Source organism: Allobosea sp. RCC_152_1, from assembly GCF_041360765.1.
In the GTDB taxonomy this organism is placed as follows: domain Bacteria; phylum Pseudomonadota; class Alphaproteobacteria; order Rhizobiales; family Beijerinckiaceae; genus Allobosea; species Allobosea spartocytisi.
In genome coordinates this window covers 505057-562727 of record NZ_JBFUPU010000001.1, presented here as the reverse complement: position 1 = coordinate 562727, position 57671 = coordinate 505057, and the positions used below count along the sequence as shown (strand labels likewise).

General features: G+C 66.6%; 46 protein-coding genes and 1 pseudogene (2 of these 47 only partly in view). 23 read left to right on the top strand and 24 right to left on the bottom strand.

Annotated elements, in window-relative coordinates; genetic code table 11:
• The 10 genes from AB6806_RS02625 to AB6806_RS02580 form a co-directional block, all read right to left on the bottom strand.
• Positions 1 to 474, bottom strand: the 5' portion of a protein-coding gene (locus AB6806_RS02625) for a CMD domain protein (protein ID WP_142020496.1). It extends 138 nt beyond the left edge of the window; the window shows 474 of its 612 coding nt (coding positions 1-474); its start codon is at positions 472 to 474; its stop codon lies beyond the left edge, outside the window.
• Between the two features lie 10 nt (positions 475 to 484).
• Positions 485 to 1531, bottom strand: a complete 1047-nt coding sequence (locus AB6806_RS02620) for a putative FMN-dependent luciferase-like monooxygenase (RefSeq protein ID WP_038362052.1) — start codon at positions 1529 to 1531, stop codon at positions 485 to 487.
• A gap of 11 nt (positions 1532 to 1542) precedes the next feature.
• Positions 1543 to 2319 carry a VOC family protein gene (locus AB6806_RS02615; RefSeq protein WP_142020495.1) on the bottom strand — a complete coding sequence of 259 codons (777 nt, stop codon included), beginning with the start codon at positions 2317 to 2319 and terminating at the stop codon, positions 1543 to 1545.
• Positions 2316 to 3050: an ABC transporter ATP-binding protein gene (locus AB6806_RS02610; RefSeq protein ID WP_142020494.1), complete on the bottom strand. Its 735-nt coding sequence runs from the start codon at positions 3048 to 3050 to the stop codon at positions 2316 to 2318. Before AB6806_RS02610 ends, AB6806_RS02615 begins: the two co-directional genes overlap by 4 nt.
• 9 nt (positions 3051 to 3059) lie before the next feature.
• Positions 3060 to 3965 (bottom strand): ABC transporter ATP-binding protein, encoded by a 906-nt coding sequence (locus AB6806_RS02605; protein ID WP_370954048.1) that lies wholly within the window; start codon positions 3963 to 3965, stop codon positions 3060 to 3062.
• A gap of 10 nt (positions 3966 to 3975) precedes the next feature.
• Positions 3976 to 5799: an ABC transporter permease gene (locus tag AB6806_RS02600; RefSeq protein ID WP_038362045.1), complete on the bottom strand. Its 1824-nt coding sequence runs from the start codon at positions 5797 to 5799 to the stop codon at positions 3976 to 3978.
• 92 nt (positions 5800 to 5891) lie between these two features.
• The gene (locus AB6806_RS02595; protein WP_113253294.1) at positions 5892 to 7049 is read right to left on the bottom strand and encodes an ABC transporter substrate-binding protein; all 1158 of its coding nucleotides are present in this window, start codon (positions 7047 to 7049) and stop codon (positions 5892 to 5894) included.
• A gap of 382 nt (positions 7050 to 7431) precedes the next feature.
• Positions 7432 to 10611 (bottom strand): efflux RND transporter permease subunit, encoded by a 3180-nt coding sequence (locus AB6806_RS02590; protein WP_142020492.1) that lies wholly within the window; start codon positions 10609 to 10611, stop codon positions 7432 to 7434.
• A gap of 77 nt (positions 10612 to 10688) precedes the next feature.
• Positions 10689 to 11888 (bottom strand): efflux RND transporter periplasmic adaptor subunit, encoded by a 1200-nt coding sequence (locus AB6806_RS02585; protein WP_370954047.1) that lies wholly within the window; start codon positions 11886 to 11888, stop codon positions 10689 to 10691.
• Between the two features lie 50 nt (positions 11889 to 11938).
• Positions 11939 to 12775 (bottom strand): alpha/beta hydrolase fold domain-containing protein, encoded by an 837-nt coding sequence (locus AB6806_RS02580; protein ID WP_112764159.1) that lies wholly within the window; start codon positions 12773 to 12775, stop codon positions 11939 to 11941.
• Positions 12776 to 12883: 108 nt separating this feature from the next.
• Here AB6806_RS02580 and AB6806_RS02575 point away from each other — a divergent pair, with 108 nt between their 5' ends.
• From AB6806_RS02575 to AB6806_RS02565, 3 genes are all read left to right on the top strand, one after another.
• Positions 12884 to 13897: a LysR family transcriptional regulator gene (locus tag AB6806_RS02575; RefSeq protein WP_081925315.1), complete on the top strand. Its 1014-nt coding sequence runs from the start codon at positions 12884 to 12886 to the stop codon at positions 13895 to 13897.
• Positions 13898 to 14192: 295 nt separating this feature from the next.
• Positions 14193 to 14846, top strand: coding sequence for a hydrolase (locus tag AB6806_RS02570; RefSeq protein ID WP_038362037.1), 654 nt, complete (start codon positions 14193 to 14195; stop codon positions 14844 to 14846).
• A gap of 148 nt (positions 14847 to 14994) precedes the next feature.
• Positions 14995 to 16392 carry an alginate export family protein gene (locus AB6806_RS02565; RefSeq protein WP_210245558.1) on the top strand — a complete coding sequence of 466 codons (1398 nt, stop codon included), beginning with the start codon at positions 14995 to 14997 and terminating at the stop codon, positions 16390 to 16392.
• Between the two features lie 206 nt (positions 16393 to 16598).
• On the opposite strand, the gene AB6806_RS02560 is transcribed toward AB6806_RS02565, so the two are convergent.
• On the bottom strand, positions 16599 to 17492 hold the full coding sequence (locus AB6806_RS02560) for a LysR family transcriptional regulator (protein ID WP_142020490.1): 894 nt from the start codon (positions 17490 to 17492) through the stop codon (positions 16599 to 16601).
• A gap of 326 nt (positions 17493 to 17818) precedes the next feature.
• On the opposite strand from AB6806_RS02560, the gene AB6806_RS02555 reads away from it, so the two are divergent.
• From AB6806_RS02555 to AB6806_RS02545, 3 genes are all read left to right on the top strand, one after another.
• A complete protein-coding gene (locus tag AB6806_RS02555) occupies positions 17819 to 18655 on the top strand; it encodes an alpha/beta fold hydrolase (RefSeq protein ID WP_185747810.1) in 837 nt (278 codons plus the stop codon).
• 38 nt (positions 18656 to 18693) lie between these two features.
• Complete coding sequence (locus tag AB6806_RS02550; RefSeq protein ID WP_142020488.1) at positions 18694 to 19428, top strand: SDR family NAD(P)-dependent oxidoreductase; 735 nt, start codon at positions 18694 to 18696, stop codon at positions 19426 to 19428.
• Positions 19429 to 19522: 94 nt separating this feature from the next.
• A complete protein-coding gene (locus tag AB6806_RS02545) occupies positions 19523 to 20491 on the top strand; it encodes a quinone oxidoreductase family protein (protein WP_370954046.1) in 969 nt (322 codons plus the stop codon).
• Between the two features lie 80 nt (positions 20492 to 20571).
• Here the strand turns inward: AB6806_RS02545 and AB6806_RS02540 are convergent.
• Positions 20572 to 20966, bottom strand: a pseudogene (locus AB6806_RS02540) (integrase core domain-containing protein); the annotation flags it as partial.
• Positions 20967 to 21295: 329 nt separating this feature from the next.
• Between AB6806_RS02540 and AB6806_RS02535 the strand changes: the two are divergent.
• The 6 genes from AB6806_RS02535 to AB6806_RS02510 all read left to right on the top strand — a co-directional run bounded on the left by AB6806_RS02535 (position 21296) and on the right by AB6806_RS02510 (position 28952).
• Positions 21296 to 22630, top strand: coding sequence for an NAD(P)/FAD-dependent oxidoreductase (locus AB6806_RS02535; RefSeq protein WP_370954303.1), 1335 nt, complete (start codon positions 21296 to 21298; stop codon positions 22628 to 22630).
• A gap of 174 nt (positions 22631 to 22804) precedes the next feature.
• Entirely contained in the window at positions 22805 to 23680 is an 876-nt protein-coding gene (locus tag AB6806_RS02530) for a GNAT family N-acetyltransferase (protein WP_370954302.1), read from the top strand.
• 458 nt (positions 23681 to 24138) lie between these two features.
• The gene (locus AB6806_RS02525; protein ID WP_370954045.1) at positions 24139 to 25008 is read left to right on the top strand and encodes a GNAT family N-acetyltransferase; all 870 of its coding nucleotides are present in this window, start codon (positions 24139 to 24141) and stop codon (positions 25006 to 25008) included.
• 10 nt (positions 25009 to 25018) lie between these two features.
• Positions 25019 to 26170 (top strand): alanine racemase, encoded by a 1152-nt coding sequence (locus AB6806_RS02520; RefSeq protein ID WP_370954044.1) that lies wholly within the window; start codon positions 25019 to 25021, stop codon positions 26168 to 26170.
• A gap of 50 nt (positions 26171 to 26220) precedes the next feature.
• Positions 26221 to 27498 carry an NAD(P)/FAD-dependent oxidoreductase gene (locus tag AB6806_RS02515; protein WP_370954043.1) on the top strand — a complete coding sequence of 426 codons (1278 nt, stop codon included), beginning with the start codon at positions 26221 to 26223 and terminating at the stop codon, positions 27496 to 27498.
• Complete coding sequence (locus AB6806_RS02510; protein WP_370954042.1) at positions 27495 to 28952, top strand: aldehyde dehydrogenase family protein; 1458 nt, start codon at positions 27495 to 27497, stop codon at positions 28950 to 28952. Before AB6806_RS02515 ends, AB6806_RS02510 begins: the two co-directional genes overlap by 4 nt.
• Positions 28953 to 29089: 137 nt before the next feature.
• On the opposite strand, the gene AB6806_RS02505 is transcribed toward AB6806_RS02510, so the two are convergent.
• From AB6806_RS02505 to AB6806_RS02455, 11 genes are all read right to left on the bottom strand, one after another.
• Positions 29090 to 29968, bottom strand: coding sequence for an ABC transporter permease (locus AB6806_RS02505; protein ID WP_038362012.1), 879 nt, complete (start codon positions 29966 to 29968; stop codon positions 29090 to 29092).
• A 29-nt stretch (positions 29969 to 29997) separates the two neighbouring features.
• Positions 29998 to 30948 (bottom strand): ABC transporter permease, encoded by a 951-nt coding sequence (locus AB6806_RS02500; RefSeq protein WP_112764150.1) that lies wholly within the window; start codon positions 30946 to 30948, stop codon positions 29998 to 30000.
• A 72-nt stretch (positions 30949 to 31020) separates the two neighbouring features.
• Positions 31021 to 32688, bottom strand: coding sequence for a peptide ABC transporter substrate-binding protein (locus AB6806_RS02495; RefSeq protein WP_370954041.1), 1668 nt, complete (start codon positions 32686 to 32688; stop codon positions 31021 to 31023).
• A gap of 31 nt (positions 32689 to 32719) precedes the next feature.
• On the bottom strand, positions 32720 to 34384 hold the full coding sequence (locus AB6806_RS02490) for an ABC transporter ATP-binding protein (RefSeq protein WP_038362005.1): 1665 nt from the start codon (positions 34382 to 34384) through the stop codon (positions 32720 to 32722).
• Positions 34385 to 34738: 354 nt separating this feature from the next.
• A complete protein-coding gene (locus AB6806_RS02485) occupies positions 34739 to 35224 on the bottom strand; it encodes an Lrp/AsnC family transcriptional regulator (protein WP_370954040.1) in 486 nt (161 codons plus the stop codon).
• An 81-nt stretch (positions 35225 to 35305) separates the two neighbouring features.
• A complete protein-coding gene (locus AB6806_RS02480; protein WP_370954039.1) occupies positions 35306 to 36634 on the bottom strand; it encodes an aspartate aminotransferase family protein in 1329 nt (442 codons plus the stop codon).
• An 89-nt stretch (positions 36635 to 36723) separates the two neighbouring features.
• Positions 36724 to 37833, bottom strand: a complete 1110-nt coding sequence (locus AB6806_RS02475; RefSeq protein WP_142020568.1) for a phosphotransferase enzyme family protein — start codon at positions 37831 to 37833, stop codon at positions 36724 to 36726.
• Between the two features lie 245 nt (positions 37834 to 38078).
• Complete coding sequence (locus AB6806_RS02470) at positions 38079 to 39353, bottom strand: alpha/beta hydrolase (protein ID WP_142020478.1); 1275 nt, start codon at positions 39351 to 39353, stop codon at positions 38079 to 38081.
• Positions 39354 to 39391: 38 nt separating this feature from the next.
• A complete protein-coding gene (locus tag AB6806_RS02465; RefSeq protein ID WP_142020477.1) occupies positions 39392 to 42490 on the bottom strand; it encodes an efflux RND transporter permease subunit in 3099 nt (1032 codons plus the stop codon).
• A complete protein-coding gene (locus AB6806_RS02460; RefSeq protein ID WP_142020476.1) occupies positions 42487 to 43578 on the bottom strand; it encodes an efflux RND transporter periplasmic adaptor subunit in 1092 nt (363 codons plus the stop codon). The genes AB6806_RS02465 and AB6806_RS02460 overlap by 4 nt, the downstream gene beginning before the upstream one ends.
• Complete coding sequence (locus tag AB6806_RS02455) at positions 43575 to 44636, bottom strand: efflux RND transporter periplasmic adaptor subunit (RefSeq protein ID WP_370954038.1); 1062 nt, start codon at positions 44634 to 44636, stop codon at positions 43575 to 43577. Before AB6806_RS02455 ends, AB6806_RS02460 begins: the two co-directional genes overlap by 4 nt.
• 172 nt (positions 44637 to 44808) lie before the next feature.
• Between AB6806_RS02455 and AB6806_RS02450 the strand changes: the two genes are divergently transcribed.
• Entirely contained in the window at positions 44809 to 45480 is a 672-nt protein-coding gene (locus AB6806_RS02450; RefSeq protein WP_142020474.1) for a TetR/AcrR family transcriptional regulator, read from the top strand.
• A 23-nt stretch (positions 45481 to 45503) separates the two neighbouring features.
• Here the strand turns inward: AB6806_RS02450 and AB6806_RS02445 are convergent, their stop codons facing one another.
• The gene (locus tag AB6806_RS02445) at positions 45504 to 46433 is read right to left on the bottom strand and encodes a LysR family transcriptional regulator (RefSeq protein WP_370954037.1); all 930 of its coding nucleotides are present in this window, start codon (positions 46431 to 46433) and stop codon (positions 45504 to 45506) included.
• A 158-nt stretch (positions 46434 to 46591) separates the two neighbouring features.
• Between AB6806_RS02445 and AB6806_RS02440 the strand changes: the two genes are divergently transcribed.
• The 10 genes from AB6806_RS02440 to AB6806_RS02395 all read left to right on the top strand — a co-directional run.
• Complete coding sequence (locus AB6806_RS02440) at positions 46592 to 48139, top strand: MFS transporter (RefSeq protein WP_142020473.1); 1548 nt, start codon at positions 46592 to 46594, stop codon at positions 48137 to 48139.
• Between the two features lie 311 nt (positions 48140 to 48450).
• Complete coding sequence (locus AB6806_RS02435) at positions 48451 to 49455, top strand: PLP-dependent cysteine synthase family protein (RefSeq protein WP_142020472.1); 1005 nt, start codon at positions 48451 to 48453, stop codon at positions 49453 to 49455.
• Positions 49456 to 49922: 467 nt separating this feature from the next.
• A complete protein-coding gene (locus AB6806_RS02430; protein ID WP_038361988.1) occupies positions 49923 to 50459 on the top strand; it encodes an OsmC family protein in 537 nt (178 codons plus the stop codon).
• 50 nt (positions 50460 to 50509) lie between these two features.
• Positions 50510 to 51532 carry an ABC transporter substrate-binding protein gene (locus AB6806_RS02425; RefSeq protein ID WP_142020471.1) on the top strand — a complete coding sequence of 341 codons (1023 nt, stop codon included), beginning with the start codon at positions 50510 to 50512 and terminating at the stop codon, positions 51530 to 51532.
• A complete protein-coding gene (locus AB6806_RS02420) occupies positions 51519 to 52538 on the top strand; it encodes an ABC transporter permease (protein WP_038361986.1) in 1020 nt (339 codons plus the stop codon). The genes AB6806_RS02425 and AB6806_RS02420 overlap by 14 nt, the downstream gene beginning before the upstream one ends.
• On the top strand, positions 52532 to 53338 hold the full coding sequence (locus tag AB6806_RS02415; RefSeq protein ID WP_113253268.1) for an ABC transporter ATP-binding protein: 807 nt from the start codon (positions 52532 to 52534) through the stop codon (positions 53336 to 53338). Before AB6806_RS02420 ends, AB6806_RS02415 begins: the two co-directional genes overlap by 7 nt.
• 37 nt (positions 53339 to 53375) lie before the next feature.
• Positions 53376 to 53729: a copper homeostasis periplasmic binding protein CopC gene (gene copC / locus AB6806_RS02410; protein WP_142020470.1), complete on the top strand. Its 354-nt coding sequence runs from the start codon at positions 53376 to 53378 to the stop codon at positions 53727 to 53729.
• A 1-nt stretch (position 53730) separates the two neighbouring features.
• Positions 53731 to 55506 (top strand): CopD family protein, encoded by a 1776-nt coding sequence (locus tag AB6806_RS02405; RefSeq protein WP_142020469.1) that lies wholly within the window; start codon positions 53731 to 53733, stop codon positions 55504 to 55506.
• A 196-nt stretch (positions 55507 to 55702) separates the two neighbouring features.
• Positions 55703 to 56344, top strand: coding sequence for a TetR/AcrR family transcriptional regulator (locus AB6806_RS02400; protein WP_370954301.1), 642 nt, complete (start codon positions 55703 to 55705; stop codon positions 56342 to 56344).
• A gap of 210 nt (positions 56345 to 56554) precedes the next feature.
• Positions 56555 to 57671: the 5' portion of a metal-dependent hydrolase family protein gene (locus AB6806_RS02395; RefSeq protein WP_142020468.1), read on the top strand. Its footprint extends 119 nt past the window's final position; only the first 1117 of its 1236 coding nucleotides appear in the window; its start codon is at positions 56555 to 56557; the stop codon falls past the right edge of the window.

The window sequence follows — 57671 nt, the reverse complement described above, 5'->3', positions numbered from 1 at the left end:
GGCATCGCGCGAATGGAAAACGAGCCGGTGCGCATGGACGAATGCGGCCGCGAGACGGCCGCCCAGCGCGTCCCGCTCGGCGGGTTCGAGCGCAAGCTCCGGTCCTGCAAGATCTTCGTTCGAAAGAGGTCCGGGCGGATAGGCGCCATAGGGGCCGGTGGTGCGCGCCCGCTCGGCGATCGCCTGCGTCGCATTCGCCAGAGCCTCTCCGGCCGGCTGCGCCCGCAGCAGCCCGAGGTAATGGACGGATGACGGCCCATCCTCGTGCAGAAGCGCGACGAAGGCGGCCACCGCCAGTCGCTCGTCGAGGGTGACGCTCGCCGTGTCGCCGGCCTCGAACAAGGCCGCGTAGCTCGCCTGCACATTGTCGCGCGTCTGCGATCGCTCGCGGCGAAGCGCGTCGAGATGCGTGCCGCCGGAGACCTTGGCGAGCGTATCGAGGATGTCCGCAGCAGCGGTAGCGTGATCGGTCATGGTCAAAGCCTCATGCGGTCGCAGTGAGCGGGCGCAGCCGGACGGGCTGCTGCGAGGGGGCTTCTTTCCAGCCCAGCGCGGGAGCGACCGCTTCGGCCGTGAGCTCGATGGAGCGCAGCACGAGCGGATGCGGCGGATCGACGGAATGGACCTGGAAGACCACGTCGGTGGCGCGGGGCAGCACCGTATCGGCCTGCAGCGACGCGATCACGTCATCCGGCGCTCCGACATGGGTGTCGAGCGAGCGAATGAGGCCGGCGAGGCTGCGATCGGCGAGTCGGTGGCCGCTGGCAACGAAGCGCTCGAATACGGCGTTCAGGCCGCGTTCCGCCTGTTTCAGCGCCTCGGTGCGGCTGTCGGCGACGAAAAGCGAGCGCGAGGCCATGATCCGAGGTGCGATGCCTGCCGGGAGATTGGCGAGATAGGCGTCGACGATCGGATTCTGGATCTCGGGCAGCGTTGCGTCGGGCCGCTCCGGGCTGCGCGGCTGCGTGCGCGAGAGCATCAGCCCCGCGCCGGCCTTGCCGATCCGCTCGGCGCCGGCAACCGAGAAGGTGGCGTGCCAGGTGCGCTCCTGCAGGTTGTCGGCGGCCGGATAGAGCCGGTTCTGCGGATGGCCGAGTTCCGCCCCGCTCCAGGCACGATGCAGCATGTCGAGCTTGCGCGCGAAGACGTCGGCGCGCTCGCCCTTTTCGATGCCGAAGGCGAGGAAGGTCTCGGGTGTCGTGCCGGTGCCGAGACCCACCTCGAGGCGCCCGCCCGACAGAAGGTCGACCGTGACGGTGTCCTCCGCGATGCGCACGGGGTCCTCCATCGGCAGGATGATGATGCCGGTGCCGAGGCGGATGCGGCTGGTGCGGGCCGCGACGAAGGCCAGGAAGGGCAGCGGCGACGGCAGGCCGCCCTCGTCCCGATGGAAGTGATGCTGAGCGACCCAGGCGCTGTCGAAGCCATGGCGCTCGGCATGGACGATCTGCTCGGCCGCAAGGCGATAGCGTTCGCCGGCAGGCGCGTCGTCGAGCAGACGAGTGAAGAAGCCGATGCGTTTGCCGGCCATGGCGAGACCTTTCAAGAGATACCGGCCGAAGCCTTGCTGTAGGAAATGGCTGGATCGGTGCCGGCGAAGGAGAGGCCGAACAGACCTTCGCCCCGCCGCGCGAGATGGCTCGCCACGATGCCGCTGCCGGCACGCTCCGGCGCCAGCAGGATCAGCCGGGTCCCGCCGAGCTCGAGGCTCGTGGCCACCGCCTCCAAGCCCGGTTGCGGACCGATGGGCTGGGCCGGCTGGCCGATCAGGGCCGACCAGCGCCGCGAAGACCGATCGAGATCGTTCACGGCCAGGCTGATCGTGGCAAGGCCGGTCGCGCCATTGGCGTGACGCGGCGCTGCCGGCACTCTCAGCGCGCGCGGCGTGACGTCCGAGCAGAAGAACGGCAGGTCGGTCCCGGCCGGCCGCGCCGTGCGCCAGACCAGCGTTTCGCCGTCGGGGCGCTTGCGGCCGCCATCCTGCGGCGCCCCGTAGCCGAGCTCAACCTCGGCGGCCCGATCCAGCACGGCTTCGAGATCCTCCGGCAGCAGGGCCAGGTCGATCGGCCCCTCCCCGTCCTTCTGCAGCACGCGCCACCAGAAGAAGTCCTCCTGCGGGAGCGGGAAGGCGATGATCTCGATATAGGCGCCGTCGGCGAAGGAGATCAGCGCGTTGACGCTGCCGCGCGGATGGGTGCCGCCCGGCTCGACGGTGAAGCCGCGCTCCCGCCACGCGGCGATGGACCGGTCGAGATCGTCGGTGACGATCACCGCATGGTCGACCCTCAGGGTCTGCCGGGTCGTGTCGTTCAAGCTCATGCCGCCTCCGCGCCGCCGAGATAGGCATCCCTGATCCGGGTATCGGTCAGAAGATCGGCGGCCTTGCCTTCGAGAACGATGCGGCCGGTCTGCAGCACATAGCCGCGATGGGCGATCTGCAGCGCCAAGCTGGCATTCTGCTCGACCATGAAGACGGCAACGCCTTGCCTGTTGATGTCGCGGATCAGCTCCAGCACGCGTTCGACCCAGAGCGGCGAGAGCCCCATGGTCGGCTCGTCCATGATGATCACGCGCGGCCTGCTCATCAGCGCACGCGCCATCGCCACCATCTGCTGCTCGCCACCCGACAGGGTTCCGGCCTGCTGGTCGAGCCGCTGGGCGACGCGCGGGAACAGCCCAAGCACGCGGTCGAGATCGGCGGCGATGCCGGCCTTGTCGTCGCGCACGAAGGCGCCCATGAGCAGGTTCTCGCGCACGCTCATCGCCCCGAAGAGGCGGCGCGCCTCCGGCACGGTGCCGACGCCGAGGCGCACGATCTCCGGAGTCTTGAGCTTCAGCGTCGAGACGCCGTCGACGAGCACGTCGCCGGCGGTAGGCTTCACCAGCCCGAGGATGATCTTCATCGTCGTCGACTTGCCGCTGGCATTGCCGCCGAGCAGGCAGACCGCCTCGCCCTTCGCGACATGCAGCGAGAGGCCGAAATGGGCTTGCACCGGACCGTAATAGGTGTCGATGGCCTTGAGTTCGAGGATCGGCGTGTCATTGCTCATCGCAGCACCTCAGGCCGGGGCGGTGGCGCGTTCGGCCGCCGCCGCCGGCGAACCGGCCGGTGAGGCCGCCCCGACGCCGCCATGGCCGAGATAGGCCTCGATCACCGCCGGATCGTTCCGCACCGCCTGCGGCAGGCCTTCGGCGATGGTCTTGCCGTCGTCCAGCACCAGGACGCGGTCGGACAGCCGCATCACCATGTCGAGCTTGTGCTCGATCAGCAGGATCGTCTGGCCGCGCGCCTTCAGCCCGGCCAGGATCTCCAGCATCTCGGCCGTCTCGGTCTGATTCATCCCCGCCGTCGGCTCGTCGAGCAGCAGGAGCTTCGGGCGCGCAGCCAAGGCCCGCGCGATCTCGACGCGGCGACGGTTGGCGTAGGACAAGCTGTAGGCCGGCTGGTCGATGCGCGGCAAAAGCCTGTCACCGAAGATCGCCAGGATCTCGCGGACCTCCTCGCGCAGCGCCTCTTCCTCGCGCCTGACCGAGGCGGGCCGGACCAGCGCCAGCGCCAGTTCGGCCACCGGGCCGACGACCGGCCAGTCCGGACGCACGGCCTTCAGCCGCCGGTGGGCTCCGACGAGAACGTTGTCGGCGACGCTGAGATTGGCGAAGACCCGGCCGTGCTGGAAGGTGCGCAGCAGCCCGGCCCGTGCGATGGCTTCGGGCGGCCGGCCGGCAACGTCCGCACCGTCGAACCGGACCGTTCCCTCGTCCGGCTTGTCGAGGCCGCTGATCAGGTTGAACGCGGTCGTCTTGCCCGCGCCGTTCGGCCCGATGACGCTGACGAACTCGCCTTCCGCCACTTTAAGGTCGAGCCCGGCGACGGCGGTGAGGCCGCCGAAGCGGCGCGTCAGCCCGCTTACCTCCAGAAGAGGTTTTGCGGCGGGCAGGCTCGAAACAGGAAAATGAGCGGTCACCGGCATTTCCTCAGACGGTTCCGAGCAGGCCCTGCGGCCGGAAGCGCACCAGCAGCAGCAGCGCGATGCCGTAGAACAGGATGCGGTACTCGGCCGCGACACGGAAGATCTCGGGCAGCCCGATCAGGGCGAGCGAGCCGAGGATCGCGCCACCGACATTGCCCATGCCGCCGAGGATCGCGATGGTCAGTGCCAGAACGGAGATCTGCGTGTTGAAGGTCTCGTGGTTGATGTAGGAATACATATGCGCGGTGAAGGCGCCGCTGATCCCGGCGAAGAAGCCGCCGAAGGCGAAAGCGAGGCCCTTGTAGCGTTCGAGCCCGATGCCGAAGGAGCGCGCCGCGACATCGTCGTCGCGCACGGCCCTGAGCGTTCGGCCGAGATGCGAGCGGAGCAGGCGCAGCTGCAGCAGCGCAAGCCCCGCCATCAGGGCGAAGGCGAACCAGTAGATCGCGTTGGTGTCATAGAGGTCGCGGCCGAAGAGCGAGAGCGGCGGGATGCCGGCAACGCCGATGGGTCCGCGCGTGACGCTCTCCCAGTTCAGGATGACCAGCGCCACGATCTCGCCGATGCCGAGCGTGGCAATCGAGACGTAGTGCCCGCGCAGGCGGAAGGCCGGCGAGACGAGGAGCGTGCCGATGCCGGCGGCAGCGAAACCGCCGATCAGCAGCGTCAGCCAGACCGGCCAGCCGAGATTGGAGGCGAGCAGCGCCGAGGTGTAGCCGCCGATCGCAAGCAAGGCGGCATGGCCGAGCGAGACCTGCCCGCTTGTGCCGGCCACCAGCGTGATGCTCAGGCCCAGCAGCGCATAGAGCCAGGCATTGGTCAGCGTCTGGATGAGATAGCCGTTGTCGACGATCAGCGGCAGCGCGATCGCCAGCGCGGCCAGCGCCGCGATCAGCAGCGGCGGCAGCCTGACCGGCTTGCTCGGCGCGACGAAGGTGCCGGTCATCGGCTCGGGCGGGAGCTGGCGCCGGCTGGCGAAGAGGCCGTTCGGCCGGATGACGAGGATCGCGATCAACAGGACGAAGGCGAAGAGATTGCGATAGCTGGTGCCGAGCAGCGCCACGCCATAGCTCTCCACCAGCCCGAGCAGCAGCGAGCCGACGATCGCGCCCGGCACGTTGCCGACACCGCCCACGACCTCGGCGACGATGCCCTTCAGCGTCGCCTCGAAGCCCATCGTCGGGGTGATGACGTTATAATACATGCCGACCAGCACGCCGCCGACGCCGCCCAGAGCCGAGGCGATGGCAAAGACGATGCTGTTGACCCGGTCGACATCGACGCCCATCGCCCGAGCGGCATCCCGGTCCAGCGCCGTCGCCCGCACGGCCCAGCCCCATTTCGACAGCTTCAGGAAGCCGAACAGGGCCGCTGCGGCGCTGATGCCGATGCCGGCGATCAACAGGTCGAGCACGCCGATCGAGCCGCCGCCGATCGCGATGCGCCAGTTCGGCACCTGCATCGGGACCGCACGCGGATCGGGGCTGAACAGGATCTGGACCGTCTGGTCGAGCACGAAGCTGAGCCCGATCGTCGCCAGCAGCGGCGCGATCCGCGGCGCACCCGCCAGCGGGCGGATGCCGAAGCGCTCGATCACCACGCCGAGCGCGGCGGTGACGATCACCACGATCGCCAGCGTCAACGGAAAGGGCGTCTGCAGCACCGAGACCGCGACCCAGCCGACATAGGCGCCGACGACATAGACCGAGCCATGCGCGAAGTTGATCAGCCGGCTGACGCCGAAGATCAGAGCAAGACCCACGGCCAGCAGCCCGTAGATATTGCCGATGATCAGGCCGTTGATCGTGTGGTCGAACCAGGAGGTCATGGCGATGCTTCAGCGCGGCGGCGAACAGTGAACGGCATCGGCCACGCAGCGCCGCCGCGGCGACGCTGTGCCCCCCGAAGCCGTGCGGTCTCTCAGTTGGTGACTTTCTGGCCGTCCCACAGCGTGAAGCGGCCATTCTTCACCACGAGCTCGGCGCTCTTGGCTCCGGCGACGCGCCGTGTCGCCGGGTCGAAGCTGGCCTTGCCGTAGATCACGCTCGGCACGTCCTTCACCTTGGCCAGCGTGTCGCGGATGGTCTTGCGCTCCAGATCCGGCGCCTCGCGCAGCACCTGTCCGAACAGGATGACGGTGTCATAGGCGTAGGAATTGAACGCGTCCGGCTCCTTGTCGTATTTCGCCTTGAAGGCCTGGACGAAGGTCTGCACCTCGGGCCGCGGATCCTCCGGGAAGAAGCGCGACGAGGTGAACACGCCCTCCGCCGCATCGCCGCCGAGCTCGACGAATTTCGGCGAGTAGATCGAACTCGCCGCCGCCACCGGAACCGTGAGCCCGGTCTGCCTCGCCTGCCGCACGAGCAGCGCGGCATCCGCATAATAGGACACCAGGAACAGGCTGTCGGGCTTTGCGTCTCGGACGCGCACCAGGGTCGAGCGGAAATCCTTCTCCTCCGGCAGATAGCCTTCCGTGGCGACGACCTCGGCGCCCAGCGCCTTGGCGGCGGTGACGAGATGGTCCTTGCTGGTGCGGCCCCAGTCCGTGTTGAGGTGCAGCACCGCGATGCGCTTGAAGCCGAGCCGCTTCACCGCGAAGGCGGCGTTGAGCGGCTGCTCCTCGGCCTGGCTGACTGAATTGCTCCAGATGAAATCGCCCGTCTTGGTGAAGTCGGGATGGGAATTGGTGAAACCGAACTGCAGGAGGCCCGCCCGCTGATAGATCGGCGAGGCCGCCATCGAAGCCGGGCTGGAGAAATCGCCAAGCTCGGCGACGATGCGCTTGTCGGCAATGAACTTCTGCGCGACCGCGACCGTCTGCTTGGGGTCGCTCTGCGTGTCCTCGAAGAGGTAGCGCAGGGGCCGCCCCTTGATGCCACCAGAGCCGTTGATCTGGTCGAGCGCGAGGTCGAAACCCTGCTTCCACTGCGCGCCGTACTGAGCATTGGGACCGGTCAGCGGACCGCTCACGCCAAGATAGATCGGCTCGCCCGCGGCCTCCGCCGCCCCGGCGCTTCCAGCACCAACGGCCACTGCCAAAGCCGAGCCGCCAGCCAGAAAAAGACGACGATTGATCACAACGCGCTCCACAGCATTCAGAAAATCGAACTGCCCGAAAAGCTGCGCCCGATCGGAGCGGCGGTCAAGAAAACGTTCTTTTAAAGGAACAACCTCACGGAGAATAATGATCCAACGCCGGACGAAGCGACGCTATTTGTTAGCTAATTTCTCTCGAATGGCTTCCAAGATCAAATGCCGGCCAACAGAAAAGTTCGTTAAAACGAACCATCATCACCGTGATCGCCGCGACGAACCATTCCGACCGTATCGACCCCGCTGTGAAGCGCGCGGGGCGGCTCGACCGTGATCGCCCATCTCACCGTGCAGCGGTGTTCTCGCTGAGACGGCGCAAACGAAACCGCCTCCGGCAGGAGTGGCCGGAGGCGGGCTTCTCGTCGGCTTACTCGGCAGCCTGCAAGACAGGCGCCTCGATATCGTGCCGGGCGAGCGGGCGGTTGCCCGCCAGCTTCCTCATCAGCACGTAGAAGACCGGCGTCAGGAAGATGCCGAAGGCGGTGACACCGATCATGCCGGCGAAGACCGCGACGCCCATGGCCTGCCGCATCTCGGCACCGGCCCCGGTCGAGATCACCAGCGGCACCACGCCCATGACGAAGGCGAGCGAGGTCATCAGGATCGGACGCAGGCGCAGGCGGCTGGCCTCGATCGCGGCCTCGATTGGTGTCTTACCTTCGAATTCGAGCTCTCGCGCGAATTCGACGATCAGGATGGCGTTCTTGGCGGATAGTCCGACGAGAACCACGAGGCCGATCTGGGTGAAGACGTTGTTGTCTCCGCCCGAGAGCCAGACGCCGGTCAGAGCCGCGAGCAGGCCCATCGGGATGATCAGCAGGATCGCGATCGGCAGAGTCATGCTCTCGTACTGGGCCGCCAGCACCAGGAAGACGAGCAGGATCGCCACCGGGAAGACGATCACCGCCGAATTGCCGGCCAGGATCTCCTGATAGGTCAGCTCGGTCCATTCGAAGGCGAAACCCTTGGGCAGGGTTTCGTCGGCGATGCGCTGGACCGCGGCCTGCGCCTGTCCTGAGGAGAAGCCCGGCGCCGCGCCGGCATTGATGTCGGCCGAGAGGAAGCCGTTATAGCGCATCGCGCGCTCCGGCCCGGAATCGGCGCGCACATTCAGCACGGCGCTGAGCGGGATCATATCGCCGTTGTTCGAGCGCACCTTGAGCTGGCCAACATGCTCCGGCAGGGCGCGGAAGGGCGCATCGGCCTGGACGCGCACGGTGTAGGTGCGGCCGAAGCGGTTGAAGTCGTTGACATAGGTCGAGCCGAGATAGGTCTGCAGCGTGTCGAACACCTCCGTCACGGGCACGCCGAGCTGACGGGCCTTGGTGCGGTCGATATCGGCATAGAGCTGCGGAACGTTGACCTGGAAGCTCGAGAACATGCCGGCGATCTCCGGTGCCTGCGCGGCTTTGCCCATGAAGGCCTTGGTCGCCTCGTCCAGCGCGGCATAGCCCAGGCCGGCGCGATCCTCGATCTGCAGCTTGAAGCCGCCGATCGTGCCGAGGCCCTGCACGGGCGGCGGCGGGAACATCGCGATGAAGGCTTCCTTGATGCCTGAAAATTCCTTGTTGAGCTGCATCGCGATGGCGTTGCCGCTCAGGGACGGGTCCTTGCGGTCATGGAAGGGCTTCAGGCCGACGAAGACGATGCCGGAGTTGGACGAGTTGGTGAAGCCGTTGATCGAGAGGCCCGGGAAGGAGATCGCGTTCTCGACGCCCGGATGCTTCAGCGCGATCTCGTCCATGCGGCGGATGACATCCTCCGTCCGGTCGAGGGTCGCGGCATCCGGCAACTGGGCGAAGCCGACGAGATACTGCTTGTCCTGGCCCGGCACGAAGCCGGACGGCACCGCCTTGAACAGCACGCCCGTCGCGCCGAGCATGACGACATAGACCGCGAGCATCACCGCGCGATGCGAGATCACCCGGCGCACGCCGCCGCCATAGGCCTCCGACGAGCGGTTGAAGAAGCGGTTGAAGGCGCGGAAGAACCAGCCGAACAGCTTGTCCATGACCCGCGTCAGCGCGTCCTTCGGGGCATGGTGGCCCTTGAGCAGGAGCGCGGCCAGCGCCGGCGACAGGGTGAGCGAGTTGATCGCCGAGATCACCGTCGAGATCGCGATGGTCAGCGCGAACTGGCGGTAGAATTGCCCGGTCAAGCCCGAGATGAAGGCGAGCGGCACGAAGACCGCGACCAGCACCAGCGCGATCGCGATGATCGGGCCGGAGACTTCGCGCATCGCCTTGTAGGTGGCTTCGCGCGGCGAAAGGCCGTTCTCGATATTGCGCTCGACATTCTCGACCACGACGATCGCGTCGTCGACGACGATGCCGATGGCGAGCACCAGCCCGAACAGGCTGAGCGCATTGATCGAGAAGCCGAGCAGATACATCACCGCGAAGGTGCCGACGACCGAGATCGGCACCGCGACGAGCGGGATGATCGAGGCGCGCCAGGTCTGCAGGAAGACGATGACGACGAGCACGACGAGCGCGACCGCCTCCAGCAGTGTCGAGATCACCGCCTTGATCGAGGCGCGGACGAACTGGGTGGTGTCGTAGACGATCGAGTAGTCCACGCCCTCGGGCATGTTCTGCTTGATCTCGCGCATCGTCTCCTGGACGCGGTCGGCGATCGCGATGGCGTTCGAGCCCGGCGCCTGGAAGACCGGCACGGCGACGGCCGACTTGCCGTTGAGCAGCGAGCGCAGGGCATAGTCGGCAGCGCCGAGCTCGATGCGGGAGATGTCCTTCAGCCGGACGACCGCGCCGTCGGCGGCGGTCTTGACGATGATCTCGCCGAACTGCTCCTCGGTCTGGAGGCGGCCTTGGGCGTTCACCGAAAGCTGGAGGTCGAGGCCCGGCGCATTGGGCGAGGCGCCGATGACGCCGGCCGCGGCCTGGACGTTCTGGGCACGGATCTCGCGCACGATGTCGCCGGGCGAAAGCCCGTGCTCGGCGACCTTCTGCGGATCGAGCCAGACGCGCATCGAATAGTCGCCCGAGCCGAAGAGCTGGACCTGTCCGACGCCGTCGATGCGGGCGAGCCGGTCCTTGACGTTCAGCACCGCGTAATTGCGCAGATAGGTCATGTCGTAGCGGCCGTTCGGCGAGGTGATGTGCACCACCATCGTCAGGTCGGGCGAGCTCTTGACCGTGGTGACGCCGAGCCGACGCACCTCCTCGGGCAGGCGCGGCTCGGCCTGGCTGACGCGGTTCTGGACGAGCTGCTGGGCCTTGTCCGGGTCGGTGCCCAAGCGGAAGGTGACGTTCAGCGTCATCACGCCGTCCGTCGTCGCCTGGCTCGACATGTAGAGCATGCCTTCGACGCCGTTGATCTGCTCCTCGATCGGCGTCGCCACCGTTTCGGCGATCACGCGCGGGCTGGCACCCGGATATTGCGCCCGCACGACGACCGTCGGCGGGACTACCTCGGGATATTCCGAGATCGGCAGGGCCCTGATCGAGAGCAACCCTGCCAGGAAGATCAGAACGGAGAGGACCGCCGCGAAGATCGGCCGGTCGATGAAGAATTTCGAGAGGTTCATGGATAGCGCCCCCTTTCGAGCGGCTTATGCTTGCGGCTGCGGGCCCGTCTCGCGGCACCCGCAGCCGATCGTTGATGTCAGCGTTGTGCGAGTTCGGTCGCGGGCTTCCTGAGCTCGGTCTTCTCGGCCATCGAGACGAGCTCGGGGGCGACCGTCGCGCCGGGGCGGACGCGCTGGAGCCCGTTGACGACGATGCGCTCGCCCGGCTTCAGGCCGGCCGTGACGACACGCAGGCCGTCATGGGCGGCGCCGAGCGAGACCTCGCGCCAGCTGGCCTTGGCGTCGTCACCGACCACGAAGACGAACTTCTTGTTCTGGTCGGTGCCGACGGCGCGCTCGTTGATGACGAGCTGCTGCTCGGCCTTGGCCTGGCCAAGCTGGACCCGGACGAACTGGCCGGGCATCAGCTTGCCGTCGGGGTTGTCGAGCCTGGCGCGCACCCTGACCGTGCCGCTGGCGCCGTCGATGCCGTTATCGACGAAGTGCAGCTTGCCGCTGAACTGCGCGGGCTGCGCCGTCGCGGTGGAGAGCCTGACCGGGATCTGCTCCAGCGCGCGCGAACCATCCGGCAGCGAGGCCAATGCATCGAGCACGCTGCGCTCGTCGGCATTGAAGGCGGCATAGATCGGATCGACAGAGAGCAGCGAGGTCAGGACCTGGCCGCCGGCCGCAATCAGGTTGCCGACGGTGACGTCGAGCCGGCCGATACGGCCGCTGATCGGAGCACGGATCTGGGTGTAATCGAGATTGAGCTGCGCCGTGCGGCGGGCGGCCTCGGCGACCTGGAGGTTCGCCTGAGCCTCCCGCAGATTGTTGATGCGGGTATCGATGTCGCGCTGGGAGAGGTTGCGGGTCGCCAGCAATTGCTGGCCGCGCTCGTTCTCGCTTTCGGCGAGCGCCACCCTGGCCTTCGCGCCCTGCACCTGCGCCTCGGCCCGCTGCAGATCGGCCAGATAGGGCGCCTGGTCGATGCTGACGAGCAGGTCGCCCTGCTTGACGAGATTGCCCTCGCGGAAATGCACGGCCTCGACAACGCCGGCGACGCGCGAGCGCAGTTCGACGCGCTCGATCGCCTCGAGCCGGCCGGAGAATTCGGCCCAGGGCACGATCTCGCGGGCTTCGACGGTCGCGACGGAGACGGGGATCGCGGGCGGCGCTGCGGGCGCGGTATCGCCTTGCGCGCGGGTGCCGGAGAGGGTGAAGACCGCAACGGCGGTCAGGGCGACGGAGGCGGTGAGGCCGGCCAAAAGGCCACGACGGTTCGTTCCCGGAATCATGGGTTCGGTCCTTCCTTGAAAATGCTGTGGGGGTTCGAAAGAGGAGAGCGCTAGGAGGGCGCGGTCCGTTCATAGAAGGCGGCGATCTCGCCGCAGCTCTTGCAGAGGCAGGAACCTTCCTCGGCCGCATCCGCATAGGCCTGCGGCCAGCGGGTCGGCGCGTTGAACTCGACATGGCGGACGGCGATGCCGGCCTGGCCGAGACGATCGGCGTATTGCGCGGCTTCGTCACGCATCGGGTCGTCCTGGCCGCTGATCAACAGAGCCGGCGGCAGGCCGGCGAGGCGCGTCGCTTGGAGCGGGGCGGCATAGGGATGGGCGGCGCGCTCGGGCGTGCCGAGATAATCGGCCCAGCCATCGGCCCAGCGGCAGCCGACCGGGCCCGCCTGCGCGCCGCGCAGCGAAGCGGTTCCCAGGCAGGCGTCGAGCATCGGCGAGAACAGGATCTGGCCGGCGAGCGCCGGGCCGCCGCGATCGCGCGCCATCATGGCCAGCGCCGCGGCAAGATTGCCGCCGGCTTCCTCGCCGGCGATGTAGAGCGGTGCGCCGCGCGTCGCCCAGCGATTGCGCCCCCTGGCGAGAGCCTCGAGCGCTGCATAGATGCGCTCCAGCGTTTCGGGGAAGCGCTGGACCGGCGCGAGCGGATAGGAGAGCGAGAACACGACCGCGCCGGCTTCCGTCAGCGCCGTGGCGACGGCTTGCCCCTCGGCCGGCGAGCCGCTGTTGAAGTGGCCGCCATGCAGATGGAGCACGAGCCCGGCATTCTCCGGCACCTCGGCAGGCACGTAGAGCCGGCCGGTGAAGCTCTCTCCACGGGCGCTCAGGGTTTCCTCCCGCCAGAAGACGGAAAGGACCGGTTGCAGTTTCTGCGCGGCGATCGCGGGCATGGCGCACCCTCGCTGTTGCGTTGCAGCACGAAATAGTGAATCGGCATTTCCGAATAAATACGCTATTTGCTTATTCATTGTTCACGTACGGAAATAATCCGAGGGCGTATGGACCAGCTTGCCGCGATGCGGGCCTTCGTGCGGGTCGTCGAGACCGGGACCTTCACGCGTGCCGCCGATCTTCTGGACATGCCGAAGCCGACCGTCACCAAGCTGATCCAGCAGTTGGAGGGGCATCTGCGCGCCAAGCTGCTCAACCGGACGACGCGGCGCGTGACCGTGACCATGGATGGCGCGGCCTATTACGAACGGGCGCTGCGGCTGCTCGACGAACTCTCGGAGCTCGACGCGAGTCTGACGCTGGCGCAGGCGCGACCGAGCGGGCGATTGCGAGTCGATTGCAGCTCGTCGCTGGCAGTCTCGGTCATCATCCCCGCGCTGCATGAGTTTCATGCGCGCTATCCCGACATCCAGCTCGATCTCGGCCTGAGCGACCGGCCGGCCGACCTGATCGGCGAGAACCTGGACTGCGCCGTGCGGGCCGGCGAGATCGTCGACCAGAGCCTGATCGCGCGGCGGATCGGCGAGATGCAACTGATCACCTGCGCCACGCCGGACTATCTGGCGCGGTTCGGCACGCCGGTCCATCCGCGCGATATCGAGGATGGCCACCAGATCGTCGCCTATCGGCCGGCGCTCGGCGGCCGGGTGCTGCCGCTGATCTACCAGAACCAGAACGAGACGATCGAGCTCAGCGGGCGCTACACGATCGCGCTCAATGACGGCATGGGCTATCTCGCCGCCGGGCTCGCCAGCCACGGCATCATGCAGTTGCCGACCTTCATGGCCCGCGTGCCGATCGCCGATGGGCGGCTCGTGCCGCTGCTGCTGGACTGGTGCGCAGCGCCGAAGCCGCTGCACATCGTCTATCCGCCGAACCGCCATCTCAGCAACAAGGTGCGCGTCTTCGTCGATTGGCTGGCGGAGCTGTTCGCGCGCGAGGAACTGGTCCTGTCGCGCAACGCCGACTCCCTGCCCGGCTGCCTGCCGGAGATTCTTCCAGCAATACCTACGCCGATGCCGCCGAAGGCCCGTCAGCTCTCTTCGAACAGCAGCGCGTAGCTTTCCTCGCCGCCAGCGACCTTGCGGATACAGTCGCGGAGCGGACCGGCGCCAATCTGACGGCCGATCTCACGGCCAGTCTGCGCGGCCGTCGACACGCCTACGCCATCGCGATCCCAACAATCCTTTGCAGATCCTCGGTCTCCCCGCTGGCGTTCCTCCTTGCAGGACACAGTTTCGCGCCCGGTGAGACTACCGAGACGCCGGATGGAACGGCAGAAATGCGCCGTGAGCCCGGCGCTACAGGGCTTCGCACGCACTCACACCACCGATGATCTCAGTAGAAGGATTGGAAATGACCTTCCGCAACGGCCTGAACTCGCTCCTTCGTCCCGAAGACTCGGTTCTCGTTCTGATCGACCATCAACCCTATCAGCTTGCCAACCTGAACAGCCACGACCCTCATATGGTCGTGAACAATACAACGGCTCTTGCGAAGCTCGCGAAAGCCTTCGATGTTCCGACCATTCTCACCAGCGTGATCGCGGCGCGCGGTGGCCTTCTCTTCAAACAGATCACCGACGTATTTCCGGGTCAGGACGTCATCGATCGCACCTGGGTGAACACCTGGGAGGACGAGAATGTCGTGAGCGTCGTCAAGGCGACCGGCCGCAAGCAGCTGATCATCGCCGGCCTGTGGACCGAAGTCTGCGTCGCAATGCCTGTCATCCAGGCCGCCGGCGAAGGCTGGGACGTGACCGTGATCACCGACGCGTCGGGCGGCATTTCGAAGGAATCTCACGAAGTGGCCATTCAGCGAATGATCGCGGCCGGCGCGAACCCGATGACGGTGATGGCGCTCGCCGGCGAATGGCAGCGCGACTGGGCACGCACGGAGCATGTCGAAGAGCTGACACAGATTCTGATCGATCACTTCGGCGGCAGCGGCATCGCCTATCTGTGGGAGCAGCAGCTGCTCAACACGCCGGCGCCGAAGGCCGCCGGCTGATCGAAGCGGGATGACGAGATCCCGCGCGATGCATTCCGCTTCAGTTGAATGCTTGTCGGGATCCGTCATCCCATCTCAACGCTCGGCCGGACGTGGGCACGCCGAGCATCGATCGCGTCGCTCCAGCGGGAGCGGCTGGCGACTGCCGGTGACGTCGATCCGGGGCTTCGTCGTCGCGATGATCGTCGGTGCGACACAGGTCGAGGCACAGGTCGGGACCGATATCGGCCGCGCCCCGACCTTGACGATCGAGCGTTACCCCGAAAGCTGGTCTTATCTGGCAGACCCCGCCCGGCGGACGGGGCGGTGGACGGAGCCGTTCAAATACATCCCCCTGAGCACGGATGGATCGGCCTATCTCACGACAGGCCTCGAAATCCGATCGCGCTACGAAGGCTATGCCAATCCCCGTTGGGGTGAAGCGCCGCACGACGGCTATGTCTGGCATCGCTTCATGCCCTATGCCGATTTCCATGTCGGGAAGCTGCGCCTGTTCGCCCAGCCCATCATCTCCGGGATTTCGGGCGTGCGCCGCGCCAAGCGACCCGTCGATACGACCGGTGCGGATATGCTGCAGGCCTTCGTCGAGGTGGAGGCGGATGTCGCGGAGGCGACCTCGCTGCGGATGTCGGCAGGTCGCAAGCTGATCTCGCTGGGCGCGGGGCGCTTCGTCGACACGCGCTACGGTCCCAATATCCCTCAGGCCTTCGACGGCTTCGACATGTCTCTGACGGCCCCGACCCGGCAGGTCACGGCCCTCGCCGTTCGTCCGGTCGACAACCGGCTCGACAGTTTCGACGATCGGACGTCGACCCAGAAATCCCTCTGGGGCGTCTATGCGACGCAATGGCTGGGAGATGGTCGAGCGAAAGGCTTCGACGTCTACTACCTGGGGCTGCGAGACCGGAACGCGGTCTACGATCAGGGAACCGGGAAAGAGCTGGTCCACACCTTCGGCACCCGCATATTCGGAGACACCGGCTCCTCATACTGGAACCTCGAGGCCGCCGTTCAGAACGGAACGTTCGCAGGCCACCGCAGGGCGGCATGGGGCATCGGCGGCGAGATCGGCTATCGCTTTGCCCAGGCTCCGCTGCAGCCCGACCTCAGGCTCGCCGCCGACGTGATTTCGGGCGACGACGATCCGGACGATCCGAAACTGGGAACGCTCAATCCCCTCTTTCCAAGGGGCAAGTACTTCGTGTCCCAGTCGCCGATCGGGCCGCGCAACCTGATCCAGCTTCGGCCTTCCATCACGATCCATCCGCGCAAGGACGTCGAGCTGTCGCTGTCGGGGTCGGCCTATTGGCGACAGAGCACCGGGGACGGCATCTACGCGATCTCGGGGGCGCTCGTACGAAGCGGCAGGGGCAGCGATGCGCGCTTCATCGGAACGCAGGCCGAGATCGCCGTCGCCTGGCAGGCCACGCCGGAGCTCAATCTGGCAGCCTCGGTCGGCGTCTTCGATCCGGGAACGTTCATTCGGGAGACCGGCCCGGCTCAGCTCATCAAGCTCGTCGGCGTCATGGCGAACTATCGATTCTGACCATGCCGTCCTTCGCTTCTCTCGAACCCATCTCCCCAAGCCGCGCCGGTGGATGAGCCCGAGGATCGACGCCCGGCTGGTCCAAAGGGTCGCGGGTCCGATGCCCGCCGAGCCTTAGCGCCCCGGCTCAGCGAGGCGAGAGTTCCGCCCGGAGATTTCGATCGGCGGTTCGGTTGACATTGCCGCCTCTTCTGCCGGGCGATGTTTCACCGATCGCGACCCCAGATTTCCGGATTCTGCGCGAAGTACTCGAGCAGCATCTCGGTCAGCACCCTGACTTTTCGCGATGGGTGCTGACCCGGCGGGCGGACCACATAGGCGGCCCCCGGAGGGACCGGATAGCGTGTCATGATCGGCACCAGCGCACCGGAGGCCACATGTCCATATGTGATGCAATCGGGGAGCCAGGCGATGCCGAGACCCGCCACCGCGGCTGCCGCGAGCGCTGTGGCGCTGTCGGCCTTGAACCGGCCCTGCGGCTGAATCGTGACGATCTTGTCGCCATCCATGAACTGCCAGGTTTCCGTTCCTTGCATCAGGGCCGGATGGGTCACGAGTTCGTCCAGAGATTCGGGCGACCCGTGCACCGCGATATAATTCGGGCTCGCGACGAGCTTCCCATGGATCGGTCCGACGCGCTTCGCGATCAGATTGGAGTCCTGAAGGTAGCCGCCCCGGATCGCGCAATCGAAACCTTCGGCGATCAGATCGACGAAGCGATCGCTGTAGGATGTATGGAGGTGGAGCTGCGGGTGCTGGCGTGCCATTTCCGCGAGCACGGGAGCGAAATGGGTCGGGCCGAAAGTCAGCGGCATGGCAACCCGGAGGCGGCCCCGCAGTTCACCGGTGGGGTGGATCGCTTCCCTGGCCGTATTGATCTCGGCGCTGGCTCTGGCCGCATGATCCCTGAACGTCGCTCCCGCTTCCGTAAGCGCGGCGCCCCGCGTCGTCCTCGCAAGAAGCTGAACGCCGATTTCTGCCTCGATGCGGAGGAGCCGACGGCTAACGATCGATTTTGCGATGCCGAGCCGTCGCGCGGCCGCCGATACCCCGCCGGCATCGGCCACTGCGACGAATGTCTGCAGATCTTCGATATCCAATTCAACGTTCCCCATTTCGCGACACAGTGTGCCTGATTATGGCACTACCTCGTCACTGAAAGGAACGGCAGATTACCTCGGACAGCGGCGGGCTCGATCTGCCTGCGATGACAGACCGTTCATGTGCGGCGACGGCGTAAGCGCCGCCTTTTTGATGAACTCGCGGAGAACCTTCGATGCCTCCCAACTCCGCTCCGCGCGTGCCGCTCAGCCGCCGCGAAGCCGTGATCTCGGCTTCGGCGCTCGCCGCGAGCTTCACCTTTTCGCCAGGCGCTGCGCATGCCGCGGGGCCGATCACCCACGATGTTCACGCAGGAAAACACCCCATGGGCTTTGTCACGACCGACGACGGCGTTCAGATTTTCTACAAGGACTGGGGTCCCAAGGACGCCCAGCCGATCGTTTTCCATCACGGCTGGCCGCTCAGCTCCGATGACTGGGACGCGCAGATGCTGTTCTTCCTGTCGAAGGGATATCGCGTCGTGGCGCATGACCGGCGCGGCCACGGACGCTCGGAGCAGGTCCCCGGCGGTCACGACATCGATCACTACGCGGCAGACGCGTTCGCGGTCGCCGAGGCGCTGAACTTGAAGAACGCGGTTCACATCGGCCATTCCACCGGTGGTGGCGAAGTGGCACGGTACGTGGCGCGGCATGGTGGACCGGCAGGTCGGGTGGCCAAGGCCGTTCTCGTCGCCGCCATTCCACCGCTCATGCTGAAAACCGGCGACAACCCCGAAGGCACGCCGATGTCGGTTTTCGATGGCTTTCGGGCGGCACTGGCCAGCAACCGCGCGCAATTCTTCCGCGACGTCCCGTCAGGCCCGTTCTACGGCTTCAACCGCAAGGGCGCGACGGTCCATGAAGGCGTGATCCAGAACTGGTGGCGGCAGGGCATGATGGGGAGCGCCAAGGCGCATTATGACGGCATCAAGGCCTTCTCGGAAACCGACCAGACCGAGGACCTCAAGGCGATCACCGTACCGACGCTGGTGCTGCACGGCGAAGACGACCAGGTCGTTCCGATCGCAGCCTCGGCTTTGAAGGCGGTCAAGCTGCTGCCGAAAGGCTCGTTGAAGACCTATCCCGGTTTCTCGCACGGGATGCTGACGGTGAACGCCGACGTGCTGAACGCCGACCTTCTGAAGTTCGTCGCGGGCTGACCTGGCTGCGGGGCGCGGCTCTACAGGAGGATGACCAAATGAGCAGGCTTAACGGCAAGACGGCGGTCGTAACGGGCGGCGCGACCGGGATCGGCTTCGCATCGGCCAAGCGGTTCATCGAGGAAGGCGCCTTCGTGTTCCTTTTCGGCCGCACCCAGTCGGCACTTGATAAAGCAGTGGCGAAACTCGGACCGAATGCGCGGGCCGTCGCCGGCTCGATCAACGAGACCGCGGATCTCGACCGACTATTCGCAGCCGTCAGAAAGGAGCGCGGCAAGGTCGATATCCTGCTCGCAAACGCCGCCATCTCGGAACCGACGCCGCTTGGGCAGATCGCCAGCGACCAGTTCGATCGAGTCTTCGGCGCGAACGTGAAAGGCTTGCTGCTCACCGTCCAGGGCGCCTTGCCGCTTATGGGTGAAGGCGGATCCATCATTCTGACCGGGTCGAGCGCGTCGGTGAAGGCGTTTCCGAATTTCAGCCTGTATGCCGCAACAAAGGCCGCGGTCCGCAGCTTCGCGCGCAGTTGGACACCGGAACTCGCCGACAGGGGAATCCGCGTGAACGTGCTCTCGCCCGGCGGCACACGGACTGAAAAGGCGCTGGAGCTCATGGGCGACGAAGGTGTCGCGGCGCTTGCGAAGGCGACGCCTGTCGGGCGCATCGCTGATCCGGATGAGATCGGCGCGGTCGCGGCATTCCTCGCTTCGAGCGACAGCAGCTTCATCGCCGGGAGCGAGGTCTTCGCCGATGGTGGCATCGCCCAGGTGTAGGCGTCTCTGGCTGCCCGGGACTTCGAGACTTGTGCGGCCGCCTTGCCGATAGGTCTAACCGTTCCTCAGGCGACGCTCGCGCAGCGGAAGAACCATGAAAGCAGCCATCTATGAACATCCTGGCCCGCCGGATGTCCTTCGTTCTGTGGATGTCCCCGATCCGGTCTGCCCAAGCGATGGTGTCCTGATCCGCGTCGAGGCGGCCGCCATCGAGGGCGGCGACCTGATCAATCGCGCGTCCACGCCACCGCCCCATCCTGCCTTCGTCCTCGGCTATGCGGCCGCCGGCGAAATCATCGCGGTCGGAGAGAAGGTAAGGGATCGCCATGTGGGCCAGAAGGTGACGAGCTTCGATCTCGCCGGGTCGCACGCGGAGCTGCGCGCCGTCGCCGCCAGCCGGACCTGGCCTGTGCCGGAGGGACTCGACATGGCGGCCGCCGCTGCGCTGCCGATCGCGTTCGGAACCGCCCATCATTGTCTCTTCGCTCGGGGCGGCTTGAAACGCGGCGAGACTGTCCTCATCCAGGCAGGCGCCGGAGGCGTCGGGCTCGCCGCCATCCAGCTCGCGCACCACGCGGGCGCGACTGTGCTGGCAACGGTCTCCGGGGACAGGCGGGCCGGCCGCCTCGTCGCGCTTGGCCTCGATCATGCGATCGATCATCGCTCGGCCGACGTCGTCGATACCGTCATGCGTCTGACGGAAGGGCGCGGCGTGGACCTCGTGGTGGACCCGGTCGGAACCACCCTGCAAGCTTCACTCGCCGCGCTGCGCCCCGAGGGGCGTCTGGTCTTCGTCGGCAACGCCGGCGGGTCTCAGCTCACCATTGATCTTTGGCCAGCGCTGCAGGCGAACCGGTCGCTCTTCGGCGTGTTCATGGGGACGCAGTTCGAAAAGCCGGATGTCTACAGCACTGTTTCCCGGATGCTGGAGCAGGCGGCGCTCGGGCATCTCAAGGTGATCGTGGACAGGACGTTTCCGCTCGCGGCCGCGGCCGAGGCTCACGCCTATGCTCAGAGTGGATCCATTCTGGGGCGCGTCGTCCTCGTCCCGAACTGGCAATGAGTCTCATAGGTCGGATGATGATCGTGCCGACCAAACCAGCGAACTGGCCTGCCCCGATTGAGTGGTCCGGCTTCGATCTCATGCATGCTCGGCTTTGCTGCCATGTTTGACGACGGCACGATAGCTGCCGGCGCCGGTGGCTTGTCGCCGAGCGAGGAGTGCGGGCGCCTGATGTTGTAGTGCTGGCGCCAACTCTCGATGACGGTCTTCGCTTCGGCGAGGCTGTAGAAGATCTCGCCGTCCAGAAGCTCGTCGCGGAGCTTCGCGTTGAAGCTCTCACAATAGCCGATCTCCCACGGCGAGCCCGGCTCGATGAAGGCCAACTTCGCTCCGACGACCGCGATCCAGTCCGCACCGCTTTGGCGACAAACTCCGGGCCGTTGTCTGAATGCACATGTCCTGGCACGTCGCGCAGGATGAAGTGGTCCGAGAGGACGTTGATGACATCGGTCGACCTGAGCCTGCGATCGATCCGCCATCGACCCGCGCGCCGGAATCGGCGCACCGCACTGCAGCAACCTCGCAGAACGTCTGAACTGCCGAGCTCCCTCCCCTTTTCAGAAGGTTCTGCTGCCTGGCCGGTGCATTTCGGCGCATCCCGATACCGGCGCTTTTGCAAACTCGGAGGCGAGATCGGGCAGTCTCGGCTGGAATGCGGCGCTTCCCTTCACGGGCATTCGGGACGCGCCGGTCGTCAACATCCTTCGTGACTGTCTGCCCGCGATCATTCCGGCTCCTTTCTCGGAACGAGAAGGAGCCGGAATGATCGCATTGGCTCGAAGACGATGGATGATAGGACAAGCCATGCCAATTGAAGTCCAGCGCGTCCAGGACAGTGCCGGGTTCCCAACCAAGGTGGACGTCGTCGTCGTTGGCGCCGGCATCGTCGGATCGTCCACGGCTTACGAGTTGGCGCGCAAAGGCCAGTCCGTCGCCCTTTTCGAGAAAGGCATGGTGGCGGGGGAGCAGTCGGGCCGCAATTGGGGCTGGGTCCGCCAACAAAATCGCGATCTCCATGAACTGCCCCTGGCCGGTTACAGCCTGAAGCGCTGGGGTGAGCTCAACGCCGAGATCGGCACCGATCTCGGCTTCCGTCGCGCCGGCTGCTTCTATCCCACGCGGGACCCGGCCGAACTGGCGCGTTGGGAGACGTGGAGCCAGAAGGCCCGGGAATACGGCTTCACCAACGAGACGCTATCCGCGAGCCAGACGCGCGAACGCATGAAGGGCAGCACCAGCCCATGGGTCGGGGCGATCTGGTCTCCGACTGACGGCAAGGCCGAGCCCAGCCTGGCGGCTCCCGCCATCGCCACAGGCGCCAAGGCGCTGGGCGCCCATCTGCACCAGAACTGCGCCGTGCGCGGTCTCGACATCGCAAACGGGCAAGTCAAGGGCGTGTGGACGGAGCGCGGACTCGTTCAGGCCGACGCCGTCGTCCTGGCCGGCGGAGCCTGGAGCTCGCGCTTCCTGCGTCGTCACGGCGTCGACCTTCCCGTGGCCAATATCGAGGGAACGGCCCTGCGCACGACCGCAGCGCCCGAGATCGTCGAAGCCGGCTGCATATCGGGGGCGGGATACGCCCTCAGGCGACGTCTCGACGGCGGCTATACCGTCGCCGTGCCCGGCCACGGGATCGTGAATCTCGCGCCGCAAGGCATCCGCTACGCCACGAAATTCCGCGAGATGATGCGGGCCAAGATCGCCAAAAAGCTCAAATACCGAGTCAGCAGCCGTTTCTGGAACGGCCCCGACGCATGGGGCGGCTGGGACTTCGACAAGATGTCACCGTTCGAGCGGATCCGGGTCATGGACCCCACCCCCGATCGGAGCCTTGTCGACGAAGCCATCCGCAATCTCGTCGCCGACTTCCCGGCCCTGAAAGGCATCGGCGTCGCTGCGGCCTGGGCGGGCCTGATCGATACATCGCCCGATCTCGTGCCGGTGATCGATACGACGGACGTGATCCGGGGGCTCACGATCGCCACCGGGTTCAGCGGTCACGGTTTTGCCCTCGGCCCGGGAGCGGGCCGTCTGGCGAGCGAGCTTGCGATGAACGAAAAGCCGTTCGTCGACCTCCATGCGTTCCGGATCACGCGCTTCTCCGACGGCTCCGCGATCAGGCGTCCCGAAATGATGTAGATTGATCCGGAGCAGAACGAGGCAAGCGACGGGCGCGGCGTTGTGCCGGCCATCGGGGGAGGTTATCCCGGCCAGCAGACGCAGCGCCGTCTCATCGACGGTTCCAACCAACGGCTTATCCAAGAAAGCCGAAAGAAGAATGTTACGCGGTCTGGCCTAGGGAGGGGCTGCGAGATGCAACAATCGGTAAGATTGAAATCCTTCGAGCTCTTCGCCCGGGACATCGACGGGATAGACGTGAACCTGCTGCACGCCTTGTCGACCAGTGTCGGCTGGCCGCACCGGCCCAAGGACTGGGAGATGCTGCGCCGCGCCGGCAAGGGCATCGTCGCGGTGGACGGCATCGGTCGCGTCTTCGGCAGCGCGATGTGGTTTCCGCATGGCGACGACTTCGCCACGATCGGCCTCGTGATCACATCGCCGCGCACGCAGGCGCAGGGGAACGGGCGCTGGCTCATGGAGCGGGTTTTCGCCGAATGCGGCGGCCGGCATCTCAGCCTCAACGCCACGCGCGCCGCCTATGCCCTCTATCGTTCGCTCGCCTTCGTCGACGAAGGAATCGTCCACCTCCACCAGGGCAGAGTCTCCGCGGCGCTCCCTGCGCTGCCTCGCTTGAACGGGCATCTCGAGGAGCTCGCACCGGGACGATTGGCGGAGATCGCGGCTCTCGACCTCGCGGCGTTCGGAGTGGACCGACGACCTCTGCTCGAACTCCTCGCCGAACAGGCCTCGATCCGCGTGCTGCGGCGCGACGGGGTCGCCGTCGGCTACTCCATGTGCCGCGCGTTCGGCCAGGGACATGTCATCGGCCCGCTTGTCGCGTCGAACGATGATGACGCGATCCATCTTGCAGCGGTTCATCTCGAGACGTTCGGAGGCCGATTCATGCGCGTGGACACGCGCTCCACAGGCGCGTTCGCCGCGTTTCTCCGGCGCAACGGACTTTCCGTCACCGATACCGTCACGACCATGTCAAAGGGGCGCCGCTTCCTGAACGAGAAGCCGGGTGAGCCGTTGGTCTTCGGCTTGGCCGGCCACGCCCTTGGGTAAGCTCGAGCCGTTGCGCCGCCCGCCGGCCTGGCTCGGCGGACACAACACGCTCCCGCGTCGCGCCGGAAAGGCTTCGGCCGGATCGGCCGGCAGACGCACACATAGATCTCGCGAACCGCTTCGCGCGCACGCCGGATGCCGCGGAAGGTCCGGGCCTCCCCCGCTCCTCTCCTCGACATCGACGTGACCCGGCGGGACCAGACCCGTGCCCCCTTGGCCGCCTCCATCGGAGCCGGGCCAAAAGGGTTGAGGGGACGTTCGGCATTCGTGCCGCAAAGCCGGAAGCTTCAGATGAAGATGCCGGAAAGGCTCCACTTTGCAGCGGGAACTGCGGCGCGCCGCGGACCATCTTCTGCCAGGTGGGAGCGCGGCATCGAAGGGAATGGCTCGCCTGGGAAAGCGAGCGCGCCGGCGATCCCCAACTGGCCGGAAACGTCTTCGAGAAGCTTGCACCCATCATGCCATCGACCATCCCCCAGGGGCTGCGGAACAGAGCCGACGACGCGATCCTGACGGCTTTCTCGTCGGAACATCTCGCAGGAGCGCTCAAGCTGTCGCAGGAAATGTCCTGGCCCTACCGGCTCGAAGACTGGGCCTTTGCCATGACGCTGGGCCAGGGCTTCGCCATGGTGCGCGGCGGCGAGGTGATCGGAACGGCCGCCTGGTTTCCCGATGGCGAGGCCTTCGCGACAATCGGCATGATCATCGTCTCCGGTAAGGCTCAGGGACACGGCTTCGGCGCCCGACTGATGGACGCGCTCCTGGCTGCGGCGGGAACGCGGACCCTTCTTCTGAATTCCACGACGCAGGGGCGGCCGCTCTACGAGCGGCGCAGCTTCCGGCCCGTCGGCATCATCCACCAGCACCAGGGCGTCCCGAAAGGTCGCCACAAGGCGCCGCCGGTCGATCTTGTCCGCCCGTTGCAGCCATCCGACTTCGACGCCGTCGCCCGCCTCGATCGCCAGGCGACCGGTTCCGAGAGGCGGACACTTCTGCGGCTGCTCGTCGAGGCCGGCGAGGCGCAGGTCCTTCTCCGCGACGGCGAGGTGGCCGGCTATGTGATCAGCCGCCGCTTCGGCCGCGGACACGTCGTCGGCCCCGTGGTCGCGCAGACGCCCCCCGAGGCGCGCCTTCTGATCGAAGCGGCGCTGGCCCGTCTCGAAGGGTGTTTCGTTCGCATCGATACCGCCGCAACCGACGAGCTGTCGCCCTGGCTCGAAGAGATCGGCCTCTCGCTGGTCAGCGATGCGCTCACCATGGTCCGCGGCACCCTGCCGCCGACCGGGCCGGCGCGTGTCTTCGCCTTGTCCAATCAGTCGTTCAATTAGGAGCATCGGAATGCCGCCATCCGACGCCACCACGCTCGACACTCTGGAAACACCAGCGCTCGTTCTCGACGCATCCCGACTCGACCGCAATCTCGCCCGCCTCGCGGCGCGCATGGCCGAACAGGGCGTCGCGCTGCGTCCGCACATGAAGACGGCCAAGTCCATCGACGTCGCAAGCCGGGCGTTTCCGAACGGACCCGGCCCGATCACCGTCTCCACCCTGGCTGAAGCGGAGTATTTCGCGGGCCACGGCTATCGCGACATGACCTATGCCGTCGGCGTCTCGCCCCATACGGCCGCACGAGCCATGCGCCTGCGCAAGGCCGGCATCGATATCAAGGTCCTGCTCGACACGCGGGAGCAGGCGGCGATCCTGGGCGAGGCCGGCCGCGCGGCGTGCGTGACGCCGGCTGCCCTGATCGAGATCGACTGCGACGGCCATCGTGGCGGGCTTCTGGTCACCGACCCCAACCTCCTCGGCGTCGCCGCGGCTCTGGATGCGGCGGGCGTCACGCTCGCGGGCGTCCTGACCCATGCCGGCGAATCCTATGCGCTGCATACGCCCGAAGCGCTCCAGGCAGCGGCCGAGAACGAGCGGGCCGTCGCCGTCGAGGCCGCGCAGCGGCTGCGGGCCGCCGGGCACGAATGCCCTGTCGTCAGCGTCGGCTCGACGCCCACTGCCCATTTTGCCAAGGCGCTCGACGGCGTCACGGAAATGCGAGCCGGCGTCTACATGTTCTTCGATCTCGTGATGCATGGCGTCGGGGTCTGCACGACCGACGATCTCGCGCTTTCCGTCCTCGCCACCGTGATCGGGAAGCGGCCGGAAAAGGGCTGGATCATGGTCGATGCCGGCTGGATGGCCCTGTCGCGCGACCGCGGCACGGCGGCCCAGCGCGTCGACCAGGGCTATGGGATCGTCTGCGATCTCGACGGCAGACCCTACCCCGATCTGATCGTGGCCCATGCCAGCCAGGAACATGGCACGCTGGTGATCCGCTCCGGCTCCTCGCAGGCGCTGCCTGACCTGCCCGTCGGCGCCAAGGTCCGGATCATGCCCAACCATGCCTGCGCCACCGGTGCGCAGCACGAGCGCTATCACGTCGTCTTCGGACCCGCGAGAGCGATCGCTGCCGAGTGGCCGCGGATGCGCGGCTGGTAGGCACTGCAGCCCGCCAACCCGTCTTCCACTTCGAGAGAGACCAGGGTCCGATGAAGCTCACATCCTACTGGTTGGATACGTCGATCCCCTTCTCGGGCGGCACCGAAGGGCCGGTTCAAGGCCGCTATGACGTCGCCGTGATCGGCGGCGGCCTGACCGGCTCTTCCGCCGCCCTGGCGCTCGCGAAGAAGGGCGCGCGGGTGATCCTGCTGGAAGCCGAGACGATCGGCCATGCCGCCTCGGGGCGCAATGGCGGCATGTGCAACAACGGCTTCGCGCAGGATTACGGCATCATGTCGCAAAGGCTCGGCCATGAAACGGCCGACCGCCTCTACCGTGCCTTCGATGCAGGGGTGGACACTGTCGAGCGCCTCGTTGCCGAGGAGGGCATCGACTGCAGCTTCGCCCGCGTCGGCAAGATCAAGCTCGCGGCCAAGCCAGAGCACTACGACAAGCTGGCGCGGGCCCAGGATCTTCTCGCCGCCCATGTCGATCCCGATACCGAGATGGTGAGCCGCGCGAACCTCGCCTCCGAGGTCGGCTCCGGGCGCTACTATGGCGGCCTGATCTATCGCAAGAGCGCCAGCATCCATATCGGCCGCTTCGTGCGCGGCCTCGCAGAGGCCGCGGCGCGGCGTGGCGTCACGATCCATGAGCGCACGCCGATGATCGGGCTGAAGCCGGCTCCTGGCGGTGGCCACGTCGTCGCGACGTCGAAGGGAGACGTCACCGCCCGGCAGGTGCTGCTGGCCAGCGGCATCTCGCAGGCCGGCCCGCTGGGCTGGGTGCGCCGCCGGATCGTACCCGTCGGGGCGTTCCTGATCGTGACGGAGCCGTTGCCTGTCGACCTTCTCGACAAGCTGACGCCGCGCCGCCGTAACGCGGTCGATACCAGGAACCTCGTCAACTATTTCCGGACGACCCCCGACAACCGCCTGCTGTTCGGCGGCCGGGCGCGCTTCGCCGTATCCAACCCGGCATCCGACGAGAAGAGCGGCGCGATCCTGCGCGCCGCGCTGAACGACGTCTTTCCCGCGCTGCGTGACGCGCGCATCGACTATTGCTGGGGCGGCATGGTCGACATGACGCGTGACCGCCTCCCGCGCGCCGGCGAGCGCGACGGTGTCTACTACTCGATGGGCTACAGCGGCCACGGCACGCAGATGTCGACGCTCATGGGCACCATCATGGCCGAGGTCATGGACGGGCGTGCCGAGCTGAACCCGTGGAAGGACTTCGCCTGGCCGGCCATTCCCGGCCATTTCGGCAAGCCCTGGTTCCTGCCGCTCATCGGTGCCTATTACCGGATCAAGGACCGTTTCCAATGAGCCATGCCGTGCAGCACCTCAGGGAGAGCGGGCATCTCGGCCGCTTCTACATCGACGGCGGCTGGCGCGAGCCCGATGGTCAGGATCGAGCCTGCGTCATCAACCCCGCAACCGAGACGGCGATCGCGGAGATTCCGCTCGGCAGTTCAGGGGACGTCGAGGCCGCGGTCTCCGCGGCCCGCCGCGCTTTTTCCGGCTGGTCCCGGACAGAGCCTGCGACACGCGCCGCGCTTCTCAGCCGCGTCCATGCGCTCGTGCTGGAACGAGCGGAGCTGATCGCGCAGGCGCTCACCGCCGAAATGGGTGCGGCCATCACCTATGCGCGCCGGGCACAGGTTCCCCTCGCCGCCGAGCATCTGCGCGTGGCGCGAGACAATCTGGCGGACTTCCCCTTCGTCTCGCAGCGCGGCAGCACCGCGATCCTGCGCGAGGCGATCGGCGTCTGTTCCCTGATCACGCCGTGGAACTGGCCGCTCTATCAGATCACCGCCAAGGTCGGCCCGGCGCTGGCCGCAGGCTGCACGGTCGTCCTCAAACCCAGCGAGCTGTCGCCCCTGAGCGCGCTCCTCTTCGCCGAACTCATGGACGAGGCCGGCTGCCCGCCCGGTGTGTTCAACCTCGTCAACGGAACGGGACCGGTGGTCGGCGAGGGTCTCGCCTCGCATCTCGAGGTCGACATGGTCTCGATCACCGGCTCGACGCGGGCGGGCGTCCTCGTGGCGCAGGCGGCCGCTCCGACGGTCAAGAGGGTCGCGCAGGAACTCGGCGGCAAGTCGCCCAATATCGTGCTGCCCGATGCCGATCTCGCCCGGTGCGTACCGCTGGGCGTCGCAGCGGCCATGCGCAATCTCGGCCAGTCCTGCAGCGCGCCGACACGGATGCTGGTCCCCCGTGACCGCCTCGGCGATGTCGAGGCGCTGGCCGCGGCCGCCGCCGGCGAATTCGTCGTGGGCGATCCCCTGCTGGAGGCGACGACGCACGGGCCCATCGCGAACCGCGCCCAGTTCGAGCGCGTCCAGATGATGATCGAAGCGGGCATCGGCGAAGGCGCGAAACTCGTGACGGGCGGCCCCGGTCGCCCGGCGGGCATCGCCTCGGGCTTCTACGCCCGCCCGACGATCTTCTCCGAAGTCCGCAGCGACATGGCGATCGCACAGGAGGAGATCTTCGGACCCGTCCTGGCCATCCTACCCTATGACACGGTCGAGGAGGCGGTAGAGATCGCGAACGATACGGTCTACGGCCTCGGCGCCCATGTGCAGGGAACCGAGATGAAAGCGGTGCGCGAAGTCGCCTCCCGGATTCGCGCCGGACAGGTTCATCTCAACGCGCCGGACTGGGATCCGAATGCTCCTTTCGGCGGCTACAAGCGTTCGGGCAATGGCCGGGAATACGGGCGCGAGGGCATGGAGGAATATCTGGAAACGAAGGCCGTCCTCGGCTTCTACAGCTAGGACCGGGGAGCGGAGACGTTCTCCGTGATGACCTTCGTTTCATAATAGCGGGCAGAACCTGAGTCCCTCTCAGCACCTGCATCCGTCGCCCGGCGCGGACCCCGGAGGGGCCGCCCGCTTGCGGATCGGCGTCGCCGTCAGCCGTGCTCGCCCTTCACGTCGAGCGCGTCACGCAGGCCATCGCCGATGAAGTTGAAGCTCGTCACTGCGATCGTGATGGCGGCGCCTGGGATGATCGCCATCCAGGGCGCGCTGGACAGGTATTGCTGGGCCCCGTTCAGCATGTTGCCCCAGCTCGGCAGCGGAGGCTGGATGCCGTAACCCAGGAAACTGATATAGGCCTCCAGCAAGATCGCCCGTGCGACGGTGAGCGACGCCGCGACGGTAATGGGCCCCATCGCGTTCGGAAGGATTTCCCGGAACATGATGTGCACGGAGCTGAGCCCGAGCATGCGGCCGGCCAGCACGAATTCGCGTTCGCGCAGCGACCGGACTTCCGCCTCCACGATACGGGCCACCTCCATCCATTTGGTGACCGCGATGATGACGACGATCATCAGCGGACTGGGCTGAAGGGCGGCCGAGAGCGCAAGGACGAGGAAGATGGACGGAAAGGCGAGGAAGCCGTCCACGGTTCGCATCAGAGCGGCACCGAGCCAGCCGCCGCGATACCCGGCGATGACGCCGACGACCGTGCCGACGACGACCGACAGAAGCATCGCCGAGAAGCCGACGAGGAGCGAGACCCGGCCGGCGACGAAGAGCCGGGCAGCCAGGTCACGCCCGAGCGGGTCCGTGCCGAGAATGTGCGAGCCCGTCAGGGGCGGCGCGAAGCGCGCCCGCAGGTCGATCTGAAGGATGTCGTAGGGCAGGAGCCACGGCCCCACGACACAGGCCACGGTGAGGGCCGTGATCATCACGAGACCGAGCAACGCCAGGGGATGCTGCGCGAAACGCCGCGCGACGCGGCTTTGCCACCAGCGGCTCGGGCGATCGCGCAGAGCGAGGGTGTTCATTGTCGTTGTTCCTCGACCAGTTGCGCCGCTCAGGCCAGTCGGATCCGCGGATCCACGAAGGCGATCACGATGTCGGCGATCAGATTTCCGAGAATGACGATGATGGCCGAGAAGATCAGGAGGCCCATCACCACCGGATAGTCGCTGTAGCTCAGGCTATCCAGGAACAGCCGCCCCATGCCCGGCCATGTGAAGACGGTCTCGGTCACGAGCGCGCCGGTCAGGATGCTGGGCAATTGCACGCCCGCCAATGCGATCATCGGCAGCAGGGCGTTTCCGACGACATGCTTCATCAGCACGCGCCGCTCGCTCGCGCCCTTCGCACGCGCCGTCTTCACGAAATCCTGGCTGATCGCATCGAGCGTCGCGGTTCGCATATAGCGGCTCCAGATCGCGACATGCACGAGCGACAGCACCACGCTCGGCATGATCAGATGATGCGCGTAGTCCAGCACCGACCCGTCGCCGATCGTGTACATGTTGCCCGCCGGCAGCCAGCCGAGCTTCAGCGTGAAGAAATAGATCCCGATCAGGCCGAACCAGAAGGTCGGAATCGACAGTGCGATCATGGCACCGATCGTCGCGAGATAGTCGAAAACCGAATGGCGGTGCGTGGCGCCCCGGATTCCGATCCAGCTCCCGAGCGCGATCGCGATCACCGTCGACGTTCCCATCAACAGGAACGTCGCGAAGATGTGGCGCCCGATGACGGACAGCACCGCGGACCCGTCGCGGAAGGATTTTCCCCAATCGCCCTGCAGAAGCCGCCAGGCCCAGTCGAAATACTGGACCCAGAGCGGCCGATCGAGCCCCAGCTGCTGCTTCAGGCGAGCGAGATCATCCTGGGTCATCCCGGGATCCAGGCCGTACTGCGCCATCGGCCCACCCGGCATCAGGCTGAGGGTGGCGAAGCCGATCAGCGAGACGATCACGAGCAGCACGGCGCTCTGGAACAGGCGATGAAGCAGGAAACCACGCATCGCGCCCTCCTCAATGTCGTTGGCCGTCAGGGGCGTCGCTCGCCGATGTCAGCGAGCGACGCGGGGGGCAGTTCAGCTTATCCAGTACCAATGCGCCGCATCCCAGGATTCGGTGCGCGTGTTGGGATTGGCCTGAAAGCCCTGGATCTTCTTCTTGCGACCGTAGCCGGCCTCGGTCTGGTAGATCGGCATGAAGGGCAGATCCCGCCGCACGAGTTCCTGGATCTTGTTGTAGATCGGGCGGCGCGCCTCCGGATCGAAGGTGCGGGTGCCCTGCTCAAGGAGCGCGTCCACCTCGGGGTTGACGTATTGGGCATTGTTCGAGCCGCGCCCGCCCTTGGCCGGGATGGCCTTGGAGCTGAAGCGGTTGGTGACGTCGGGATCCGCGCCGATCAGGAAGGTGATGCCGACGATCGCCGTGTCGAATTGCGACTGCTGCCAGAAATCGCCCCAGATCACCGCCGCGGGAAGGTTCGAGATCTTCATCTCGATGCCGATCTCGGCGAGGCTCTGCTTGACGAACTGCTGGAGCTGCTCGCGCAGCTGATCGCCGGCCGTCGTCGAATTCGCGAAGGACAGCTTAACGCCGTCCTTGGCGCGAATTCCGTCCGACCCCTTCTTCCAGCCGGCATCTTCCAGCATCTTGGCCGCCTTCTTGAGGTCGAATTCCTGGACCGGCAGGTTCGGATTGTAATAGGCGGACTGCTTGGGCATGAAGGTCTCGGTCGGAGCCGGCATGCCGTAATAGAGGGCATCGATGATCGACTTGCGATCGATGGCCGTATAGATCGCCTGCCTGACGACGAGTTCCTTGAACTGCGGCCGGTCGAGATTGAAGTAGATCGACTCGATATTCGACCGGAGCACCTTCTCGACGGCGAGGTTGGGAAGTTTCTTGGCCTCCTCGAAATAGTTCGCCGGAATGTACTGCTGGCCGATCATATCGATATCGCCGCTTTTCAGCTGCGTGTAGAGCACCGTCGAGTCGGGGATGTATTTGAAGATCAGCCGCTCGAGATAGGGCCCCTCGCCGAAATAATCGGGGTTGGCCACCAGCTCGACATGATCGCCGGCGACGCGCTTGCCGAATTTAAAGGCGCCAGTTCCGATCGGAGCACGGTTGAAGGCCGCATTGTTGACATCCGCCTCTCCGTCGAAGGCGTGCTTCGGGACGATGAAGGTCTCCGTCAGGAAGGACAGATAGGGCGCGAAGGGCTGCTCCATACGCCACTGGATCTCGGTCGGGGACACGACCGTGATGTCGCGGACCAGCGCGTGTCCAAGCGTACGCCAGCTGCGGAACTTCGGATTGACGATCAGTTCGAGCGTGAACTTGACGTCCTCGGCGGTGAACGGCTTGCCGTCATGCCAGCGCACATTGTCCCGCAGCTTCACGCGCCATTGCAGGCCGTCCTGCGAAATCCCGCCATTCTGCTGGCTGGGCACCTCGCGCGCGAGATTGGGCTGGATCACGCCTTTCGGATCGACCCGGAACAGGGCGTCGAACAGCGAGAAGTGCACGCCGTCGTCAACCTCGATCTTGACCATCAGCGGGTTGAGGACGGTCGGCTCCTGCGACATGCCCACGACGACGCGGCCGGCGGGCTTCTGCGGCGGGGTCTGGCCGAAGGCCGGGCGACCCAGAAGATTCGGAGCCGCGAGGCCGAGGCCGCCGATGGCGGCCAGGCGCATGGCATCGCGACGCGACCATCCGGCCTTGGTATCAATCGGTTTCGTCATCTGTCGTTTCCCTCTTTTGGTTGCTTGGTTGTCAGCCCGCCAAGGCGATCCGGCCGCCCCCGTCTGGCCTTTCGCCGGGGATGGCGGCGACCAGTTCGCGGGTGTAGGCGGAAGTCGGGTCCAGGAAGATCTGCGAGGGCTGCCCCCGCTCGACGATCTTGCCCTTGTGCATGACCACGATCTCGTCGCAGATCTGGCTCGCGACACGCAGGTCATGCGTGATGAAGACCATCGAGACGCCGGTTTCGCGCTGGATGTCATCGAGAAGCTTCAGGATCTGGGCCTGGATCGAGACGTCGAGCGCCGAGACGGCCTCGTCGGCCACGAGCAGCTTCGGCCTGAACATCAAGGCCCGGGCGATGCCGATACGTTGCCGCTGCCCGCCGGAGAATTCGTGCGGATAGCGATCGAACGCTCCACCATCGAGACCGACGCGCTTCAAGAGCGCGCGGGCCTCGTCCCTGGCCTCGGCATAGGGCGTGCCATGCGCGACGGGACCGACCGTCAGAATCCGGCCGATCGTGGAACGCGGGTTCAGCGAGGCCGAAGGGTCCTGGAACACCATCTGGATCCGGGGCCGCAGTCGCCGGAACTCCGGTTCCGGCATCCTCGCGATGTCGGTCCCCTCGAAGACGATCCGCCCCCCGTCGCTGTCCATCAGCTTGAGCAGCAGCCGGCCGAGCGACGACTTGCCCGAGCCGCTTTCGCCGACGATGCCCAGCGTCTGCCCGGCCGCCAGATCGAAGGACACCTCGTTGACCGCCGCGACCTCGCGCAGGGTCCCCATGAACGCACTGCCGCTGCGGTAGGTTTTGAGTAGGCCCTCGACCTTCAGGACCGGCTCGCTCGCGGCGACATCGAGCGCCGGGCGGTTCTGGCCCGTCAGATGCGGGACCGCGGCGATCAGACGCTGCGTATAGGGATGGCTCGGCGTCTTGAGCACCTTGTCCGCGCTGCCCTGCTCGACGATCTGCCCCTTCTCCATCACGACGACGCTGTCGGCGATCTCCGACACGACGCCGAAATCATGGGTGATGAACATCACGCTCATGTTCTTGCGGCGCTGGATGTCCCGGATCAGCTTGAGGATCTGGGCCTGGGTCGTCACGTCCAAGGCGGTCGTCGGCTCGTCCGCGATCAGGATGGAGGGCTCCAGGGCGAGCGCCATCGCGATCATGACCCGCTGGCGCTGCCCGCCCGACAATCTGAACGGATATTGCTGATAGGTGAGCTCCGGGCTCGGCAGGCCGACTTCGGTCAGGAGTTCCAGCGTGCGTTCGCGCCGCGTCTGCGGCGTTCCGACCCCGTGCACCGCCAGAACCTCGTCAACCTGTTGGCCCACCGTCATCAGCGGATTCAAGGCGGACAACGGATCCTGGAAGATCATCGAGACGACCCTGCCCCGGATCTCGCGGAGCCTGTCGGGCGGCAGGCCGACGATATTCTGTCCTTCGAGCAGGATCTCGCCGGCCGTCACACGGATAGACCGAGGAAGAAGTCCCATGACGGCATTGGCGGAAACCGATTTGCCGGAACCGGATTCCCCGATGATGCAGAGGATTTGACCGCGTCTCAGATCGAACGAAACGTCGCTGACGGCGTGCGCCCGCTCCATATTGCGCGGCAGACTGAGCGTCAGGCCGCGAATCGCAAGCGCGACATCTTGGGCAGCCCCAGTCGTTTTGCCAGCGCTCATGGGGCTGCGGCTCCTTTCAGGACGTTGCGATCGAGACAGCTCGTAATTGCCGATCCCCCATGGTCACCCAACCGCTCCGGCAGAATTTGTCGAAAGGGCCAACCTCAACAGCAGAAAGCATCGCCAGAACGACGGCCGGCAGAGTTATGCGACGCGCCCTTATCCGCCGAAGCACGCGCTGGCGGCGGTGCAGGCTCTGCTGTCACGATTTCTCGGGAATCAGTGCGGGCAACGGGCCATCATCGCGCGTTGCAGAGGCGCACCCATCTTCGGGCCTGCCCGGTCTCAAGGCGACCACCAAGGCCGGACGCGGCAACAGGCACGGCGGCCCTGACCCGGACCATGCTGCCGGCTTTATCCGCCGGTCAGCGCCAGCTGCATCTTTCGCGCCTCGAAGGGCTGCCTCAGGACGATCCGGTTCGAGAACTTGATGATGCCGATGTCGAGCTCAAGGAGATTGTCGAGGATCGCACTGAAATCGGCGATGCTCGGGGCGACGATCTTGAGGATGTAGTCGCATCCGCCGGTCACGTTGTAGCACTCGATAATCTCCGGGCAGCGCTCGGCCGCCGCCTCGAACAGCCGGAAACTGTCGCGCCGATGCTCGCTGATCGTGATTTCGGTGAAGGCCGTGATGAAATGACCCAGCCGCGCAAGGTCGATCACGGCATCGAAGCCGCGGATCACGCCGGCTTCCTGCAGGCGCTTCATCCGGGCGAGGCAAGGGCTCGGCGTCAGCCCGACCGCCGCGGCCAGCTCGACATTCGAGCAATGGCCGTTGCGCTGAAGGTGATCGAGGATCTTAAGGTCGAACCGGTCGAGTGAAACGAGAGATCCCATGGCTCGATGATAGTCCCGGAGCGGCCGGCGTACCAGAAACAGTCCGGCGACGATGGGGCTGGTTCGGAAGACGGCCCCGGTTCAGGTGGGGCAGGACGCGACCGCAGCCTGGAGCGAAACGAGAAAACGGTCCACGTGCTCCGCCTGACAGACCAGCGGGGGTCGGACCTTGAGCGTGTCCTCGTTTGCCCCGGTGGTGCTGATCAGCACGCCGTCGTCGCGCATCGCGTTGACGACATCGAGTGCCATGGCGCGCCGCTGCGATGCAGACATGCCGTCATGGCCGATGTCGATGCCGAAGAACAGACCGGCATGGCGGACCGCCAGAATGCCGCTCGACGCGCCCGCGATCCGCTGCAGACCCTGGCTCAGCCGCTCGCCCATGGCGACCACGTTGTCGAGGATGCGATCGCGCTGCAGGATCGTGAGAACCGCGTCGGCCGTGGCGATGCCGACGGTGTTTCCGGCGAACGTATTGGAATAGCGGGCGGTGGCGCCGAAGCGATCCATGGCCGCATGCCGGCCGACGACCCCGCCGATCGGAAAGCCGTTGCCCATCGGCTTGCCGAGGGTGACCAGATCCGGCACCACGGCGTGCCGCTCGAAGCCCCACATATGATCGCCCGTTCGCCCGAAGCCGGGCTGAACCTCGTCGGCGATGAAGAGCCCGCCCGCCTCTCGCACCGCCGCGATGGCGCCCGCAATGAACCCCGGCGGATCGATCCAGACGCCGTCGCTCGAGAAGATGCTGTCGATCAGAATGGCCGCGACGCCGATTCCGCGCCGGTCGAGATCCTTGATCGCGGCTCTCACCTGCGCCTCGAAGAATGCGGGCGCCTCCGCTTCCGCGACGCCGGCAGGCCCGGGCAGCGCGATCATGCGCACCGAGGGGCTGAGCTTGACCGCCTCGCCGAGATTCGGCGAAACCATCGCGGCGGCGGCGCTCGTGCCATGATAGGCATAGGACGAGACGATGACGCCATCCTTGCCGCTGACCAGCCGCGCGATCCTCAAGGCGAGATCGTTGGATTCGCTGCCCGTGCAGGTGAAGACGACGCGGTCGAGCTCCGTCGGGAATGTCGCGACCAGCCGCTCGGCATAATCGACCAGCCTCGGCTCGAGATAGCGGGTATTGGCGCTGATGCGCCCGGCCTGCTCGGCCATCGCCGCATTGACCTCGGGATTGCAGTGCCCGAGCGAGGGGACGTTGTTGTAGAAATCGAGATAGGCGCGGCCGTCGGGGTCGTACAGCCACATTCCCTCGCCCCGGACGAAGTGAACGGGGCGCCGATATTGAAGGCGATAGGACGAGCCGAGCACCTTGTCGCGGCGAGCGATCAGACCCGCCTCGCGCTCTGCGAGATCGGCTTCGCCGGGCATGTAGCGGTTCGGCATGAGATCGACGGACATCCGTTTGGCCTATCACATGGCAAGAGGGTTGGGAGCGGGAAGCAGCGAAACGACTGCGACGACGGCTGACGGCGCGGCCTCCCCGGGTGTCATGAGGAAGCCGCTTCGGCAACGATCGTCCGCGCGGCCTCCCTATCGAGGCGGGACAGGATCGACAGCCCATTCTCGGCTCGAGCGACGTTCTTATTGATATAGGCCGCATGCTCCGGAAAGAGGTGCGACCGCCAGGCATTGATCAGGATCAGCGCGCTCTGGCGCGCCTTCATCAACCCGACGAGTAGATCGGTCTCGAGCGGCGAGAGCGGGCAGACCGAGGCGTATCCGGCGATCAGGCTCTCCGCGCCGCCGAGCGGCAGCGCAGGGTCGCTCACCATGTGGCTGGCTGCGATGGCGAGATCCTGGATTCGCGGTCCCCGGCAGCCATCGCCGAAATCGATGAAGGCAACACCGTCCTCGGCGAGCAGCATGTTGAACGGGCTCGGATCGTTGTGCGTGACCTGCCAGTCGAGGGCGCCGATCCTGGGCTCGACCGTGGCGAGGTAGTCCCAAAGCGCTGCCTGGACCGCATCCGCCGTCCGGCCCGGCGCCAGATAACGCTGGAACGCGGCAAGCCGGGGCCAGCAGCCGATCTGCCACAGCACGGGCCTGTCGACGGCCGGCAGGCCGTGTGCGTCGCGCAGGGCAATGTCGAGATGAGCCAGCGCCTCTCCCGCATGTCGAGCCGCTTCGGGAGACATCGGCGTCTGGCGGAGGGGCTGGCCCGCGAGCCGGGTCTGAAGGTAGCCGGACAACCCATCCTGCCGGAACGTCAAGTCTCCGCGAACTGTCCGGATCACCTGCGGCGAGAGGAAACCATGGGACTTCTCGACCGCGCTGATCGCGGCGGACTGGAAGCGAAAGCTGTCGATCGCCTCGATCCGGGGCGATGCCTTCAGGATCAGCCGAAGGGAATCGGGAAGGAGGACCTCGGCGGTGCTCTCGACCTCCGACGACAGCAGCTCGATGCGCCCGCTCAGCCCGTAATGGCGCATCAGAACCTCGGCCAGAAGACCGTCGTCGAGCGCGACGGGAGCCGTGGCGAGAACGGCCGCGGCCGCGTCGAAATAGGCGTCCCGCCCGCCTGCCGGCGCCGAGCTGCGCTCAACGGCCGTCTGCCGGTCGGCCTCATCGGAAGCCGGCGAGCCGGGCGCCGTCCTCATGACGGCCTCGCAATCGTGGGCAATGCTCGACCTCGCCTGAAGGATGGTTCGCACATCCATTTTGATAAGGTCGTAACGCTCGCAAGAACTGCCGAAATCGCGGCCTCGCGAGCGCAAAATTCCGCTCCGACCCAGGCTTCGGCAGAATGTTCGGCCCGGCGACGCGCGGCCGGAGGCAACCAAGACACCGACCAGTGGAGTGCGGGACATCGGCCGCCAGCAGCACCCAATGACAGAGCTGCGGCCTAGTAGCTGATTCGGCCGTCGATGATCCGGGTTTGCATTCCAAACGGTTGTTCTCCCAGCATATTTAGGCCGGGCCGGCTGACGGCAGCCATGGGAAGCTTCGTGGCCATTCTGGTCGCGGAGCCGGCGAGATTGACCGATCCGGCGGCGATGGCCTGTACGCGGCTGGCCAGATCGGCGGGATCGGACTGCAACGACTGCCCGGATAGGCGCCGCCCCAGCAGGGCGATGATTTCGGGACTGTCGGCGAACGCATTATGGCCGAGCGCGTCGTTCGAGTTTGAGGCGCTGGTATCGATCACGGTGATGCCGAGCTGCTTGATCGCATCCGCATAGGGGGCGGGATCGGCGCCTCCAACGCGGTTGACGCCGCCCGAGAGCCAGCGCGAGACTTCGAGAGCCTTGTCACTGGTCGATGTGAAGATGGTGAAGTGCGGGCGCTTCGCCCCCATCTCGATCATCTGGCGCCGGAACACGTCGACGTCGATGTCCGGCGATGCGAGAACGACGTTATCGACCTTGGTGGGAATGCTCCCCTTGCGCATAGCGACGCCTCGCAGCGCTTCCATCGCGAGCCAGGTTCCCATGGAATGCGCGAGGATCGTGATCTCGCCGACATCCGGGCTTTTCGACGCCTCGATGATCAGGTCTTCCAGGGCGCTCCGCGAATAGGTGGTGCTCTCCTTGTCGTAGAGATAGTCGAAGACATTGGCGCGCGAGGGCCAGGTGAACAGGATCGGAGCCGCCGTGATCCCGGCATCATGCTTGAGCTGGGCGAGGCGAAAGACGGCGTCAGCATAGGTGTTGTTGAAGCCGTGGACGAAGATGAGCGCCTGCCGCTTGGCGTTGCGATTCCTGCGAAACCAGTCGAGCATCTGCCGCTCGGACTGCGCCTTGCGGACGCCGAGCACCGCGAACTCCCGCTCCGGATTCGCCTCGGCCTGCGCTGGCCACTGGATCTCCCCGGCCCTGCGGTTGCGATCGGGCGGGATCGAAACCTCGATGCTGTCGAAAGAGATCGCGTCGCCGCGCTCGCCGGAATAGAGCAGGCCCGGATCCTGCGCCGCCTGACGCGTCGTCACGGCGAGGATGTCGACCCGGCTGGTGTCTGCCGCAGCCGCCGACACCGGGCGGAGGACGCTTTCCTGCCGCGTCGCGCAGGCTGTGAGCAGCGCGAGGGCGGCGAAGAGCGAGACGGCCCGCACCAGGCGCAACCGGGCGGAAGCCGGGCGGCGCGGAGGGCGCGGATCGGCGGCGATGCGATGCTCGATCATCTCGAACCCGGCTCCATGAGGTCGCGGCGCGCGTCGGCTCAGTGCGCCGGCGCAGGCGCGGCAGTCTCCTGCCCGGAGGTCTCGGGCTCGCCCTGTCCCTTCGGCTCCTCGAAGCGGAACCAGGCGACATAGAGCGCCGGCAGGAACAGCAGCGTCAGCACCGTTCCGACGATGATCCCGCCCATCATGGCGTAGGCCATCGGGCCCCAGAACACCTCGCGCGCGATCGGGATCAGCGCCAGGCTCGCGGCCGCCGCCGTCAGCATGATCGGGCGCATGCGGTGCTCCGTCGCCTCGACCACGGCCGACCAGCCATCCCTGCCCTCCTCGCGCAGATGCTCGATCTGGATGACGAGGATGACGGAGTTGCGGATCAGGATGCCGATCAGCGCCAGCACGCCGAGGATGGCGACAAAGCCGAGCGGCGCGCCGCTGGGCACGAGCGCGGCAACCACGCCGATCAATCCCAGAGGCGCGACGATGACGACGAGGAACAGCCGCTGGAAGCTCTGGAGCTGGATCATCAGGATCGTCGCCATCGCAAACAGCATCAGCGGGACGATCGCGACGATCGGGCCCTGGCCCTTGGCGCTCTCCTCGACCGCGCCGCCGGTGACGATCTTGTAGCCGGCGGGCAAGGTCTCGCTGATCCGGGTCAGGGCCGGGGCGAGCTGCTGGACGACGGTCGCCGGCTGCAACGCCGTCGTGACGCTCGCCTTCACCGTGACGGTCGGCAGGCGGCCGCGCCGCCAGACGACCGGCTGCTCGGATTCGTAGCGGAAATTGGCAACCGCAGCGAGCGGCACGGTTTTTCCGGCGCTGGTCTGGATCTGCAGGTTCTGCAGCGTGTCGATCGAGGAGCGCTCGTTGTCGAGCGCCCGGCCGACGACATTGATCAGATAGATGCTGTCGCGCACCTGCGTCACCGTCGCGCCGCCGACGATGCTGTTCAGCGCCGTCGCGATCGTCTCGGAGGTGATGCCGAGCTGGGCCGCCTTGTCCTGCAGCACATCGACCTTCACGACGCGGCCGGGCTCGTTCCAGTCATAGACGATGTCGCCGAGATTGGGGTTCTGCCCGAGCGTGCTCGCGACGTTCTGCGCCAGCGTCCTGACCGTCTGGATGTCGGGTCCGCTGACGCGATACTGCACCGGACGGCCCACGGGCGGGCCGATGTCGAGCAGATGCACGAAGGCGTCGGTGCCGACGAATTCGCGCGCGATGATGTCGTCGAGCTTGGTGCGCAGCCGCTCCCGCGCCGCCAGATCATGGGTCACGATGACGATCTGGCCGAAATTCGGGCTGGCAGGCTGCACATCATAGGACAGCACGAAGCGCATTGCGCCCTGGCCGACATAGGACGACCAGCGCTCGATATCCGGCTCGCCGACGAGCGCGATCTTCTCGAAGCGGTCCATCTGGGCGCGGGTCTCGGTGATCGAGGCATTCTGCGCCACCGTCCAGTCGACGATCAGCTCGCGCCGGTCCGATGAGGGGAAGAACTGCTGCTGGACGAACCGCATGGCACCGACCGAGAGGGCGAACATCAGCACGGTCGCGGCGATGGTCAGCCATTTCCGGCGCACGCAGAGGCGCAGCAGCGCGTTGAAGGCGCGGGTGAAGCGGCCGGGCCCATCATGATGCTGCTTCATCGTCTTGGGCAGCAGGGTGACGCCGAGCAGTGGCGCGAAGAGCACCGCGACCACCCAGGAGACCAGCAGCGAGACCGCGATCACGACGAAGAGCGTGAAGGTGAATTCGCCGGCCGCGCTGCCGTTGAGGCCGACGGGGATGAAGCTCGCCACCGTCACCAGCGTGCCCGTCAGCATCGGGAAGGCGGTCGAGGTATAGACGTAGGTCGCAGCCTTGGTGAGCGTGTCGCCGACCTCGAGCCGCGCCACCATCATCTCGACCGCGATCATCGCGTCGTCGACCAGCAGGCCGAGCGCGATGATCAGCGCGCCGAGCGAGATGCGCTGCAGCGAGATGCCGAAGATCTCCATGAAGACGAAGGTGATGGCGAGCACGAGCGGGATCGTCAGCGCCACGACGAGCCCGGCCCGCATGCCCAGGCTGACGAAGCTGACGATCAGCACGATCGCAACCGCCTCGAACAGCGCCTTGGTGAAGCCGCCGACGGCTTCCTCGACGATGGCAGGCTGGTCGGAGACCAGATGCACGCCGATGCCGATCGGCAATTCGTTCTCGATCTTCGTCATCTCGGCCTTCAGCGCCTCGCCGAAATGCAGGAGATTGGCGTTCGGCTTCATGCCGATGGCCAGCCCGATCGCCGGCTTGCCGTCGACGCGGAAGAGCGAAGTCGGCGGGTCGACATAGCCGCGGCTGATGGTGGCGACGTCGCCCAGGCGAAAGAAACGGTCGTTGATCCGCAGGTTGATCGCCCGCAGGCTGTCCTCGGAGGTGAATTGCCCGCCGACGCGCACACTGATGCGCTCGCCCTTTGCCTCGATCGTGCCCGACGGCGCGATCGCGTTCTGCGCCCGGATGGTGTCGACCACGAGCTGCTGGGTCAGGCCCAGCGCCGCGATCTGGCGCGTCGAGAATTCGAGATAGATCACCTCGTCCTGCGCGCCGACAAGATCGACCTTGCCGACATTGGGCACGGTCAGAACCTTGGCGCGGACATCCTCGACATAGTCGCGCAATTGCCGCTGGCTGAAGCCGTCTGCGGTGAAGGCGTAGATGTTGCCGTAGACGTCGCCGAAATTGTCGTTGAAGCTCGGACCGACGACCCCATCGGGGAACTGGCTCTTGATGTCCCCGATCATGTTGCGGATCTTGACCCAGATCGCGGGGATGTCCTTGGCCTTGGTCGTGTCCTTGAGGTTGACGAAGATCGTCGTCTGCCCGGGCATGTTGAGGCTCTTGGCGTAGTCGAAGGAGTCGAGCTCCTCGAGCTTCTTCTCGATGCGGTCGGTGACCTGGCCGATCACGTCCTCCACGGTCGCGCCGGGCCAGCGCGCCTGGATGATCATCGTCTTGATGGTGAAATCGGGATCTTCCGCCCGGCCGAGGTTGAAATAGGAGAACAGCCCGGCGAGCGAGGCCACGATCATGAAATACCAGACGAGCGAGCGGTGCTGCAGCGCCCAATCGGAGAGGTTGAAGCGCTTCACCGGGCGGCTCCTTCATCGAACTTGACGCTCTGTCCTTCGGACAGGCTGTTGACGCCGGCGACGACGATGCGCGCGCCAGCCGCCAACTGCCCGACGATCCGGGCCTTGCCATTGATCCGTTCCGCCACCTCGACGGCGAAGGAGCGGACCGTTCCGGTACCCGGGTCGAGCAGCCAGACGAACGTCTTGCCGTCCCGCTCGAGAAGCGCGGCGGCCGGGATGTCGAACACCGCCTGCGCCGCTGCGGGCATCGTCGGCAGCACGGTGACGGTGGCGCCCAGCCGGAAGGCATCGACGCTCTGGTCGAGCGTGATCTTGACCCGGCGCGTGCGCGTCGCGGCATCGGCCTGCGGGCCGATCTCGCGCAGCTTGCCGGTCGCGGTGACGGACGGATCCGCCTGCAGACGGATCGCGAAGGGCTCGCCCTGGCGCAGGGAGCGCGCCGTGGCATCGGGAATATCGACGACGGCCTCCCGGATGTCGGTACGCGCGATCGTCATGACCTTCTGGCCGGCCGTGACCATCTGGCCGACCTCGGCGTTGACGCTGGTGACCACGCCGGCCTCGTCCGCCGTCAGGGCCGCATAGCCGCGCTGCTCGCGCGCCTTGTCGAGGCTGGCCTGAGCCTGCTTCACGCCGGCGCTTGCAGCCTCCAGGGACTGTTTGGCCGTATCGAGATCGGCCTGGTTCGCGATCTGCTTGGCAAACAGGGTGCTGATCCTGGCCTCGGCGGCAGAGGCGTTCGCGAGCTGCGCCTGCGCCTTGGCGAGATCAGCCTCGCTGCCGCGCACGGTAAGATCCAGCAACTGGGGATCGATCTGCGCCAGCGCCTGCCCCGGGGCGACGACGTCGCCGATATCGACCTGGCGCGAGATCAGGCGGCCGAGCACGCGAAAGCCGCGATCGGTCTGGAAACGCGGCTGGATCGTGCCCGCAAAGCCGACATCCTGGTCTTCCTGCGGCTTGACCACGACGGAGAGAACGGGGCGCGGCACCGTCTTCGTCTTGGTGGCGTCGCCCTCGGCATTGCAGCCGGCCAGCGCGCAGACGACGGCCGCGGTGGAGAGGAGAACGAGCGCGCGCCTCATTTCTTGGTCTCCTCGCGGGGCTGCGCATCCGGCAGCAGCGGCTTCACGATCTGGCCCGGCCTGAGCAATTGCGTGCCGGCCGTCACGACAATGTCGCCGGCCTCCAGCCCATCGCGGACCAGCAGCTCGCCCGTCCGGTAGCTGTCGACCGTGATCGGCCTGATCGCGGCGGCATGGCTGCGCGGGTCGACCGTCCAGACGGCGGGCTTGCCGTTCTCGGTGAAGAAGGCGCTCGCCGGCAGCGCGAAGACATTGTCGGGCTTGAACCGGCCGATTCCGGTGACGGCCGCGCCCAGGGTCATGGCGGGAGGTGGCGCGTCGATCGAAATCTTGACGCGAACGGTTCCCGTCGCGGGATCGATGGCGGGGGCGACCTCACGGACCTTGCCGGTCGCGCGCACGGCCGGGTTGGAGACGAGCGCGAGCTCGATGGTGTCGTCGGCCGGGCGCTGGGCCAGGAGCCCCTCATAGACATCGAAGACCGCATCGCGCTCGCCATCGCGGGCGATGGTGAAAACCGCCTGCGCCGCCTCGACCACCTGCCCGGCCTCGGCGTTGCGCGCGACCACGACGCCCGAGGCGTCCGCGGTCAAGGACGTATAGACGAGCTGCTCCCTGGCCGTTCCCAGATTGGAGCGGGCCGCGTCGAGCGTCGCGCGGGCGGCCTGCATCGCCTGCTGGGCATTGTCGTAATTGGTCTGCGTGGTGAAACCGTTGGCGAGCAGGGATTTCTGACGCTCGAAGGCGGCCGTCGTCTGGCGCAGGGTCGCCTCGGCCGACTGGACGCCGGCCGTCATGGAGGCGAGGTCAGCCGTCTGCTCCTGCGATTCCAGCCGCGCAAGAACCTGCCCCGCCTCGACATGATCGCCGATCTCGACGAAGCGTTCGGCGATGCGGCCGGTGAAGCGGAAGGCGAGATCGCTCTGGACGCGCGCCTTCACCTCGCCCGTCAGTGCGACCGACAGGGCGTGCTGCGACGCGGATACGCGCTCGGCCTTGACGGACATCGGCGCCCGCGCAGAGGGGTTTTTCTCCTCGCCGCAGGCAGCGAGGACCATGGCAAGACCAACCAGAAGGCCGGCGGTGGATCGTCCAGGGAAGCGAAGCGGCCATCGCATCGGCATCGGTCACCCATGTCAAAATTGAACTGAACCGTTCAGTTTTGACATTTGCTTGAGTGGGCGGCATATGTCAATCATGAACTGAACGGTTCAGTTTAGAGAAAAATCAATGACCACACGCGCCCCGCCGCGAGGCGGTGGAACTCGAGATCCTCGGAGCGCCGGCCTCGCGCCGACCCAGCGCGATCGCAAGGTCGGCTCGATCCTGGCGGCCGCCCGCGCGCTCTTTCTCGACCACGGCTTTGACACGGTCAGCATGGACATGGTCGCTCGGCAGGCGCCGGTGTCGAAAGCGACACTCTATGCGCATTTCGCCAGCAAGGAAGAGCTGTTCACCGCCGTGGTCGTCGACGAGGCCGAGCGGATGACGGATGAGATCGGGCGGATCGTAACCGGCAGAAGCGATATTGCCGCTGTGCTCAAGCGCGTCGCCGAGAAGTTCGTCGACATCTTCCTATCGGAGCAGGCCATGTTCCTGCAGCGTGCCGTCATCGGCGTGGTGCCGCGATTTCCGTCGATCGGCGCCGCCATCTTCGAGAGCGGCCCCAAAGCGCTGACGGAGCACCTGGCGGCCTTCCTCGGCGAGGCCCATCGGGCAAGCAAGCTGCATGTTCCGAACCCGACGCTGGCGGCGAAGCAGTTCCTGAGCCTCGTCAGAGGCGATCTCGACATCACGCGCCTGCTGCTGCCTGCGGCGGTGCCGAGCCGGGCCGAGCTCGAGACGCAGATCAAGGCCGGGATCGACCTGTTCCTTCACTTTTACGCACCGTTCGAGACGTAGCAGCTGCCCGGCGCGCAGGCGCCTCAACCCGGAACGACGGCCGTCGGAGGAAGCGCTTCGCAGCGGCTTGAAAACAGGCGTTCTCCGATAAAATCGACGAAGACGCGGACCTTCGGCGAGAGATTGCGGCTGGAGGGCCAGATCAGGCTGAAATGGCCGGGAGCGTCGATGTGTTCGTCGAGCAGGGTGTGCAGCTCGCCCTTCGCCAGCGGATCACGCGCCAGGAAATCCGGTATGCAGCCGATACCGAGGCCAGCGATGGTTGAGCCGCGCAGCGCCTCCATGTTGTTGCAGGTCAAGACCGTGCGTGTGCGCAGCTCCGGTTCTCCAGCCGGCAGTGTGAGTGGCCATGCTTGAATCTTGCCGCTGTTGGGAAAACGGAAGCGGACACCGAGATGCCCGTCGAGGTCGCGCGGGCACTCTGGCTTACCGTGGCGCTCCAGATAGGATGGTGCGGCACAGAGCAGCAGCTGGAATGGGCGCAGCCGCCGCGCCATCAGGCGCGAATCCGGGAGATCTCCGCTGCGAATCGCGACATCGACGCCCTCGTCGATCAGATCGACGAGGCGGTCGTTGAAATCGAGATCGACCTCGATCTCGGGATAGCGCGCCATGAACTCCGGCAGAACCGGCAAGAGCAGATGATAGCTCACGATCGGCGCGCTGATCCGCAGGCGTCCACGCGGCACATCCATCGTGTGAGCGAGCATCGCGCGGGCATCGTCGAGATCGTCGAGAATGCGCCGGCAGCGCTCGTGAAAAGCGCGCCCCTCCTCGGTCAGGCGCAGGCTGCGCGTAGAACGCTGGAACAGGCGGATGCCGAGCTGCTGTTCGAGTTTGGTCACGGCCTTGCCGACCGCGGAGGCGGAAAGCCCGAGCACGCGCCCGGCCACGACAAAACTGCCGAAATCGGCGGTCCGGACGAAGGCCGTCAGGCCGGTCAGCGAATCCATCCTTACCCCCTCGATACGTGGTTATTCGAGCGAATTCTTCCGATATGATCGGAATATGAAGCCACTTGGCTCCAATTAGATCGATAATATCCTGTTTCGACCGCAAGGCGAGCGCCAGCTGGGGTCGCTGCGCCGTTGTCGAACAAGGCATCCAATCCATGACGCAAACCATCACGCGGCCGAGCACGGCCCGACAGGCGCTCGTGCTCCTTTCCGTCTGCCTTGCCGCCGCCGCGATGCCACTCACCTTCACGGGGCCGGCTGTGGCGCTTCCTGCCATCGGCAAAACGCTGGGCGGCAGCCCGATCGCACTCAACTGGGTCACCAACGCCTTCATGCTGACCTTCGGATCGAGCCTGATGGCAGCGGGCGGGCTCGCGGATGCCTATGGCCGCAAGCGCCTCTTCCTCATCGGCGTTGGCGCATTCGGGATGATCTCCGCGGCACTCGCCGTTGCACCCGACATCCTCTGGTTCGATCTGGGGCGGGCGGCCCAGGGCATCGCCGCGGCGGCCGCCTTTTCCGGCGGCATGGCGGCACTCGCGCAGGAATTCGAGGGGCGCGCGCGCATCCGTGCCTTCAGCATCGTCGGCACGAGCTTTGGTGTCGGCCTTGCCTTCGGACCGATCGCGTCGGGATTAATGATCGATGCCTTCGGCTGGCGCAGCATCTTTGGGCTCGTGGTCGTTCTGGCCGCGCTCGCCCTGGCGCTCGGGGCACGCTTCCTGCGCGAAACGCGCGACCCGGACGCCACCGGACTCGACTGGCCGGGCGCCCTCTCCTTCACCCTGGCCCTGGCGCTCTTTACCTATGGCGTCCTGCTGGCGCCGGAGCGCGGCTGGGCCGAGCCGACCGTGATGACCCTGTTGGCGGGCTCCGCCGCGCTCTTCATCGCCTTCGGCGTGATCGAACGGCGCGTCGCTCGGCCGATGCTCGACCTCACCTTGTTCCGCTACCCCCGCTTCGTCGGGGTGCAACTGCTCGCGGCGGCGCCGGCCTATGCCTTCGTCGTGCTGCTGATCCTGCTGCCGGTGCGTTTTATCGGCATCGAGGGCCTGAGCGAGATCGCTGCCGGCCGGCTGATGATCGCACTCTCCGCACCTTTGCTGGCTCTCCCTTTCGCGGCTGGCCTGCTGACGCGCTGGTTCGCACCGGCGGCGATCTGCGGCGTCGGCTTGTTGATCTGCGCTGTCGGCTTGTTCTGGCTGAGCCGCATGCCGCTCGGAAGCGAGACAATGGGTGTCGCCATGCCAATGGCCCTGATCGGCATCGGCATCAGCCTCCCCTGGGGGCTGATGGACGGGCTTGCCGTCAGCGTCGTGCCCAAGGAGCGCGCCGGCATGGCAACCGGCATTTTCAGCACCACCCGTGTGGCCGGCGAAGGTGTGGCGCTCGCCGTGGTCAGCGCCGTGTTATCCGCCTTGACAGCGGGGCATCTGGCGGCTGGTGCGGCGGCGGCCCATGCCGGCCCGGCGGCCCAGCTGCTCGTCACCGGCGATATCGTGGCCGCGGCCGCCCTGCCGCTGATGAGCCGCGCGGCGCTCATGCAAAGCTATGGCGACGCCTTCGCGACATTGCTCCTGATGCTCTGCGCCATCACGATCCTCACCGCGATCGTCGTCTTCGCTTTCCTCGGCCGGAGGGCGGAAACGGGAACCGAGCCAGTGGTGGAGAGGGAAGAGCGCCTCTGCACATCGCAAGCCTGACCCGGCTCGCCACCCGCGGCACGCCCAGGACGACAAGGGCGCCGCAAGCCGCGAGTGGCTTGCGGCGCCCTGATCAGCAAGTTCTCGCTCTTGATTCAGCGGTCGCTAGAAATATTGAACAATCGTCGACCTCTCCATAGGTCGATATACTTATTTTGCTGAAGGTATTGATTGCCAGCCTGAATTGAACCCGAATGCTGGCCAGCACGATTGATCCGGCCGCCGGGGCTGAGGGCGACGCGGACCAGACCCATCTGCCCTTCGAAGATCGGGCGCGGTCGCACTGTTCCAGCCTGTCCTGAGAGCGCATCATGACATCGAGAAACGAGAATTTCGCGGCCCTGGTCGGCAATACGCCGCTCCTCGAACTGGGCCGCTTCGCAGAAGAGCTGAAGCTCGGCGCCCGTATCCTGGCCAAGATCGAGTATCTGAACCCCGCCGGCAGCATCAAGGACCGGACGGCCTGGGGCCTCATCCGCGAGGCCGAGGAGAGCGGCCGGTTGAAGCCCGGCCAGCAGATCGTCGACCTGACCAGCGGCAATACCGGGATCGGGCTCGCGGCGCTGGCCGCGGCACGCGGCTATCCTTCGAAATTCTACCTGCGCAACACGATCAGCGAGGACAAGCTCAAGCTGCTCGCTCATTACGGCGCCGAGATCGTCCTGATCGACAACAGCGTCTTCCTCGAACCCGGCGCCATCCACGCGATCATCGATCGGGTGCGCCGCGAGAATCCGGACGCCTATTACACCAATCAGCGCGCCAATCCGGCCAATCCGCGCGTCCATTTCGAGACGACGGGCCCCGAGATCTGGCGGGATACAGCCGGGGAAGTCGATATCTTCGTGGCGGCCGTCGGCACCGGCGGCACGATCTCCGGCACGGGGCGCTTCCTGAAGCAACAGAACCCGGAGGTGCAGGTCGTCGTCGTCGAGCCCGGCCCCGCCTCGGTGCCCTCGCTGGACGCTCCCTATCCGGACAGCATCGAGGGCGTCCACAAGGTGACGGAGGTCGAGCCCGGCTACCTACCAGAGAATTTCGACGCTTCCGTCGTCGACGAGGTGATCGTCACCGAGACGGCGCAGGCGCGGGACTTCGCGCGGATCCTGGCGCAGCGCGAAGGCATCCTGGCCGGGACGTCGTCGGGCGCGGTGCTGTTCGCCGCCACGACGCTCGCAAGGCGGCCCGAAAATGCCGGCAAGACGATCGTCGCCATCGTCGCCGATAGCGGCGAGCGCTATCTCAGCCCGCCGAAGCTCGGGCCCGCCCTTTCGAGCGAGGTGGGGGCGCCCGCTCTGGAAGCCGCCACGGCCTGACACCCGCTCGATGCGGCGACGATGTCGATCGCCTCGCCGCTTCGCCGGATACAAAACAAATCATCGCTTCCTGTCACGCAAAACGCATATTCTGTTTCATTGCCAATAATAATAACCCGAGCAATAATCTTGAACGCGACGGCGCTTTCAGCGTCTTCGCCGCGGGATTTGCTGGAGCAGCTTGCGCCGCGTCAACAACGCTAAAAGCACCACGATGTCTCGTGGGCTCCTTTTGTTTTGGAGACGCGAATGTCCATGACGTTCAGCACTGCAGAATCGGCGGCAAGCCTGCTCTTCCACCGGCGGCTCTGACCTTCGGTACCCGAAGCCGGGCCGCCTTTGCGCGCCCGCCTCGATCCCATTCACAACCCGGGCAACGCGATCTCGTGCCAGCCGCCATGGCGGCTGCACGACCGGAAAAGCGCGCCTGCCCCGATTCCCTCATCAAGCCAGATCGGGACGCCGCCATGTCCACTCTCACGGAATATCTCGCCCAGAAGCGCGACGCCCTGCTGCGCCGCAAGGCCCATGCCCGCTCGGGGGACGCCCGCCCCCTGCGACTTCAGGCGCAAGCCCATGCCGAGGGGCGCAGCGGCGTCCGGCGCATCCGCATCCGCGATTTCCAGGTGATCAGCGACAGTCCGCCGGATTTCGCCGGTTACGATCTCGGGCCGAGCTCGCCCGAACTGCTGCTCGGCGCGCTGTCGAGCTGCCTGACTCATACCTACCTGATCCAGGCCGCCGACCAGCAGATCGCTCTGGAGGATGTCTGGGTCGAGGTTCACGGCCAGCTCGACCCGCGCGCCGGAACGCCCGGCCACGAGACCACACCGATCTATCCGCACGAGCTGTCCTACACCGTCAGGCTCACGACGGACGTGACCGAACTCGACGCCCTGAATGCGGCCGTCGAGCGCTTCTGCCCGATCCTGAACCTGCTCCGGCAGGGCGTGACGGTGCGCGGCACCGTCGAGCGCGTCCCGGCCAGCCGCGCGGCAGCCTGACCCCTCCCCGAACGACCATGCAGCCGCGTGCAGAGCGGCAAGGAGCGACCATGACCCAGCAGACGACCTTCCTCTCCCGCCGCACCTTGTTGCGCGGAGCCGCGGCGCTCGCCGCCGCGCCGCTGGCCGGCCTTGCCGGGCACCATGCCTTCGCCCAGGCCACGCCGCTGAAGCAGCGCCAGACGATCAAGCTCGCCTGGGGGCAGACGGCGGTGTGCCAGTCGCCGATCTCGGTCGCGCTGAAGCAGGGCCTGTTCGAGAAGTACAATCTCGCGGTGGAGCCGGTGAATTTCAGCGGCCCGACCGACGCCCTGCTGCAGGCAATCGCGACCGGCCATGCCGATGGCGGCATCGGCATGGCGCTGCGCTGGCTGAAGCCGCTGGAGCAGGGCTTCGATGTCGGCCTCACCGTCGGCACCCATGGCGGCTGCATGCGGCTGCTGGTGCCTGAGGCCGCCAATATCCGCAGCCTGAAGGACCTCAAGGGCAAGTCGGTCGCGGTCACCGATCCGGCGAGCCCGGTGCGGAATTTCTTCGCCATCCGTCTCGCGGAGGTCGGGCTCGACCCCGAAAAGGATGTGAGCTGGGTGCAGTATCCGCAGGACCTGTTCGGCGAAGCTCTGAAGAAGGGCGAGGTCCAGGCGCTCGCGGGCGACGATCCGCATCTCTACCTGATCCGCGAGCGCGACAAGCTCGTCGAGCTCGCCACCAATCTCGAAGGCCAGTACGCGAAATCGACCTGCTGCGTGCTCGGCCTGCGCGGCGCCCTGATCCGCGACCAGCCCGAGGTGGCCGGCGCGATCTCGCGCGCCATCGTCGAAGCGCAGGCCTGGACGGCGGCCAATCCCGACAAGACGGCCGAGATCTTCGCGCCCTTCGTTCCGGCCAAGGTCACGCCCGAGACCGTGGCCGCGATCCTGCGCAGCCACACCCATGACCATCATTCCACCGGCGCGGCGCTGCGCGAGGATGTCGCGCTGTTCACCGAGCAGCTCAAGCTCGTCAACGTGATCCGCAAGAACACCGACGCCAAGGCCTTCGCGCAAAAGATCGTGCCCCATGTCCCCGTTTGAACAGACCGGCTCCGCATCGGCCTTCGACCAGCCGCGCCTGCAGGTCGACGGCTCGGTCCTGGCACGCGGCGCATTCGCCACGGCGGCCTGGACCGCAGTGGCGGCCTCCGTCACGCTGCTCGCCAACAAGAAGGTCGGCTTTGCCGACCCGCTCTATGTCGGCGAGACCAATGCCGGTTTCATCGGCTGGGCCGTGCTGCTGGCGCTGGCGACCGCCGTTGGGGCGCTCTGGCCGCCGCTCGGCCGGCGCCTCGGCCGCGCCGCGCCTTGGCTCGTCGTGCTCGCGCTCTTCGTCGGTGTCTGGGACCTACTGACGGCCAAGCTCGGCCTGCTGCCGGTGCCCTTCTTCGCCCCGCCCTCCGCGCTGGTCGAGGTCTATGCGGAGGACTGGCCTCGGCTCGGCGAGAGCGTGCTGCATTCGCTGCGCCTGCTGGCGCTGGGCTTCCTGTTCGGCACGATCTCCGGCTTCGTCACCGGCGTCGCGATCGGCTGGTCGCGCGGGCTCGGCTACTGGGTGCATCCGGTGCTGCGCTTCCTCGGGCCGATCCCTTCGACCGCGCTCCTGCCGATGGCGTTCTTCTTCTTCCCGTCGAGCTTCTCGGCGGCGATCTTCCTGATCGCGCTCGCCACCTGGTTCCCTGTTACGGTGCTGACCTGGTCCGGCGTCGCCAGCGTCGACAAGGCCTATTACGACGTCGCCCGGACTCTCGGCGCCGGCCGCGCCTTCCTGATCTTCAAGGTCGCGATTCCCGCCGCCCTGCCGCATGTCTTCGTCGGCCTGTTCATGGGGCTCGGCGCCTCGTTCTCGGTGCTCGTCGCGGCCGAGATGATGGGGGTCAAATCCGGCCTCGGCTACTATCTGCAATGGGCGCAGGGCTGGGCGGCCTATTCCAACATGTACGGCGCGCTGATCGTGATGGCGCTGATCTTCTCAGGGCTGATCACGCTGCTCTTCTCGGCACGCGACCGGTTGCTCGGCTGGCAGAAGGATGTGGTGAAATGGTAGCCGCACAGCTCGCTGTCTCGCCCTCGACCGGCATTCCCGCGTCCAACGGCGCCGAACTCTCGATCGCCGGCGTCTCGCATGAATTCGATCTCGAAGGCCGCCCGCTGCCGGTGCTCGACGATATCGATCTCGAGATCCGGGCCGGCGAATTCGTCGCCCTGCTCGGGCCGAGCGGCTGCGGCAAGTCGACCTTGCTGAGGCTGGTCGCCGGGCTCGAACAGCCCTCGCGGGGCCGGATCGCGGCGGCAGGGGAGGAGATCACCACGCCCGATCCCTCCCGCGTCGTCGTCTTCCAGGACCCGACGCTCTATCCCTGGCGCACGGTCTGGAAGAACGTCGCGCTCGGGCTGGAGGCGCGCGGCCTGCTCGCCAGCCAGAAGGGCCGCGTCGACGACGCCCTGAAGACGGTCGGCCTCGCCGGTTTCGAACGCGCCTTCCCGCGCCAGCTGTCCGGCGGCATGGCCCAGCGCGCCGCGCTGGCCCGTGCCCTCGTCAACGATCCCAGCGTGCTCATCCTCGACGAGCCGCTCGGCAAGCTCGACTCGCTGACGCGGATTGCCATGCAGACCGAGATCGCCGAGCTCTGGCGCCAGCGCGGTTTCACCACCCTGCTCGTCACCCATGATGTCGAGGAGGCGCTGTTCCTGGCCCAGCGCGTCATCGTGCTGAGCGAGCGCCCGGCCCGGATCAAGGCCGAGATCGTCAACGACCTGCCCTATCCGCGCCATCGCGGCGATCCACGCCTGGCGGAATTGCGTGGGCAGGCGCTCGCCCATCTCGGGCTCGACGCGAGCTGGTAAGCCCGCATCTCCCCTTCCCCATCGCAGGATCCTATCGATGTTTCGACGTCTCGGGCTGACGCTCGCCTTTGCCCTGGCCACATCGCAGGCCTTTGCCCATGCCCATCTCAAGACCGCATCGCCCGCCGAGGGCGCAACCGTCGCCGCGCCGAAGGAGATCACTCTCGGCTTCACCGAGGAGCTTGAGGTCAAGCTGAGCAGCATCACCGTCAAGGATGCGCGTGGCGGGGTCGTCAGCGCGGCACCGGCGGAGGCCGTGCCGGGCGACCGCAAGGCGCTGAAGGTCCGGCTCAAGCCGGTCTCGCCCGGAGCCTACAGCGTCGAATGGGCTGCGACCTCGGTCGACACCCACCGCGTCACCGGGCAGTATCGGTTCACCGTCAGGCCTTGATGTGGACGCTCTGATCGGGGCGGCACTGCCGGCGGCCCGCTGGCTCCACCTCGCCGCCCTGCTGTCCGGCCTCGGCATCGAGGCCTTTCGCCTGCTGTCGCAAGGCCCGCTCGCCACCACGCCGGGCGGCCGGCAACTGCTGCATCGACTGTCCTCCTGCAGCCGGCTCTCGCTCATCCTGGCGCTCGCGGGCGGGGCGGTCTGGTTCTGGCTGCAAGGCAGCGCCATGCTGGGCCGCCCCCTCGACAACCTCGCGAGCGTTGCCGCCATCGCGGAGACACGCTTCGGCGAAGTGCTGCTGGCGCGCGCCGGCCTGCTCGTCCTTGCAGGCTTGCTCCTGCGTGGCGAAGGCGTTGCCCGAACGGGTGCGCTGCTTCTCATGACCATCGCGGCCCTGCTGCAGGGCCTGCTCGGGCATGGTGCCGCCACCGGCTTCTGGACAACAGCGGCTCTGGGGCTTCACGTCCTGGCAGCCGGCCTGTGGCTCGGCGCATTGCCTCCCCTTCTGGCGGTATGCTGGCTCCTGCCGGCCCAGGCGCCCCTGCTCGCCCGCCGTTTCACGCCGCTCGGCCTGGCCTGCGTCGCCGTTCTCGCAGCCACATCCGTCCTTCAGCTGCAGGAGCTGGTCGGCACCTTGCCGGGGCTCATGGGCACCGCATACGGCCAGCTTGCGATCGTCAAGATCGCCCTGTTCGGCGGCCTCCTGCTGCTGGCTGCTGCCAACCGCTTTCGCTTCGTACCCGCGGCGGCAACCTCAGGCTCGACGCGTGCCCTCACCCTGTCGATCGCCACCGAAACCGGATTCGGGCTGGCCATCGTGGCCGTTGCGGCGGCACTGGCCAACGAGCCACCTGCGATCCACGAACAGCCGACCTGGCCTTTCGCCCTCAGGCCGGTGCCCGCCTTCTGGGACGATGCCTATCTGCGCGATGGGCTTTTCCGCCTGCTGACTCCTGTGGCGATTGCCCTTGCGCTTTTCTCCACCGCCCTATCGCTTCGCGAACTGCGCTGGCCAGCCCTTCTCGCCGGGGCCATCGCGTTGGCCTTCGTCCAGATTCCGCCATGGCGCCCCTATGTCGTCGCCGCGGTTCCAACGAGCTTCCAACTGTCTCCGACCGGCTATGCAGCGCGCTCCATCGCGACGGGCCGGGACCTGTTCCAGCGCGATTGCGCGAGCTGCCATGGCGCGGATACGCGCGGGCGCGGCCCCGTCGCGGTCACGCAATCCGTCTGGCCGCCAGACCTCTCCGCGCCGCTGATCGCCGGGCGCCCCGGCGGCGAGCTGTTCTGGTCGATCCGTCATGGCAGCGGCCCGATGCCGCCGAGCGCGCAACTGGGCGATGCCGCGATCTGGTCGCTGATCGACTTCATCCGCCTGCGCGCCGGAGCCCGCATCTTCTCGCCCCCGGAGATGCGCTGGTCCGGAGCGGTGCGCATGCCGGGCTTCGTCGCCCGCTGCGCTGACGGCACCCTCGTCACGCCCGGCAGCGGAGCGCCATTGCGTGTATGGATCGAACGCGACGCGCGTGGGGCCGGCGCGCGGGTGCAGGTCGACGCCGCGGCCGAGTCCTGCCCCGTCGAGGATCCCGAGCCATTGGCGGCAGCCCTTGCCGAAGTCACCGCCAGCACGACGGCGCCGGCGCTGGTTCTCGTCGATGCGAATGGTTGGCTACGGCGCGCGTTCAAGGCGGACGACAGCGCCGCGTTGGATATGGTCGCGTCCGAGTTCGCCGAGATTCGTCGACGCCCGCTGGATGGAGCCAGTCTCCATCACTGATGGCCGCTCCTGGCGCCGAGTGCCAAGGCCATCTCCGGGGACAATCGACACAGATCGTTCTCTTGCCGATCCGCGCAACGGGCTCGCCGCAAAATCGGATCACCCGGCGACACAAAAACAATCTTGACTGTTTGTAAATTGTGTCTCAGCCTCGGATTTCCTTCCGATGGCTTGGATCGATGCCAGAGAGTTCGACGTGAGCGGCAACAGGCGATCACAGAAAGAACGCAGCGCCGAGACTTCAACGCGGTTGCTGACGGCGACGATCGACCTTCTTCACGATCGTGGCCTTGCCCGCACCTCGACACCGGAAATCGCACGTCGAGCGGGGGTTTCGCGCGGCGCGTTGACACATCACTTCCCCAGCCGCGAGGCGATCATCAGCGCCTCCGTCGCCGATCTGCTCAGCAGGACCGCGCGTGACCTGCATCGCTTCGCCGAAGAGTTCATCGCGCGCGGCGGCTCGAGCGACGAGATCGTCGACTACATCTGGCGGATGATGGACGACCGCCTTTTCTACGTCACGATGGAATTCCTGCCGGAGGCGCGCCACAACGACGATTTCCGGGCGCAGCTCATCCCGACCGTTCGCGAATTCCATGCCGGTCTGGACGCGATCTGGACGGCGCTCGCCGTCCGCGCCGGAACCGACCCCGACCATACGCGCACGGTGATGAACGCCACGATGTGCCTCGTGCGCGGCATGATCAGCCAGACGGTGCTGCGGCCGAACGATCCGACCTACTATGACGGCATGCTTCAGTTCTGGAAGGGCCAGGTACGCCAGCAATTTCCGATCAAGCCCGTCATGGCCGGGAAACACAGGGCGGCGTCTTGAACGCAGCGCTGACGATCGCGGGGCTGAAGCTCTCCTTCTACGGCGTACACGTGCTGCGCGGCGTTGATTTCGCCGTTCCCGAAGGGTCGTTCACCGGGCTCATCGGCCCGAACGGGGCAAGTGCCTGCCTTCCTCGCTGCTCGCGCCGCCGCCGGCGCGGCCTGATCCCGCTCCGTCGTCTCCAGCCTCTTCGCCCGAAGGAACCGCCCCGTGGCCGCAACCCTCTTCACCAATGCCCGCATCGTCGATGGCACGGCGCCCGAGCCGGCTGAGCCGGTCAGCGTCCTCGTCGAGGGCGGAACGATCCGCGAGGTCGGCAAGGCGGTGACATCCGCCAAGGCGAGGACCGTCGATCTCAAGGGCCGCACCCTGATGCCGGGGCTGATCGACGCCCATGTCCATGTCGTCGCCGGCGTCGCCGATCTCGGCGCCAATGCGCGCCTGCCGGACTCGCTCGTGACCGCGCGCTCTTTCGTGATCATGCGCGAGATGCTGCTGCGCGGCTTCACCACGGTGCGCGATGTCGGCGGCGCCGATTTCGGCCTGAAGCAGGCGACGGAAGAAGGACACTTCCCGACGCCGCGCCTCGTCATCTCCGGCAAGGCGCTGAGCCAGACCGGCGGCCATGCCGATTTCCGTGGCCGCTACGACGACCGCCCGAGCGTGATCGAGCGCCATCGCCTGGGCGCGCTCGGGCGCATCTGCGACGGCGTCCCCGATGTTCGCCGTGCGGCGCGCGAGGAGCTGAAGGGCGGCGCCGACTTCATCAAGATCATGGCCAATGGCGGCTGCGCCTCGCCCACCGACCCGATCCATTTCCTCGGCTATTCGGTCAGTGAGCTCGAAGCCATCGTCGAAGAAGCCCGGATGGCAGGAACCTATGTTTCCGCCCATGTCTATACCGACGAGGCGATCCGCCGCTGCGTCGAGGCCGGCGTGCATTCGCTGGAGCATTGCAACCTGATCCAGCCCGAGACGGCCAAGCTCGCGGCCACGAAGGGAGCCGTCGCGGTGCCGACGCTGGTGACCTATGACAAGCTGGTCTCGGACGGGCCGAAGCTCGGCTTCCCGCCGGATTCGGTCGCGAAGGTCGACGTCGTGCGCTCGGCCGGCATGGACTCGCTGCGCATCATGCAGAAGGCGGGGCTGCCCATGGCCTATGGCAGCGACCTGCTCGGCGAGATGCATCGCTACCAGTCGGAGGAGTTCGTCATTCGCGGCCGGGCCTTGCCGGCGCAGGAGGTGATCGCCTCCGCGACCTTCATCGCGGCCAGGCTTCTGAAGCTCGAAGGCAAGATCGGGACGGTGGCGCCCGGCGCCCATGCCG

Coding starts and splice junctions, on each gene's coding strand:
- AB6806_RS02620 (WP_038362052.1), bottom strand. CDS start 1,531: ATGGCCGGCAAACGCATCGGCTTCTTCACTCGTCTGCTCGACGACGCG.
- AB6806_RS02615 (WP_142020495.1), bottom strand. CDS start 2,319: ATGAGCTTGAACGACACGACCCGGCAGACCCTGAGGGTCGACCATGCG.
- AB6806_RS02610 (WP_142020494.1), bottom strand. CDS start 3,050: ATGAGCAATGACACGCCGATCCTCGAACTCAAGGCCATCGACACCTAT.
- AB6806_RS02600 (WP_038362045.1), bottom strand. CDS start 5,799: ATGACCTCCTGGTTCGACCACACGATCAACGGCCTGATCATCGGCAAT.
- AB6806_RS02590 (WP_142020492.1), bottom strand. CDS start 10,611: ATGAACCTCTCGAAATTCTTCATCGACCGGCCGATCTTCGCGGCGGTC.
- AB6806_RS02585 (WP_370954047.1), bottom strand. CDS start 11,888: ATGATTCCGGGAACGAACCGTCGTGGCCTTTTGGCCGGCCTCACCGCC.
- AB6806_RS02580 (WP_112764159.1), bottom strand. CDS start 12,775: ATGCCCGCGATCGCCGCGCAGAAACTGCAACCGGTCCTTTCCGTCTTC.
- AB6806_RS02575 (WP_081925315.1), top strand. CDS start 12,884: ATGGACCAGCTTGCCGCGATGCGGGCCTTCGTGCGGGTCGTCGAGACC.
- AB6806_RS02570 (WP_038362037.1), top strand. CDS start 14,193: ATGACCTTCCGCAACGGCCTGAACTCGCTCCTTCGTCCCGAAGACTCG.
- AB6806_RS02555 (WP_185747810.1), top strand. CDS start 17,819: ATGGGCTTTGTCACGACCGACGACGGCGTTCAGATTTTCTACAAGGAC.
- AB6806_RS02550 (WP_142020488.1), top strand. CDS start 18,694: ATGAGCAGGCTTAACGGCAAGACGGCGGTCGTAACGGGCGGCGCGACC.
- AB6806_RS02545 (WP_370954046.1), top strand. CDS start 19,523: ATGAAAGCAGCCATCTATGAACATCCTGGCCCGCCGGATGTCCTTCGT.
- AB6806_RS02535 (WP_370954303.1), top strand. CDS start 21,296: ATGCCAATTGAAGTCCAGCGCGTCCAGGACAGTGCCGGGTTCCCAACC.
- AB6806_RS02530 (WP_370954302.1), top strand. CDS start 22,805: ATGCAACAATCGGTAAGATTGAAATCCTTCGAGCTCTTCGCCCGGGAC.
- AB6806_RS02525 (WP_370954045.1), top strand. CDS start 24,139: ATGCCATCGACCATCCCCCAGGGGCTGCGGAACAGAGCCGACGACGCG.
- AB6806_RS02520 (WP_370954044.1), top strand. CDS start 25,019: ATGCCGCCATCCGACGCCACCACGCTCGACACTCTGGAAACACCAGCG.
- AB6806_RS02515 (WP_370954043.1), top strand. CDS start 26,221: ATGAAGCTCACATCCTACTGGTTGGATACGTCGATCCCCTTCTCGGGC.
- AB6806_RS02510 (WP_370954042.1), top strand. CDS start 27,495: ATGAGCCATGCCGTGCAGCACCTCAGGGAGAGCGGGCATCTCGGCCGC.
- AB6806_RS02505 (WP_038362012.1), bottom strand. CDS start 29,968: ATGAACACCCTCGCTCTGCGCGATCGCCCGAGCCGCTGGTGGCAAAGC.
- AB6806_RS02500 (WP_112764150.1), bottom strand. CDS start 30,948: ATGCGTGGTTTCCTGCTTCATCGCCTGTTCCAGAGCGCCGTGCTGCTC.
- AB6806_RS02495 (WP_370954041.1), bottom strand. CDS start 32,688: ATGACGAAACCGATTGATACCAAGGCCGGATGGTCGCGTCGCGATGCC.
- AB6806_RS02490 (WP_038362005.1), bottom strand. CDS start 34,384: ATGAGCGCTGGCAAAACGACTGGGGCTGCCCAAGATGTCGCGCTTGCG.
- AB6806_RS02485 (WP_370954040.1), bottom strand. CDS start 35,224: ATGGGATCTCTCGTTTCACTCGACCGGTTCGACCTTAAGATCCTCGAT.
- AB6806_RS02480 (WP_370954039.1), bottom strand. CDS start 36,634: ATGTCCGTCGATCTCATGCCGAACCGCTACATGCCCGGCGAAGCCGAT.
- AB6806_RS02475 (WP_142020568.1), bottom strand. CDS start 37,833: ATGAGGACGGCGCCCGGCTCGCCGGCTTCCGATGAGGCCGACCGGCAG.
- AB6806_RS02470 (WP_142020478.1), bottom strand. CDS start 39,353: ATGATCGAGCATCGCATCGCCGCCGATCCGCGCCCTCCGCGCCGCCCG.
- AB6806_RS02460 (WP_142020476.1), bottom strand. CDS start 43,578: ATGAGGCGCGCGCTCGTTCTCCTCTCCACCGCGGCCGTCGTCTGCGCG.
- AB6806_RS02455 (WP_370954038.1), bottom strand. CDS start 44,636: ATGGTCCTCGCTGCCTGCGGCGAGGAGAAAAACCCCTCTGCGCGGGCG.
- AB6806_RS02450 (WP_142020474.1), top strand. CDS start 44,809: ATGACCACACGCGCCCCGCCGCGAGGCGGTGGAACTCGAGATCCTCGG.
- AB6806_RS02445 (WP_370954037.1), bottom strand. CDS start 46,433: ATGGATTCGCTGACCGGCCTGACGGCCTTCGTCCGGACCGCCGATTTC.
- AB6806_RS02440 (WP_142020473.1), top strand. CDS start 46,592: ATGACGCAAACCATCACGCGGCCGAGCACGGCCCGACAGGCGCTCGTG.
- AB6806_RS02435 (WP_142020472.1), top strand. CDS start 48,451: ATGACATCGAGAAACGAGAATTTCGCGGCCCTGGTCGGCAATACGCCG.
- AB6806_RS02430 (WP_038361988.1), top strand. CDS start 49,923: ATGTCCACTCTCACGGAATATCTCGCCCAGAAGCGCGACGCCCTGCTG.
- AB6806_RS02425 (WP_142020471.1), top strand. CDS start 50,510: ATGACCCAGCAGACGACCTTCCTCTCCCGCCGCACCTTGTTGCGCGGA.
- AB6806_RS02420 (WP_038361986.1), top strand. CDS start 51,519: ATGTCCCCGTTTGAACAGACCGGCTCCGCATCGGCCTTCGACCAGCCG.
- AB6806_RS02415 (WP_113253268.1), top strand. CDS start 52,532: ATGGTAGCCGCACAGCTCGCTGTCTCGCCCTCGACCGGCATTCCCGCG.
- copC (WP_142020470.1), top strand. CDS start 53,376: ATGTTTCGACGTCTCGGGCTGACGCTCGCCTTTGCCCTGGCCACATCG.